Source organism: Burkholderia pyrrocinia (genome assembly GCF_001028665.1).
In the GTDB taxonomy this organism is placed as follows: Bacteria; Pseudomonadota; Gammaproteobacteria; order Burkholderiales; family Burkholderiaceae; genus Burkholderia; species Burkholderia pyrrocinia.
Genome location: NZ_CP011503.1, coordinates 1,185,379 through 1,241,558, shown reverse-complemented (window position 1 = coordinate 1,241,558; position 56,180 = coordinate 1,185,379). Strand labels below are relative to the sequence as shown.

At 65.7% G+C, this 56,180-nt stretch carries 52 protein-coding genes and 2 tRNA genes (2 of these 54 only partly in view); 27 read left to right on the top strand and 27 right to left on the bottom strand.

Annotated features, from left to right (window positions below):
• A protein-coding gene (locus ABD05_RS05760; RefSeq protein WP_047899344.1) for a CGNR zinc finger domain-containing protein crosses the window boundary here: on the top strand, window positions 1–524 show its 3' portion. The gene continues 91 nt to the left of window position 1, outside the view; the window shows 524 of its 615 coding nt (coding positions 92–615); its start codon lies off the left edge, out of view; its stop codon occupies window positions 522–524.
• Window positions 525–573: 49 nt separating this feature from the next.
• Here ABD05_RS05760 and ABD05_RS05755 read toward each other — a convergent pair whose 3' ends face one another.
• The 9 genes from ABD05_RS05755 to ABD05_RS05735 all read right to left on the bottom strand — a co-directional run bounded on the left by ABD05_RS05755 (window position 574) and on the right by ABD05_RS05735 (window position 7,830).
• Window positions 574–1,623: a DUF3592 domain-containing protein gene (locus tag ABD05_RS05755; RefSeq protein WP_047899343.1), complete on the bottom strand. Its 1,050-nt coding sequence runs from the start codon at window positions 1,621–1,623 to the stop codon at window positions 574–576.
• A 581-nt stretch (window positions 1,624–2,204) separates the two neighbouring features.
• A complete protein-coding gene (locus ABD05_RS37340; protein WP_148669054.1) occupies window positions 2,205–2,843 on the bottom strand; it encodes a hypothetical protein in 639 nt (212 codons plus the stop codon).
• Between the two features lie 17 nt (window positions 2,844–2,860).
• On the bottom strand, window positions 2,861–3,889 hold the full coding sequence (locus tag ABD05_RS05750; protein WP_238594112.1) for a DUF262 domain-containing protein: 1,029 nt from the start codon (window positions 3,887–3,889) through the stop codon (window positions 2,861–2,863).
• Complete coding sequence (locus ABD05_RS38835) at window positions 3,777–4,154, bottom strand: hypothetical protein (protein ID WP_238594091.1); 378 nt, start codon at window positions 4,152–4,154, stop codon at window positions 3,777–3,779. The genes ABD05_RS05750 and ABD05_RS38835 overlap by 113 nt, the downstream gene beginning before the upstream one ends.
• Window positions 4,151–4,561, bottom strand: coding sequence for a hypothetical protein (locus ABD05_RS37335; RefSeq protein ID WP_148669053.1), 411 nt, complete (start codon window positions 4,559–4,561; stop codon window positions 4,151–4,153). The genes ABD05_RS38835 and ABD05_RS37335 overlap by 4 nt, the downstream gene beginning before the upstream one ends.
• A gap of 34 nt (window positions 4,562–4,595) precedes the next feature.
• Window positions 4,596–4,919: a hypothetical protein gene (locus tag ABD05_RS37330; protein WP_148669052.1), complete on the bottom strand. Its 324-nt coding sequence runs from the start codon at window positions 4,917–4,919 to the stop codon at window positions 4,596–4,598.
• Window positions 4,920–5,087: 168 nt separating this feature from the next.
• On the bottom strand, window positions 5,088–6,242 hold the full coding sequence (locus ABD05_RS05745) for a DUF262 domain-containing protein (protein WP_047899341.1): 1,155 nt from the start codon (window positions 6,240–6,242) through the stop codon (window positions 5,088–5,090).
• A gap of 10 nt (window positions 6,243–6,252) precedes the next feature.
• On the bottom strand, window positions 6,253–7,566 hold the full coding sequence (locus ABD05_RS05740) for a class I SAM-dependent methyltransferase (protein WP_047899340.1): 1,314 nt from the start codon (window positions 7,564–7,566) through the stop codon (window positions 6,253–6,255).
• A 188-nt stretch (window positions 7,567–7,754) separates the two neighbouring features.
• Window positions 7,755–7,830, bottom strand: a tRNA-Lys gene (locus ABD05_RS05735).
• A 190-nt stretch (window positions 7,831–8,020) separates the two neighbouring features.
• On the opposite strand from ABD05_RS05735, the gene ABD05_RS05730 reads away from it, so the two are divergent.
• Window positions 8,021–8,425: a PaaI family thioesterase gene (locus tag ABD05_RS05730; RefSeq protein WP_047899339.1), complete on the top strand. Its 405-nt coding sequence runs from the start codon at window positions 8,021–8,023 to the stop codon at window positions 8,423–8,425.
• 8 nt (window positions 8,426–8,433) lie between these two features.
• The gene (locus ABD05_RS05725) at window positions 8,434–9,300 is read left to right on the top strand and encodes a patatin-like phospholipase family protein (RefSeq protein WP_047899338.1); all 867 of its coding nucleotides are present in this window, start codon (window positions 8,434–8,436) and stop codon (window positions 9,298–9,300) included.
• 52 nt (window positions 9,301–9,352) lie between these two features.
• On the opposite strand, the gene ABD05_RS05720 is transcribed toward ABD05_RS05725, so the two are convergent.
• The gene (locus tag ABD05_RS05720; RefSeq protein WP_027788844.1) at window positions 9,353–10,366 is read right to left on the bottom strand and encodes a D-2-hydroxyacid dehydrogenase family protein; all 1,014 of its coding nucleotides are present in this window, start codon (window positions 10,364–10,366) and stop codon (window positions 9,353–9,355) included.
• A 426-nt stretch (window positions 10,367–10,792) separates the two neighbouring features.
• Between ABD05_RS05720 and ABD05_RS05715 the strand changes: the two genes are divergently transcribed.
• Window positions 10,793–11,842, top strand: a complete 1,050-nt coding sequence (locus tag ABD05_RS05715) for a LysR family transcriptional regulator (RefSeq protein WP_047899337.1) — start codon at window positions 10,793–10,795, stop codon at window positions 11,840–11,842.
• Between the two features lie 131 nt (window positions 11,843–11,973).
• Here ABD05_RS05715 and ABD05_RS05710 read toward each other — a convergent pair whose 3' ends face one another.
• The 3 genes from ABD05_RS05710 to dprA form a co-directional block, all read right to left on the bottom strand.
• Window positions 11,974–14,583 (bottom strand): DNA topoisomerase III, encoded by a 2,610-nt coding sequence (locus ABD05_RS05710; protein WP_047899336.1) that lies wholly within the window; start codon window positions 14,581–14,583, stop codon window positions 11,974–11,976.
• Window positions 14,584–14,776: 193 nt separating this feature from the next.
• Entirely contained in the window at window positions 14,777–15,157 is a 381-nt protein-coding gene (locus tag ABD05_RS05705; RefSeq protein ID WP_047899335.1) for a thioredoxin family protein, read from the bottom strand.
• 36 nt (window positions 15,158–15,193) lie between these two features.
• Window positions 15,194–16,528 carry a DNA-processing protein DprA gene (gene dprA / locus ABD05_RS05700; RefSeq protein WP_047899334.1) on the bottom strand — a complete coding sequence of 445 codons (1,335 nt, stop codon included), beginning with the start codon at window positions 16,526–16,528 and terminating at the stop codon, window positions 15,194–15,196.
• Between the two features lie 185 nt (window positions 16,529–16,713).
• On the opposite strand from dprA, the gene def reads away from it, so the two are divergent.
• The 14 genes from def to ABD05_RS05630 all read left to right on the top strand — a co-directional run bounded on the left by def (window position 16,714) and on the right by ABD05_RS05630 (window position 29,527).
• Window positions 16,714–17,217, top strand: coding sequence for a peptide deformylase (gene def / locus ABD05_RS05695; protein ID WP_047899333.1), 504 nt, complete (start codon window positions 16,714–16,716; stop codon window positions 17,215–17,217).
• A 34-nt stretch (window positions 17,218–17,251) separates the two neighbouring features.
• The gene (gene fmt / locus ABD05_RS05690) at window positions 17,252–18,235 is read left to right on the top strand and encodes a methionyl-tRNA formyltransferase (RefSeq protein WP_047899332.1); all 984 of its coding nucleotides are present in this window, start codon (window positions 17,252–17,254) and stop codon (window positions 18,233–18,235) included.
• A 120-nt stretch (window positions 18,236–18,355) separates the two neighbouring features.
• Window positions 18,356–18,991, top strand: coding sequence for a LysE family translocator (locus ABD05_RS05685; protein ID WP_047899331.1), 636 nt, complete (start codon window positions 18,356–18,358; stop codon window positions 18,989–18,991).
• A gap of 100 nt (window positions 18,992–19,091) precedes the next feature.
• Window positions 19,092–19,949, top strand: a complete 858-nt coding sequence (gene htpX, locus ABD05_RS05680) for a zinc metalloprotease HtpX (RefSeq protein WP_047899330.1) — start codon at window positions 19,092–19,094, stop codon at window positions 19,947–19,949.
• 218 nt (window positions 19,950–20,167) lie between these two features.
• Complete coding sequence (gene rsmB, locus ABD05_RS05675; RefSeq protein WP_047899329.1) at window positions 20,168–21,559, top strand: 16S rRNA (cytosine(967)-C(5))-methyltransferase RsmB; 1,392 nt, start codon at window positions 20,168–20,170, stop codon at window positions 21,557–21,559.
• Window positions 21,556–22,146 carry a DUF4390 domain-containing protein gene (locus ABD05_RS05670; protein WP_047899328.1) on the top strand — a complete coding sequence of 197 codons (591 nt, stop codon included), beginning with the start codon at window positions 21,556–21,558 and terminating at the stop codon, window positions 22,144–22,146. Before rsmB ends, ABD05_RS05670 begins: the two co-directional genes overlap by 4 nt.
• Window positions 22,136–24,550, top strand: a complete 2,415-nt coding sequence (gene esaS, locus ABD05_RS05665; RefSeq protein ID WP_047899327.1) for a sensor histidine kinase EsaS — start codon at window positions 22,136–22,138, stop codon at window positions 24,548–24,550. Before ABD05_RS05670 ends, esaS begins: the two co-directional genes overlap by 11 nt.
• A complete protein-coding gene (esaR, locus tag ABD05_RS05660; protein WP_047899326.1) occupies window positions 24,551–25,252 on the top strand; it encodes a response regulator transcription factor EsaR in 702 nt (233 codons plus the stop codon).
• A 60-nt stretch (window positions 25,253–25,312) separates the two neighbouring features.
• Window positions 25,313–25,388: transfer RNA gene (locus tag ABD05_RS05655), tRNA-Phe, on the top strand.
• A 351-nt stretch (window positions 25,389–25,739) separates the two neighbouring features.
• A complete protein-coding gene (queC, locus tag ABD05_RS05650) occupies window positions 25,740–26,474 on the top strand; it encodes a 7-cyano-7-deazaguanine synthase QueC (protein ID WP_047899325.1) in 735 nt (244 codons plus the stop codon).
• A gap of 74 nt (window positions 26,475–26,548) precedes the next feature.
• Complete coding sequence (queE, locus tag ABD05_RS05645) at window positions 26,549–27,181, top strand: 7-carboxy-7-deazaguanine synthase (RefSeq protein WP_021163976.1); 633 nt, start codon at window positions 26,549–26,551, stop codon at window positions 27,179–27,181.
• A gap of 18 nt (window positions 27,182–27,199) precedes the next feature.
• Window positions 27,200–27,652, top strand: coding sequence for a 6-carboxytetrahydropterin synthase QueD (gene queD, locus ABD05_RS05640; RefSeq protein WP_006477472.1), 453 nt, complete (start codon window positions 27,200–27,202; stop codon window positions 27,650–27,652).
• Between the two features lie 316 nt (window positions 27,653–27,968).
• Window positions 27,969–28,754, top strand: coding sequence for an HpcH/HpaI aldolase family protein (locus tag ABD05_RS05635; RefSeq protein ID WP_047899324.1), 786 nt, complete (start codon window positions 27,969–27,971; stop codon window positions 28,752–28,754).
• Window positions 28,751–29,527, top strand: a complete 777-nt coding sequence (locus ABD05_RS05630; protein ID WP_047899323.1) for a tetratricopeptide repeat protein — start codon at window positions 28,751–28,753, stop codon at window positions 29,525–29,527. The genes ABD05_RS05635 and ABD05_RS05630 overlap by 4 nt, the downstream gene beginning before the upstream one ends.
• Before the next feature lie 97 nt (window positions 29,528–29,624).
• Here the strand turns inward: ABD05_RS05630 and rodA are convergent, their stop codons facing one another.
• The 5 genes from rodA to ABD05_RS05605 all read right to left on the bottom strand — a co-directional run bounded on the left by rodA (window position 29,625) and on the right by ABD05_RS05605 (window position 35,898).
• Complete coding sequence (gene rodA / locus ABD05_RS05625) at window positions 29,625–30,773, bottom strand: rod shape-determining protein RodA (RefSeq protein ID WP_047899322.1); 1,149 nt, start codon at window positions 30,771–30,773, stop codon at window positions 29,625–29,627.
• An 11-nt stretch (window positions 30,774–30,784) separates the two neighbouring features.
• Window positions 30,785–33,070, bottom strand: a complete 2,286-nt coding sequence (gene mrdA, locus ABD05_RS05620; RefSeq protein ID WP_047899321.1) for a penicillin-binding protein 2 — start codon at window positions 33,068–33,070, stop codon at window positions 30,785–30,787.
• A gap of 100 nt (window positions 33,071–33,170) precedes the next feature.
• A complete protein-coding gene (gene mreD, locus ABD05_RS05615) occupies window positions 33,171–33,683 on the bottom strand; it encodes a rod shape-determining protein MreD (RefSeq protein WP_009687274.1) in 513 nt (170 codons plus the stop codon).
• Entirely contained in the window at window positions 33,680–34,729 is a 1,050-nt protein-coding gene (gene mreC, locus ABD05_RS05610; protein ID WP_047899320.1) for a rod shape-determining protein MreC, read from the bottom strand. The genes mreD and mreC overlap by 4 nt, the downstream gene beginning before the upstream one ends.
• Window positions 34,730–34,854: 125 nt before the next feature.
• On the bottom strand, window positions 34,855–35,898 hold the full coding sequence (locus ABD05_RS05605; RefSeq protein ID WP_004189550.1) for a rod shape-determining protein: 1,044 nt from the start codon (window positions 35,896–35,898) through the stop codon (window positions 34,855–34,857).
• Between the two features lie 370 nt (window positions 35,899–36,268).
• On the opposite strand from ABD05_RS05605, the gene gatC reads away from it, so the two are divergent.
• The 5 genes from gatC to ABD05_RS05580 all read left to right on the top strand — a co-directional run bounded on the left by gatC (window position 36,269) and on the right by ABD05_RS05580 (window position 41,378).
• Complete coding sequence (gatC, locus tag ABD05_RS05600) at window positions 36,269–36,568, top strand: Asp-tRNA(Asn)/Glu-tRNA(Gln) amidotransferase subunit GatC (RefSeq protein WP_047899319.1); 300 nt, start codon at window positions 36,269–36,271, stop codon at window positions 36,566–36,568.
• Window positions 36,569–36,637: 69 nt separating this feature from the next.
• Entirely contained in the window at window positions 36,638–38,128 is a 1,491-nt protein-coding gene (gene gatA / locus ABD05_RS05595; RefSeq protein WP_047899318.1) for an Asp-tRNA(Asn)/Glu-tRNA(Gln) amidotransferase subunit GatA, read from the top strand.
• Between the two features lie 2 nt (window positions 38,129–38,130).
• A complete protein-coding gene (gatB, locus tag ABD05_RS05590; RefSeq protein ID WP_047899317.1) occupies window positions 38,131–39,606 on the top strand; it encodes an Asp-tRNA(Asn)/Glu-tRNA(Gln) amidotransferase subunit GatB in 1,476 nt (491 codons plus the stop codon).
• Window positions 39,607–39,724: 118 nt separating this feature from the next.
• The gene (locus tag ABD05_RS05585; RefSeq protein WP_047899316.1) at window positions 39,725–40,564 is read left to right on the top strand and encodes a polyphosphate kinase 2 family protein; all 840 of its coding nucleotides are present in this window, start codon (window positions 39,725–39,727) and stop codon (window positions 40,562–40,564) included.
• Window positions 40,565–40,604: 40 nt separating this feature from the next.
• Window positions 40,605–41,378, top strand: a complete 774-nt coding sequence (locus tag ABD05_RS05580) for an exodeoxyribonuclease III (RefSeq protein ID WP_047899315.1) — start codon at window positions 40,605–40,607, stop codon at window positions 41,376–41,378.
• Between the two features lie 133 nt (window positions 41,379–41,511).
• On the opposite strand, the gene ABD05_RS05575 is transcribed toward ABD05_RS05580, so the two are convergent.
• A complete protein-coding gene (locus ABD05_RS05575; protein WP_047899314.1) occupies window positions 41,512–42,564 on the bottom strand; it encodes an NAD(P)-dependent alcohol dehydrogenase in 1,053 nt (350 codons plus the stop codon).
• 229 nt (window positions 42,565–42,793) lie between these two features.
• Between ABD05_RS05575 and ABD05_RS05570 the strand changes: the two genes are divergently transcribed.
• Window positions 42,794–43,762 carry an AraC family transcriptional regulator gene (locus ABD05_RS05570; protein WP_047899313.1) on the top strand — a complete coding sequence of 323 codons (969 nt, stop codon included), beginning with the start codon at window positions 42,794–42,796 and terminating at the stop codon, window positions 43,760–43,762.
• 20 nt (window positions 43,763–43,782) lie between these two features.
• Here the strand turns inward: ABD05_RS05570 and ABD05_RS05565 are convergent, their stop codons facing one another.
• The 8 genes from ABD05_RS05565 to argB form a co-directional block, all read right to left on the bottom strand.
• Window positions 43,783–44,835, bottom strand: a complete 1,053-nt coding sequence (locus tag ABD05_RS05565; RefSeq protein ID WP_047899312.1) for a M48 family metallopeptidase — start codon at window positions 44,833–44,835, stop codon at window positions 43,783–43,785.
• Window positions 44,825–46,246 (bottom strand): AmpG family muropeptide MFS transporter, encoded by a 1,422-nt coding sequence (locus ABD05_RS05560; protein WP_047899311.1) that lies wholly within the window; start codon window positions 46,244–46,246, stop codon window positions 44,825–44,827. Before ABD05_RS05560 ends, ABD05_RS05565 begins: the two co-directional genes overlap by 11 nt.
• A gap of 95 nt (window positions 46,247–46,341) precedes the next feature.
• A complete protein-coding gene (gene metW / locus ABD05_RS05555; RefSeq protein WP_021156285.1) occupies window positions 46,342–46,950 on the bottom strand; it encodes a methionine biosynthesis protein MetW in 609 nt (202 codons plus the stop codon).
• Window positions 46,947–48,092, bottom strand: a complete 1,146-nt coding sequence (gene metX, locus ABD05_RS05550) for a homoserine O-succinyltransferase MetX (RefSeq protein WP_047899310.1) — start codon at window positions 48,090–48,092, stop codon at window positions 46,947–46,949. Before metX ends, metW begins: the two co-directional genes overlap by 4 nt.
• A 328-nt stretch (window positions 48,093–48,420) precedes the next feature.
• Window positions 48,421–51,363: an autotransporter family protein gene (locus tag ABD05_RS05545; RefSeq protein WP_238594090.1), complete on the bottom strand. Its 2,943-nt coding sequence runs from the start codon at window positions 51,361–51,363 to the stop codon at window positions 48,421–48,423.
• Window positions 51,364–51,602: 239 nt separating this feature from the next.
• Window positions 51,603–52,274 (bottom strand): nucleoid occlusion factor SlmA, encoded by a 672-nt coding sequence (slmA, locus tag ABD05_RS05540; RefSeq protein ID WP_047899308.1) that lies wholly within the window; start codon window positions 52,272–52,274, stop codon window positions 51,603–51,605.
• Window positions 52,241–53,032 (bottom strand): pyrimidine 5'-nucleotidase, encoded by a 792-nt coding sequence (locus ABD05_RS05535; RefSeq protein WP_047899307.1) that lies wholly within the window; start codon window positions 53,030–53,032, stop codon window positions 52,241–52,243. Before ABD05_RS05535 ends, slmA begins: the two co-directional genes overlap by 34 nt.
• Entirely contained in the window at window positions 53,029–53,928 is a 900-nt protein-coding gene (argB, locus tag ABD05_RS05530) for an acetylglutamate kinase (protein WP_006754950.1), read from the bottom strand. Before argB ends, ABD05_RS05535 begins: the two co-directional genes overlap by 4 nt.
• 294 nt (window positions 53,929–54,222) lie before the next feature.
• Between argB and ABD05_RS05525 the strand changes: the two genes are divergently transcribed.
• The 3 genes from ABD05_RS05525 to ABD05_RS05515 all read left to right on the top strand — a co-directional run.
• On the top strand, window positions 54,223–54,447 hold the full coding sequence (locus tag ABD05_RS05525) for a cysteine-rich CWC family protein (protein ID WP_047899306.1): 225 nt from the start codon (window positions 54,223–54,225) through the stop codon (window positions 54,445–54,447).
• Between the two features lie 90 nt (window positions 54,448–54,537).
• Entirely contained in the window at window positions 54,538–55,944 is a 1,407-nt protein-coding gene (locus tag ABD05_RS05520; protein WP_047899305.1) for an ATP-binding protein, read from the top strand.
• Window positions 55,945–55,957: 13 nt separating this feature from the next.
• Window positions 55,958–56,180: the beginning of a response regulator transcription factor gene (locus tag ABD05_RS05515; protein ID WP_011546464.1), read on the top strand. 320 nt of this gene lie beyond the right edge of the window; 223 of the gene's 543 nt are visible here — the first part of the coding sequence; it begins with the start codon at window positions 55,958–55,960; its stop codon lies beyond the right edge, outside the window.

Below are 56,180 nucleotides of genomic sequence, written 5' to 3'. Positions count from 1 at the left end.
CGGTGGCCGATACGGGCAAGACGCGCGACGAGGACAAGCTCGTCGACTGGCCGGCCGTGCGCGCGTGGGCCGAGAAGGTGGGATTGCTGGCGCCGGCCGATCTGGCACGGCTTCTGCGTCATGCGCGCCAGGACGGCCCGGACGAACTGGCGGCGCTGCATCGCTTTCGCGAGGATGCATACGTTGCGATCGCGCACCTGACGGCCGGAGGCGGCGGCAGCGCCGGTGCGCGCGCGGCGGACCGGCTCGCCGTCGCGATCCGCGATGCGATCGGGCGCAGCGCGTTCGACGCGGTCGACGGCCGGTTCGCGTGGCGGCCCGATGCGCGCGCCGCGTCGCGCTGGATCGATGCGGCGGCGCTCGGCTTCGAGCATCTGCTGCGCAGCGACGATTTCGCACGCGTGCGGCAGTGCGGCCGTTGCACGTGGTTCTTCGTCGATCGCGGCCGTGGCGTCGGGCGGCGCTGGTGCGACATGCGCACGTGCGGGAATCGCGCGAAGGTGGAGGCGTTCAGGGAACGGTGAAGCGCGTGCCGTTACGGCCGCCGCACCGCGCGCGGCCGGCGCGCGATCGTCATCGAGCGGTTTCGTGCGGGCGATGGTCCGGCCACAGCGTCGCGGCGACGAACAGTCCGGCCGCGAGGAACGGTGCGCCGATCGCGAACAGGATGGCCGTGAGGCCCCAGCGATCCCAGAAGCGGTCGACGACCGCGCGCTCGGGTGTGACGGGGTCGTACAGCACGTTGACCGCTTCGCCTTCATGCAGGCCCGGATGCGACGACGCCGATCCCTGCGCGAACGTGATCTGGCGGCCGCTGTCGGTCGTGAAAGCGACGATCGCCGAATACAGCGACATGCGTGCCCGGGGCGACCGCGCGTTTTTCGCGATCTCGACGACGTGGCCAGTCGAGTGTGCGTAGTGGCGGACGATCTGCCACTGACGCAGGCCGGTCGCGCCGGCGCCGGCGAGGAAGCCTGTACCGATCGCAATCGGAATCAGCACGATCGCGATATCCCAGCGGCGCCGCGCCTGCTTGCTTGCGGTGCGGGTCGGCGGCGGGTCGGATTGCCGGCGGCGGCGCTCGCCGGCGATCAGCAGGCCGCCGATCGCGAACGACGCGATGGCGAGCAGCGCCGGCACCGCGGCCGGGAACCAGCGTTGCGCGAAATCGTCGATCAGCGCGGGGCGGTCGGGATGGGTCGGGTCCAGCAAGATATCGACGTTCTCGCCGATGTCGTACGCGGGGACGGTCGAGGCGGTATTGCCGGCGATTTCGCGGCGCTGGCCGTCGTTCGCGAGGTAGGCGACGATCGGCCGGTACGTGCGCATCGCGTCGCTGTCCTGCACGATGCGCACGACCGTGCCCGGCGCGCGGACCAGGTGGCCGGTCGCGCGGCCGGTCGTGACGGCAAGCACGCCTGCCAGCACGAGCAGCACGACGCCGAGCGCCAGCGCGGCGAGTGCGTCCTTACCCGGCATGACCGGATCCGGTTCGTGCGCCGCGCGGCGGATGCGGGTGCGATCGGGTGAGTGGCGTGTCCCGACGGACAGGCCGATATCGGCGCAACCATGCCCTCTGAATGGTCGCGTCTCGTTCACATGCTTCCATGTCTGACGTCCCATGTTCTCTCAGTGCCGGCGGGCAAGCGGCAGTGCCTGAGCCGGTCGTGTGATATTTGTCGGACGATTCTAGCGGAAACGATGCGGAAGGGGCGTACGGATGCGTACTGCGAGAGGAGACGTGCCACGAGCGTGGCGCGCGGAAATGAAAAAGGCCGGTCAGCTTGCGCTGACCGGCCTTTTGAATTCCTGGTGGGGCGTGAGTGACTCGAACACTCGACCTACGGATTAAGAGAACGTAAGGCAAAAATAAGGGGCATATTACTGCAAGGAATTATAGGGGACAGAGGTTCGCGCCTTGGCAGGTGGTGGAAGTCCTGATGCAAACGGCGGCACGGTTCTCCGGTGGATATTCAGCCGTTTTGCGAGTTGGCTTGATGTGCTCATTGCCCGTTCGAACGCCGAAATTGGGTGCCCCCGACCGGCGAAGGACCGGACAAAGCGGGTATCTCGAACACGTTCGATGAAGGAAATGCAGGGGAAGTCCGCCGCGGCCGATGCGATCTTTTGCATTTACGGGAGGTACCCTAAATGTATTTCGGGCGGCGTGCCACTCGTGCGCGTCATCGGCGCAAACAGGTCATTTATTGCATTAGATAGTCGTAAAAAATCGTTGCATCTGCCAACCATTCCTCGATTACCGAGTGAGTTTTACCACTCATGACGTGCAGAAGAATCTTATCTGGATGATCAAGGTTTAATACCCCCAAGCTTGCCGCGTTTGTCGCGGCTTTACCGAAAGTGTCTTGGTTTCTATGGGCATAAAAATGACGAACAAACTTTAAGTCGCGAAACATGCTCGAGTTGAGCGCCAGGGCGTTCTGCAAGGACGGTAAATTGCTTGCGGAACAAGCAATCAAAATTTTCTCGATTTGCTTCGGGTCGCGAATAGCTTGCTCGTCGCTGCGCTTTATGCGAGCCGGCGAGTGCATTTTCGCATATTTCACACTATTCGTTACGGACAGCATGTAAGCTGCAATCTCGTCTTCCGGACCGATGTTTAAGGATACCGAAACCTTTACCCCAGAAAGCGTTTTTGCTTTCCGGATGGTGCTTATGGTGAATTCTCTAAGCGCACATATATTTAAATTATCCAACTCGATCGCAATATACGAAAGTCTCCTTCCCCTTTCCTCCGGGCTGAGCCCGGGAATAGATTTAAAAAGATCGCTTAACCGTTTAATCCGATATTGGGCGGCACTATGCAGGCGCCCCAAATGCATTGACGCGCGCATAATAATCAGACCAAGTTCTTAAGTGCCTGTTTGAAATATAAAAATCGAATTGCGCGTGCAGCGCCCGTGTTGGTTGCCTCTGAACTCGCACCTACAAATTTCGTCAACGCTGGAAAATCTTCCGGATCTTGCAAAGAGGCTATCAGCGTCTCAACGGGGAAATCGTGCGCGACAATTTCGGCACACATTTCTTCATGATCCAGTTCTGCTTTATCACTGAAGTCGCCGCCGAAGCGAACGGCAATTGCAGCAAGCACAAGAGATTGGAAGACATGCATTCGAAGAAGCACATCCTCATGCAAAACTTCGTGTTGCAAAACAAACTCGATCCCATATTTTATTTTTTCGTTCAGATCATCAGCCTGCTCGAACCCAGCATTGTATTTTTTGTAAATACGATCGAGCTGCGCCCCTTTTACCGTTACGAAGCCCTCGTCCATAGTAAGAACGATCTCCGCGTAGAGTCGCAGGTCGGTCATGCGAATCATGTCGCGACGAGATAGAACGCCAATGCTGAGCAACGACTCCTTGAATATTTCCGCGAGACCATTGATAAACCATTTAAAGTCGCCTTGATAGCGTGCGTTTCGTTGCTCCTCCGCATTCAACGGGACGTTGTTGGCATTCATTCGCCGGAAAGCTTCTCTCACTTCATTCTCGGGCACTCCGGAAAATTGATCGACTGGCAGCTGATAAGAAAGAAATTTAGTCTGCCATTCTTCGGAAAGTTTGTTGTAGCGCATCCCTCGAAGCTCCTCGGTCTCGAGATTCTTCGACAAGGTTAACTTATTTTCATAGAACAGCATAAGCGCCTGGCTACGCTGTTGCCCATCGACGATTTCCTTAATCACGCCCTTTGTTTTTAAGTCCAACTTAGCATAGACAAACAATTTTGGAATTGGATATTCGAGTAATATAGACTCAATGAAGAAGGATCTCGCCGGCGCAGTCCATAGCCCATCCTTGCGCTGATAATCGGAGTTGACAATAATCTTCTTTTCTTGAAGGGCGTTGCAATAATCCGCGACTGACATTGGCGATGCGTTGGCTTTCATAGGTTTTATATTCCTCTATTTTTAAAAAATAAATCACCGGCTCAACCAGTCGAGAGGTGTCTCTGTACATTCTGGATCGCGAATTGATTCCGGGAAATGAGTTCCCCTGAACAAAATCTCTTCGTCTTCGCATCTCAAATCCAACATTTTCTGCCATTTCAGTCAGAATCGTCGGCACGTCGTTATGTAAATCTTTATGATAAGAGTCTTGTGTCGCCAAAATAGCCATCGCATTCTTCTTCATGCTGGTCCGAATATTATAAATCGACTTTGATATTTTGTCGAAATAATTGAGGTGCGTCTTGCAATAATGGCATCGTGGATGCTTTCGAGTCGTGTGACCTGAGTTTGTCCAGAAAAGCCAAGGCAAGTTTCGCTCCAGAATATAGAGGGTTGCATCGTATCGACCGGCAGTTTAATGGAGTCAATCATTTTCTTGCTAAGGTAGTCACGATCCTCGTTCAGTGAGCTATTTGCTGGAGCTAACTCCGCCCGAATCACTGCTATATAGTCGATTCTTGTGCAGTACGACGGAGAAGTCAAAGTAAAATCCGTCGGCGCTTTTTCTTTAAATTCAGTGGTATTGCCAACCGCGATTTTGACCCGAGCTGGATCGATCAAAAAACTAGATGTTTGCAACGTATCTGCCATACGCTTCGCTTGGTCGGCGAAAGCAGCGCATATTTCATTTGCTGGAACTGGCAGCTTTGCCTCGTCGGATTTTGGTGTCTTTAGCCATGTAGGGTTCCGTACTTGTAACCTTATCGGGAATAGTCACGGGTCTTTGCATCAACTCCAACGCCTGCGACAAAAATTCTCGGTCACGAGCAAACTTCTCTAACTGTGTATCGTCCGGCAGCTTGAGCTTCTTGTAGCCGGGTGCTCGGCTATTACCGTCGTGCAGATAGCGAAAGACGTCGGATAAGAAGGCTTCGGCAATAGCGAAGTCTGCACCTTGGCAAGCTACGGCTTCTGCATTAATAGCAGAAACGTAGGTGCCGAAAAACAAATCTAGCGAATCCTTCAGGATTAGCGTATAAAAGGACGATTAATGCCTTTAGAAAGCGTTGTTGCGCAGCGTCAGAATCAACGCTAGCGCATGTGCTCTGAGAGAAACGGATGTCTTCGATTCGCCGCGCGAGATCCTCTTCCATTTTGGCCCGAAGTACGTCAATTTTCATACGTACTCGGCGGATAGTTGGTTGGTTACGAAGTCCACTCTTTGGTTGAATGGTCCGGGGCTATTTTTCCCTCCGCCGGTAGTTATGTCGACAAATTCTTCATTAAGTTTGATTGCGAGGAAAATTCCACGAATTTTTGCGATACCATCTTCCGTATCGATGTCGATGGAGGTCAGGTGTGATTGGATACCAAGCGTGAAGGCTTCATATTGGTAAATCCCAAACCCGGCAATCAAATCAGTTCTTGTTCGATTTGCACGGCTGAAAGCCTGCTCACCTAGTGCGAGATTGAGTATCTTGAACGTTCGCTCGAAAGTCTTCCGCTCCGCCTCGTAGTCGAAGGGCTCGGGATGTTCCGGATCCGCAACAGCTTCCATATACTCGGTGAGAAAATCAGCGACGTCATGTTTGAATTTCGTACGCCAATTCTTAAAGGCAAAGAATCTCAGTACTAGTTCTCGATCGTATGCACCATGGCGATCTTGTTCGGAGATCGTGCTCGTGCAACTGCAGAAATCGTCATTTTGATCTGCGAGAGAGTTGACGAAATCATTAAACTTCGCGTCCAGTAGGCGAATTGTGCAATTGCGGAGCTGCTGATTTGTTAAGCTTTCGCCTCCCGTGTTCAATCGCTTGAACATATGATACTTGAATTTCGGGTTGCTGCCTTTTCGTACTACCTCTACGCGAACGAACGATCGCTTGAGCTTAATTTGTAGAGCAGTTCCTAGATCGTCAAATGTCTTTCCATTGAGTTGCGGAAGGATATCGCAATCTTGCAAAACAAGCTTGTCGCCGATATTGACTTGAGGACGTAGGTGCGTCGCCGTCAGCATGCCTCGAAAATGGAGGTAGGACGAAATTCGCTGGAGACCATCGATCAGTAATTTCTGATTATTTTCCTCTTCGACAACATAAAGAGGCGGGACCGGCATTTCGAGGAGGAGCGACTCAATAAATCTCGATCGAGCGCCCTCCGACCATTGGAACAGTCGCTGGTAGTCTGGACTAATATCCAATTCTTTGGTCGATACCATGTCGGCAAGCTCGTTAAATGAAATGTCGAGACTTTGCGTGTGTACGTTTTTTAGTTGAGCATCAACTTCCTGAATCAGATCGACGACTGCTTGGGCCCCCCGTTTATCATCCATATCAGTTCTCTCAAGAATTTTCAAAACACAGAACGCTTTCTACATTAGTCCGATTCTGTAGATATATTTTCGCTTTTTTGTTTACCCCGACCATAGAGCGTGTCGCAGAGAAGTGCTCTTGCCTACGCAACTGAAGACCAACATTTTCCGCCATTTCGCAGGTTATCTGCGCTATGTCGTTCCGTATCTGCTTGTAGTAGGAGTCTTGGACGACGAGCACGCAGGGGGCCTGCGGTTCGAGTACCCGAGCAATCTCCTGGAGAGATGCATGCAAGGAGTGAAAGTACTGAACGTGGTTCTTGAAGTAGTAGGTTTTGGATGCCTTTGACGAATGCTGATACAGCGCATCCAGGAAATCGACACACGTCTCACCCCATTGCGGATCAACCTCTTGGTTGTCGCGCTGGACAGTTGAGGTGCCGGTGAGGCTGCGTCGTAGGGTGTCGAAGTCGCCGCCACCCATTCGCAGAACCGCCAGCTCGATGGCCGTGGCGACGGCATAGTCGATGCGGGTGCAATAAGGGGGCGAAGAAATGACTGCGCCGACAGAATTGGTCTGCAAGCCAATCGCTTCGGCATTTCCGAGGCGGACAGAGGCGGGGCTAGCGTCATCAAAAAAGAGCGTGCGAGCTTCTGTAACCTTGCGGGAGAGGAGTTGAACATCCTCAGCGAAAGCTTTGTAAATCTTATCCGAAGTCGGGCGCTTGCGATGGGCTGGTGAGCTTGGTCGCTTTGTCCAAGTAGGGTTGGACGGAATGAAGTCGATCAAGTGACGGCGCGCAGTTCGGAACAACGCGACGTAAAAAAAGGCCGCGAGCGGGGAGATAGACGCTAGGGTGTCCTCTGAGGTAAGCGGACGATACTCAGCGTGGGACACGAGTATGCGGTGGATTTCTTGTTCCAATCCACGAATTGCCGCCGCACTCTGAGGGATCATCCAAGTGTGCAGAGGATCATCGGAGAGGTCTTCTGTTTGCCGCTGTGCGGCTTGCTCAACTATTGTCTGGGCAAGCGGAGGAAGACTCTCGGCATCAAGAGCGGAGAGAAGACCGGCCTTGGCCACAACGACCATTACCGGATTCAAGTCCGTGCCGATGCAGGGCATACCCGCCCGGTACGCGGTCTGCGTGGTTGTACCACTTCCGTTCCATGGATCGAAAACCATACTGTCGCCTTGGAGGCCAAGCGACAGGAGCAATTGTTCCGTGAAGGCGGTTGAGTAGCCGGCGTAATAGGGGAAGATGCGCGCATCTTGTGCGCTTGATCGGTCCACATAGCGTTTGGGATTCGATATCACTACTTGGTCAAATCTGCGAATCTCCATGTTTCGTCTAGTGCCCCGCATTGAATGCATTCCTCCTCGCTACAGCACCTCGGTCAGCTTGTGATTCTGAGGCTTTCTGGCGAATCGCTCAAGAATCCACTGGGTGATTGATGGCTAGGAGTGACCGGAAATGACCCGGAGAAAAGAAAAAGCCCGGTTAGCTTTCGCTAACCGGGCTTCGGAATTCCTGGTGGGGCGTGAGTGACTCGAACACTCGACCTACGGATTAAGAGTCCGCTGCTCTACCAACTGAGCTAACGCCCCCAACAGAAGAAAGATTATGCACGCGTTTAAGGGGCATGGCAAGCCCTTTGTGCAAATTTCTCGAAAATATTTCGTCACGCCAACGGCGGCTGTCGCCGCGGTAACGAGCGGTCGCAGTTTGCGCGCTCCCGGTATGATGACGCCACACGCGTTGCGCGGCGGTCGCGCAACGTTTTCTGGACATTCGAAGATGGACGAAAACGCAGTCCGCGAATTGCTGGATCGCCTGCTGGCCCCATGGGTCCGCTCGCTCGGTCTGGTTCCCGTATCGATCGGCGACGACAGCGTCACGCTGCGCCTGCCGTTTTCCGGCGAATTCCGCCATTCGGGCGGCGTGATCTGCGGCCAAGTGTTCACGGCGGCCGCCGACACCGCGATGGTGGTCGCGATCTCGGCCGCGCTCGGCGAGTTCCGGCCGATGACGACCGTGTCGCTGAACACGAACTTCATGCGCCCCGTGCGCAAGGGCGACGTGCACGTCACCGCGCGCGTGCTGCGGATGGGCCGCAACCTCGTGTTCGGCGAAGTCGAACTGTTCGACGAGGACGGCAAGATGGCCGTCCACGCGACGTCGACCTACGCACTCGTCAGCTGAGCGGCGCGATGTTCGACCAGATCGTCTTTGCGGGTGGCGGCAATCGCTGCTGGTGGCAGGCCGGCTTCTGGGACGTCGCGCAGCCGGCCCTCGGGCTGCGCCCGCGCGTGATCACCGGCATCTCGGCCGGCGCGGCGACCGCCTGCATGCTGTATACGCGCGACGCCGCGTGGGTGATGCGCTATTACGAAGAGGCGCTGCGCCACAACCGGAAGAACGCGTACTGGGGCAACCTGTTCGGGCGCGAGCCCGTGTTTCCGCATTACCGCATCTACCGTCAGGCATTGCTCGACATCTACGGCGAGCCGTTCGCGAAGCTCGCCGCGGCGCCGGAGATCCGCATCGGCGTGTCGCACGTGCCGCGCTGGCTCGGCGCGCGCAGCGCGGTCGCGGCCGGCCTCGTCGCGTACAACATCGAGAAATACGTGCGCAAGACGCTGCACCCGACGCTCGGGCGCACGCTCGGCTTTCGGCCTGAATTCGTGCGCGCGCAGGCCTGCACGCAAGTCGACGAACTCGCCGACCTGATCCTGCAGTCGTCCTGCACGCCGCCGTTCACGCCGGTGCTGCGCCGCGGCGGCCGGCCCGTGCTCGATGGCGGGATGGTCGACAACGTGCCGGTCGACGCGCTCGACCCGTCGCCGGGCGACGTGCTGGTGCTCGTCACGCGGCTGTATCCGCGTCCGCAGATGTTCACGGTCGCGCACGGCGACCAGCGGCGGCTGTACGTACAGCCGTCGAGCAAGGTGCCGATTTCGAGCTGGGATTACACGAGCCCGTCGCAGATGCGGCATGCGTACGACCTCGGGCGGCGCGACGGCGAGCACTTCCTCACGCGCGTCGATGCAATGACAGGCGGCCGCGTGGCCGCCTGATGGCGGGGAATGGAGCAGCAGCGGGGCCGCGCGGCGCGCGCAGCCCGCGCGATCAGCGCTTGCGGATCGGCGTCAGCGCTTCCGGATTGGCGACGCTCGACATGTCGCCGTCGTCGAACGCGAGGATGTTCCTGAACGCCGCGCTGAAATAGAGCTCGTAGCTTTCGCGTTCGACATAGCCGATGTGCGGCGTGCAGATCACGTTCTCCATCCGCAGCAGGCTGTAGCCCTGCAGGATCGGCTCGCTCTCGAACACGTCGATCGCGACCATCCCGGGACGGTTGTGCGACAGCGCGTTGACGAGCGCGTTTTCCTCGAGCAGCTCCGCGCGGCTCGTGTTGACGAGCAGCGACGTTGGCTTCATCCGCATCAGGTCTTCCTGCTTGACGATCCCGCGCGTGTCGTCGTGCATGCGCAGGTGCAGCGACAGCACGTCGCTCTGCTCGAACAGCGCCTCGCGGCTCTCGGCCGCCGTGTAGCCGTCGGCGCGTGCGGCTTCGAGCGAATGCTCGCGGCCCCAGATCAGCACGTTCATCCCGAACGCCTTGCCGTAGCCGGCGACGAGCCGGCCGATCTTGCCGTAGCCCCAGATGCCGAGCGTCTGGCCGCGCAGCACCTGGCCGAGGCCGAAGTTCGGCGGCATGGCCGACGTCTTCAGGCCCGACTGCTGCCATGCGCCCTGCTTCAGGTTCGCGACGTACTGCGGAATGCGGCGCTGGGCGGCCATCACGAGCGCCCAGGTCAGCTCGGCGGGCGCGACCGGCGAACCCGTGCCTTCGAGCACCGCGATGCCGCGGTCGGTACATGCTTCGAGGTCGATGTGGCTCGAGACGCGGCCGGTCTGGCTGATCATGCGCAGGTTCGGCAGCTTGGCGAGCAGTTGCGACGAAATCGGGGTCCGTTCACGAATCAGCACGAGCGCCTCGACTTCCGCCAGGCGGCTTGCGAGCTGTCCCAGGCCGCGCACCGTATTGTTGAAGACCTTCACGTCGTGGCCGGCAAGCATCTCGAAGCAGTTCAGCTTGCGGACGGCGTCCTGGTAGTCGTCGAGGATGGCAATTTTCATGGTGAACGGGTGTCGCGCGTTGAAAGCGGCAGTGGCGGTGGTGCACGTCGCGCACCCGTCCCGCCCGGCCGGGGCCGACATGATGCTACGTCGGCCGCCTTCATGGTGTCTTTTTAACAGGTTGTTACGCTCCGCCGCAATTGGCGGCAGCCTTACCCGGCGCCGCTCGTGTGCGGTGCGCAAGGGTGCGCTGTTGTGTCGCATCAAATACGTCCTTCCTGATTCGGCCGCTTACTCGACGAGGTTCACCCAATTGTTGCTCCAATCAGAATAGTTGGATCAACTATCCGCAGAAGGCGAGGATTTTTGACTATTTTTATCGTCAACCGGTGCCTTGTTGAGCAACTCTGCATCATTTCCGCTGTCGTAGGAGAATTACGCATTTGCTTCATCTTTTTGAAGTTGTAACAGCGGCAGGAGTCGTTTATGGATCATTTGCAGTCGATGCGCGTGTTCGTCAAGGTTGCAGATCTCGGCAGTTTCGCGCGGGCCGCGAGCGCAATGGATATCTCCAACGCGGTCGCGACGCGTCACGTCGCCGATCTGGAAGGCCGGCTCGGCACGCGTTTGCTCAATCGCACCACGCGCAGCCTTTCCCTGACGGAGTCGGGTCAGGTCTATCTGGAGCGTGCTCGCCAGATCCTCGATGAGCTCGAGGACGTCGAGCAGATGGTCGTCGCGCGCAATCACGAGCCGGTCGGCACGCTGCGCATCGTCGCGCCGGTCGTGTTCGGCCTGCATAACCTCGCGCCCGTGTTGCAGACGTACACGGAGAATTTCCCGAAAGTGGTGCCGGATCTCACGCTGGTCGACCGGCAGGTCGATCTCGTCGAGGAAGGCTTCGACGTCGGTATCGTCGTTACGCGCCAGATGCGTAGCGCGAGCATCGTCACGCGGCGGCTGACCACGGGCTGCATGACCGTGTGCGCGACGCCGAGCTATCTGGAGAAGCACGGCGTGCCGACCCATCCGGAGCAGCTCGTCGCGCACCCGAGCCTGAGCCTGCCGGCCGAATACTGGGGCGACGAGCGCGTGTTCACGGGGCCGGACGGCGAAGTGCGCGTGCGCCCGACCAACGTGATCGTCGCGAACAACACGGCGATGCTGCGCCAGTTCGCGCTGCTCGGGATGGGCGTCGCGATCCTGCCGAGCTACCTGATCGGCAGCGACATCGCGCGCGGTGCGCTCGTGCGGTTGCTGCCGGATTTCCGGCTGCCGCAGGTCGAAATCAACATCGCTTACCCGAGCCGGCGCCATTTGCCCGCGAAGGTGCGCACGTTCATCGACCACCTCGTCGAGTATTTCAGTCACGCGACCGATGCGACGATCGGCGAGCAGTGGGCCGCGCAGGGTGCGACGCTCGCGCCGATCGGCGTCGAGACGCGTGCGGAGCAGCCCGAATCGGCCGACCCGAACCTGTCGCCGCGCCTGCCGCGTTCGACACGCACGCGTGTTGCGGTGCCGTCGCCGCTGTAACGGCGCGATGGCCGGGCGGCGGCTGCCGCCGGCACAAAGAAAAAACGCGGATCGAGCGATCGATCCGCGTTTTTTTATGGGTGCCTGCCGCAGCCCGATGCGCCGGGGGAAGCCCCCCGGCGGCCAGGCCGTTACGAGCCCGTCTTGCGTGCCGTCGTCTTGCGGGCGGCAGTTTTGGCGGCGGTCTTGCGGGCCGGTGCCGGTTTCTCTGCGGCGCCTTCCGTCACGGTTTCGGCATCCTTCGTCGCCGATTTCGCCGTCTTCTTCGCGGCGGCGGCCTTCGGTTCCTTCTTCTCGAACTCGAAGCCGATCTTGCCGTCCGGCTGCTTCACGAGGAACGCCTTGAAGTTGCGGCCCGTGCGCGACGACTTGAAGTTCGGCAGCAGATCCGTGCGGCCGTCAGCGAGCAGCTTGCCCATCTGCTCGCGCGTGATTTCCTGCTGCAGGATCACCTTGCCCGAGCGGAAGTCGCAGGTCTTCGGGTTCGCAACCGAGTGCTCGCACACGTAGCTCATCCCGTGCTCGAACACGCGGCCCTTGCACTTCGGGCACGCGCCGACCGGCTCCTGCGCGGAGAAGTCGGGCGCTTCGCCTTCCTCGCCGCCCTGGTCCTGGCCGAAATCGAACTCGAGCTTGTAGTTCTTCGTCTCGTCGTCGAAGGACAGCTTGAGGATCGCCGAGAACGGGCGGCCCATCTTGCTGCGGAACCCGGACAGCGGACCGATTTCCTTCTTCTGCAGCAGCTCCTCGACTTCCGGAATCTCGAACTGCCGGCTGCCCGGGATCTTCGAGATCGAGAACTCGCACTTCGTGCACGCGAAGCGGCGGTAGTTTTCCTTCACCTGGCCGCCGCAGTTCGGGCACGGCGTCTCGAGCGTCGCGTAGTCGCCGGGGATCGTGTCGGAATCGTATTCCTTCGCGCGCTTGACGATCTGCTGCGTCATGCGGGCGATTTCCTGCATGAACGCGTCGCGCCCGAGGTTGCCGCGCTCCATCTGCGACAGCTTGTATTCCCACTCGCCAGTGAGCTCCGGCGCGGTCAGTTCCTTCACGCCGAGCCCGCGCAAGAGCGTCATCAGCTGGAATGCCTTCGCGGTCGGGATCAGCTCGCGGCCTTCGCGCAACAGGTATTTCTCGCCGAGCAGGCCTTCGATGATCGCCGCGCGCGTCGCCGGCGTGCCGAGGCCCTTCGCGGCCATCGCCTCGCGCAGCTCGTCGTCCTCGACGAGCTTGCCCGCGCCTTCCATCGCCGACAGCAGCGTCGCTTCCGAGTAGCGTGCGGGCGGCTTCGTCACGAGCGCGACGGCGGCGATTTCGTCCGTCTTCACCTTCTCGTTCTTCTGCACCGGCACGAGGTTCGCGTCCGCGCCTTCGGCGTCGCGGCCGTACACCTGCAGCCAGCCCGGCTCGACGAGCACCTTGCCTTCGGTCTTGAAGTGATGGCCGGCGACTTCGGTGATCCGGGTCGTGACGCGGAATTCGGCCGCCGGGAAGAACACGGCGAGGAAGCGCTTCACGACCAGGTCGTACAGCTTCTGCTCCGGCTCGGACAGCGACTTCGGCGCCTGCAGCGTCGGGATGATTGCAAAGTGGTCGCTGATCTTCGAGTTGTCGAAGATCCGCTTGTTCGGCTTCACCCAGCCCTTGTCGAGCACCTGCTTCGCATGCGGCAGGTAGTTGTTGCTCTCCTTGAGCATCTCGAGCGTGGACTGGACCGTCGAAATGTAGTCTTCCGGCAGCGCGCGTGCATCGGTACGCGGGTAGGTCAGCACCTTGTGCTTTTCATACAGCGCCTGCGCAAGGCCGAGCGTGTTCTTCGCGGAGAAGCCGAAGCGGCCGTTCGCCTCGCGCTGCAGGCTCGTCAGGTCGAACAGCAGCGGCGACAGTTGCGTCGACGGTTTCGATTCCTCGGAGACCGTGCCGACCTGGTCGCGACATGCGGCGACGATCGTTTCGGCGGCCGGCAGGCTCCACAGGCGGGAGTCGCGCTTTTCCGGATCGAATTCGTCGCGCTTGAATTTCGGGTCGTACCACTTGCCTTCGTAGAAACCGCCGGCGCACGCGAATGCGGCCTTCACTTCCCAATAGTCGCGCGGGATGAAGCGGCGGATTTTCTCTTCGCGTTCGACGACGATCGACAACGTTGGCGTCTGAACGCGACCGACTGTCGTCAGGAAAAAGCCGCCGCCCTTGCTGTTGAACGCGGTCATCGCACGGGTGCCGTTGATCCCGACCAGCCAGTCGGCTTCCGAGCGGCAGCGTGCGGCGTCGGCGAGCGGCTGCATGTCCGTGTCGCTGCGCAGGTTCGCGAAACCGTCGCGGATCGCCTGCGGCGTCATCGACTGCAGCCACAGGCGCTGGACCGGCTGCTTCGCCTTCGCGTGCTGCGCGATCAGGCGGAAAATCAGTTCGCCCTCGCGCCCCGCGTCACATGCGTTGATCAGGCGCTCGACGTCCTTGCGCTTCATCAGCTTGGTGAGCACCTTGAGGCGCGACTCGCTTTTTGCGATCGGGTTCAGGTCGAAATGCGGGGGGATGACGGGCAGATGCGCGAAGCTCCATTTCCCGCGCTTGACCTCGTACTCTTCCGGGGCGGCGATTTCCAGCAAGTGGCCGACAGCGGACGAAAGGACGAATTCGTCGCTTTCATAGTATTCGTCATGCTTGGTAAAGCCGCCCAAAGCGCGCGCGATGTCGTTCGCGACAGAAGGCTTTTCCGCAATGATCAGTGCTTTGGACATGACAGGTGTGTGATGGTAGACCGGGTTCGCCGGTTGTGGGTCCCTTTTACGACCGCTTTATAGCACACGCCGGAGCGACGGCGGCTCGGCGTGTAAAAAGCGGCTCATCATAGAGGGGGGCCGCAGCGGCGGCAAGCGCCCGGCGCGGCGCGGCGCGCAAACGCGCGAAAAACCGCCGGGCCGGCACGTGAATTCAGGCTTCGACGTTCAGGATGTTGCGCAATTTCGGTGCGTGCTGCGCACCGGGTACCGCGCTCAGGTCGGACAGCATTCGTTCGACGATCGTCGCGTGCGGCAGCACCGTGCCGAAGAAGCGGGCGGTGTTGGCATCCTCGATCAGGATCGTCGGGAAGTTCTCGACGTCGAGATCGTCGAGGCGGTCGGCATGCGTTTCGATGTCGATCCAGGCGAAGCAGGCGTCGGGATGCGCGTCGGCGAGCTGGTCGAAGGCCGTCCGGTAGTCGCGGCACGTGCCGCACCACTCGGCGCACAGGCAGGCGACGAGCAACGTGCCGGGATCGGCGAGCCGCTCGGCGATCCGATCCGCATCGGTGTCGAGATTCAGCGCGGGCATGGATTTCCTTGGGTATCGTCGGCGGCGCGGCCGCCCCTATTCGGGGAAATGTAGCACGCCGCGCGCGGGCGGGGTGGGCGCGGCGTCAAGCCGCGCGAAGCGTCCGCCGGGCAGGCTCGCGACGCGGCCGGTCAGTTCGAGCGCGAGCAGCGCGCCGTGCAGCACGTCGTCGGACAGGCCGCTGTGTTCGGCGAGCCATTCGTATGTGACGGGGCCGTATCCCAGTGCGGCGAGCACGGCCTGTTCGGACGGCGTGCCGGGCGGTGGAGGCGGTGGTGCTTCGACTCGGGCGGGCGCAGTGGCCGGAACGGCGGAATCAGTTTGCGTACTGCCGGCGACGGCGCGCTGGCCGGCGGCTTCGGTTCCGTCGATGCCGATGCCGATGGCGTTCGCGCCCGATTTTCCGGAGCATTCTGCGCGAGCCGGCGGTTCACCCAGCCCGTATTCCTCGAGAATATCGAGCGGCGCCGCCGTGAGCTTCGCGCCGTCGCGGATCAGCGCATGGCAGCCCTGTGCGAGCGGCGCGTGGATCGAGCCCGGTATCGCGAACACATCGCGCCCGAGTTCGTTCGCGAGCCGCGCGGTGATCAGCGAGCCGGAGCGCGGCGCGGCCTCGACCACGAGCGCCCCGATCGCCAGCGCCGCGATCAACCGGTTGCGCTGCGGGAAATGCGCGGCGCGGGCCGGCGTGCCGAGCGGCCATTCCGACACGATCGCACCTTGCGCGGCGATCTCATGGGCGAGCGCGCGGTGCCGCGCCGGGTAGACGAGATCGGCGCCCGTCGCGATCAACGCGACCGTGCCTGACCGGCCGTCGAGCCCGCCACGATGCGCGGCGCCGTCGATCCCGAGCGCGAGGCCCGAGACGATCGGGAGCCCCGCGTCGGACAGCTCGCGTGCGAAGCGCGTCGCGTCGGCGAGCCCCTGCGGCGTCGCGTGGCGGCTGCCGACCACGGCGAGGCTGCGTGCGTGCAGCAGGTCGAGCCGGCCCTTTACATATAGCAGCGGCGGCGGGTCATGCAGGTCGCGCAGCCGCGGCGGGTAGGCCGGATCGTTGAGCGTGACGAGCGCGTTGCCCGGCGTATCGAGCCACGCGAGCGCGGCGTCGGTGCGTGCGTCGAGATCGTCGCGTTCGCTGGTGCGCACGGCCTGCGCGGCGGCGGGGCTGCTGATGGCGGCGATGGCGTGGTCGGACGCGCGCAGCAGCGCCGCCGGCGAGCCGAACGCGTCGAGCAGCGCCTGCAGTACGGCGGGCGCGAGGCCGGGCGCATGCGCGAGCTGCAGCCACGCGCGCAACGCGGCGGTGGTCAGCGCTTGCGGAGACATGAGGCTGCCCTCGAACGCGGCGGCCAGCGGACCGCGTGGCGCCATGATAAAATTTTCATCATCCGAAATACTCGACAGGGCCGCGCGCGCAGGCGCCCGGCCATTTGCAGGAGGCGCGATCCGCGGCATTGATACGCCGCGCATCCGCCTCATCTTCATTGCATCGCGGCGGCGGCGCCAGCCGGCCGGATGGCCGATGCCGCACCCTGCTCTACCGAATACCGAACGCCATGGCTTTGCTCAATATTCTTCATTACCCCGACAAGCGGCTGCACAAGGTCGCCAAGCCCGTCGACAAGGTCGACGACCGGATCCGCAAGCTCGTCGCCGACATGGCCGAGACCATGTACGCGGCGCCCGGCATCGGCCTTGCAGCCACGCAGGTCGACGTGCACGAGCGCGTGATCGTGATCGACATTTCCGAGGAAAAGAACGAGCTGCGCGCGTTCATCAACCCCGAGATCGTGTGGTCGAGCGACGCGAAGCAGGTCTATGAAGAGGGTTGCCTGTCGGTGCCCGGCATCTACGACGAAGTCGAGCGCCCCGACCACGTGCGCGTGCGCGCGCTCAATGAGCAGGGCGAGGCCTTCGAGCTCGACTGCGAGGGCCTGCTCGCCGTGTGCGTCCAGCACGAGATGGATCACCTGATGGGGCGCGTGTTCGTCGAATACCTGTCGCCGCTCAAGCAGACGCGCATCAAGACGAAGATGAAGAAACTCGAACGCGCGATGTGACGCGCGTTCGCCCTGCCCGATCCCGAACGCTTTCATGACCCATACGTTGCGCGTGATTTTTGCCGGCACGCCGGAATTTGCCGCGGCTGCCCTTGCCGCGATCCACGAGGCCGGTTTCCCGGTGCCGCTCGTGCTCACCCAGCCCGATCGCCCGGCCGGGCGCGGGATGAAACTGCAGGCGAGCGCGGTGAAGCGCTACGCCGTCGAGCACCGCATGCCCGTCGCGCAGCCGCCGTCGTTGCGCCGCGCGGGCAAGTACCCCGCGGAGGCGGCCGACGCGATCGAGCTGCTGCGCACGACGCCGCACGACGTGATGGTGGTCGCCGCGTACGGCCTGCTGCTGCCGCAGGAGGTGCTCGACATTCCGCGTGACGGCTGCATCAACATCCATGCGTCGCTGCTGCCGCGCTGGCGCGGCGCCGCGCCGATCCACCGCGCGATCGAGGCTGGCGACGCCGAGACGGGCGTCACGCTGATGCAGATGGACGTCGGCCTCGACACCGGCGCGATGATCGAGGAGGCGCGCATCGCGATCGCGCCCGACGATACGACCGCGACGCTGCACGACCGGCTGGCCGCCGACGGCGCGCGGTTGATCGTCGACGCGCTCGAGCGGCTCGAGCGCGACGGCACGCTACCGGCGACGCCGCAGCCGGCCGACGGCGTGACCTATGCGGAAAAGATCGGCAAGCACGAAGCGGCGCTCGACTGGCGCAAGCCTGCCGACGTGCTCGCACGCCAGGTGCGTGCGTTCGATCCGTTCCCCGGCGGCGTCGCGACGCTCGACGGCGCGGCCATCAAGCTGTGGGCGGCCGAGCCCGTGGCGGCGCGCGGCGACGCGGCGCCCGGCACGATCGTCGAAGCCGCGCCGGAAGGCGTGGTCGTCGCATGCGGCAGCGGCGCGCTGCGCGTCACGCAGTTGCAGAAACCGGGCGGCAAGCGGCTGCCCGCGCGCGAATTCCTGGCCGGCTCGCCGCTCGCCGCAGGCCAGCGTTTCGCGCTGAACGACGTTGCGTAAAGTGGCCTGACCGCCATTCGACACGGCCTGCCGGCCCTGCGCAATCGGCCGGACGGCCGAGTCGCGCAGCGCGGCAGGCGCGCGTAGAATTTCCCTGCGCTCTCCGGTTTCGAGGTTTTCATGTTCGGCATCACCCATTTCGGCTTCTTCGTGCTGGCAGTTTTCCTGCTGAACGTCACGCCCGGCCCCGACACGGCCTACATCGTCGGCCGCAGCGTCGCGCAGGGCCGCGGCGCGGGGCTGATGTCGGCGCTCGGCATTTCGGCCGGCTGCTGCGTTCACGCGCTCGCGTGCGCATTCGGCCTCACTGCGCTGCTCGCGGCGTCGGCTGCCGCGTTCACGGTGATCAAGCTGGTCGGCGCTGCGTACCTGATCTATCTCGGCGTGCGGATGATCATCACGAAGCAGGTGGCCGCGCCGTCGGGCACCGCGGCCGCACAGGCCGCGAAGCCGCTGCGCCAGCTGTTCATGCAGGGCTTCTGGACCAACGTGCTGAACCCGAAGGTCGTGCTGTTCTTCGTGTCGTTCTTCCCGCAGTTCGTGTCGGCCGACAGCCCGCACAAGGCATTGGCGTTTCTGACCCTCGGTGCGGTGTTCGTCGCGATGAGCACGGTCTGGACCAGCCTGGTCGCATGGGTCGCGGGTAGCGTCACGCAGCGCTTTTCCGGCAAGCCGGGCGTCAAGAAGTGGCTCGATCGCACGGTCGGCAGCGCTTTCGTCGGCCTCGGCCTGCGTCTTGCAACTTCGCAACGGTGAGATTGAATTTTTCCGGCAAGACCTTATCTAACAAATCGCTTACAATTTTCCGCCGCGCCCTGTGATGCGCGGCGGGTCCCCTGACGGATAAGGAGTGGGTATGTTCAATTGGGTCAAAACGGCGATGCTGATGGCCGCGATCACGGCCCTGTTCATCGTGATCGGCGGGATGATCGGCGGCTCGCGCGGCATGACGATCGCGTTGCTGTTCGCGCTCGGCATGAATTTCTTCTCGTACTGGTTCTCCGACAAGATGGTGCTGCGCATGTACAACGCGCAGGAAGTCGACGAGAACACGGCGCCGCAGTTCTACCGGATGGTGCGCGAGCTGGCCACGCGCGCGAACCTGCCGATGCCGCGCGTCTACCTGATCAACGAGGATGCACCGAACGCGTTCGCGACGGGCCGCAACCCCGAGCACGCGGCGGTCGCTGCGACGACGGGCATCCTGCGCGTGCTGTCGGAGCGCGAGATGCGCGGCGTGATGGCGCACGAGCTCGCGCACGTGAAGCACCGCGACATCCTGATCTCGACGATCACCGCGACGATGGCGGGCGCGATTTCGGCACTGGCGAACTTCGCGATGTTCTTCGGCGGGCGCGACGAGAACGGCCGGCCGGCCAACCCGATCGCGGGTATTGCGGTCGCGCTGCTCGCACCGATCGCCGGCGCGCTGATCCAGATGGCGATTTCGCGGGCACGCGAGTTCGAGGCCGACCGCGGCGGCGCGCAGATTTCCGGCGATCCGCAGTCGCTCGCGACCGCGCTCGACAAGATCCATCGCTATGCGGCCGGCATCCCGTTCCAGGCGGCCGAAGCGCATCCGGCCACCGCGCAGATGATGATCATGAACCCGCTGCACGGCGGCGGCCTGCAGAACCTGTTCTCGACGCACCCGGCCACCGAGGAACGCATCGCGCGCCTGATGGAGATGGCGCGTACCGGCCGCTTAGATTAAGTCCTGGCGCACCGCGCGGCCGTTGCCGCGTGGCGTCCGCCCCGCCACCCCGCACGCTTCGCGCTGCGGGGTGTTTCATTTGTGCGCGCCGTAAAGGGGCCAAAGGGGCCGCATGGTCGCACGCTACAATGCGCGGTTTGGGATTGCGGCTGCCACGCGGCCGCGATCCCGCCGTTTGCCGCATTTGTTTGCCGCATTTGTTTGCCGATTCCGCTCCAATGACCCGAACCCGTTCTTCCGCCCTGTCTTCTTCCGGCCGCCCGGCGCGCCTGTCCGCGCTGCACCTTGCGCCCGAATCGCTCGGCTTCGCACTCGACGCGGCCGCGCAGGCGGTCGATGCGGTACGGCGCGGTACCGCGCTGCCGGCAGCACTCTCGGCGGTATTCGCGCAGATGGCGTCCGGTGCGCAGGCACTTGCGCGCGGCGCGACGCAGGACGTCGCGTACCGGACGATGCGTCGCCTCGGCAGCGCGGACTGGCTGATCGGCAAGTTCGTCAGCAAGGCGCCGCCCGCGCACGTGCATGCGGTGCTCGCCGGCGCGTTCGCGCTGCTGCTCGACCGGGCGGACGATGCCGCATATCCGGCGTTCACGGTTGTTGACCAAGCCGTCACCGTGATCGGCGCGCGGCGCGAATATGCGTTCGCGAAGGGAATGGTCAACGCGGTGCTGCGCCGTTTCCTGCGCGAGCGCGATGCGCTCGTCGCGGCGATGCAGGACGACGCCGTCGCGCGCTGGAATTACCGCGCATGGTGGGTCGATGCGGTGAAGCGCGCGTGGCCCGACAAATGGCAGGCGATCCTCGCGGCCGGCGAGCGCCAGGGGCCGCTGACGCTGCGCGTGAATGCGCGACGCGCAAGCGTCGACGCGTATCTCGACACGCTGCGCGCGAGCGGGATCGAAGCGACGGCAATCGGCCGGCATGCCGTGCGGCTTGCATCGGCGCTGCCGGTCGAGCGGATTCCGGGATTCGCCGACGGCGTGGTGTCGGTGCAGGACGCCGGCGCGCAGCTCGCGGCCGAATGGCTTGGTGCGCGCGACGGCATGCGCGTGCTCGATGCGTGCGCGGCGCCCGGCGGCAAGACCGGACATATTCTCGAACTGGCCGATGCGGAAGTTGTCGCGCTCGAAAGCGACGCGACGCGTGCCGCGCGCATCGGCGAGAACCTCGTGCGCCTGTCGCTCGCAGCGGACGTGTGTGTCGGCGATGCGGGTGCGCCCGACGCGTGGTACGACGGGCGCCCGTTCGACCGTATCCTGGCCGACGTGCCGTGCTCGGCTTCCGGCATCGTGCGGCGGCATCCCGACATTCGCTGGCTGCGCCGCGAGGCCGACATCCCGGCGCTCGTCGCGGAACAGCGCCGCATCCTGTCGGCGCTGTGGCCGCTCGTGAAGCCGGGCGGCGAACTGCTTTACGTGACCTGTTCGATCTTCCCCGAAGAAGGCGAGTTGCAGGCCCGCTGGTTTGAAGCGGCCTGTGAAGATGCGGTACGATTGGACGCCCCCGGCCAACTGCTGCCGGGCGGAGTGCAGGGAGGGGCTGCCGTCGGCGCACTCGACCAGAACACCGATCACGACGGATTTTTCTACGCGCGGTTTCAGAAACGGTGACGATCAAACACCTTTTTCCACTTCGGCTCGCGGCCGTCCTGATGGTCGCGTTGACGCTGTGCCTGGCCGTAGTCCGGCCGGCGCATGCCCAGTCGATCGCCGTGCAGCGCGCGTCGCTCCAGGCCGACGGAAGCGGCTGGAGCCTCGACGCCCGTTTCGATTTCGAACTGAATCCGAACCTCGAGGATGCCGTCAACAAAGGCATTCCGGTGTATTTCACGACGGATTTCGAGTTGAGCCGCGCGCGCTGGTACTGGCTTGACGAACAGCCGGTATCGGTGTCACAGACGATCCGCCTGTCGTTCCAGCCGCTCACGCGCGAGTACCGCGTGTCGACGGGCGGCCTGCAGCTCGGCTTCCCGTCGCTGAAGGATGCGCTCGCGGTCGTCCGGCACATCACGTCATGGCACGTGATCGACCGCAACCAGGTGCGCCTGGGGGAAACCTACTTGGCATCGGTGCGGATGCAGCTCGATACGGCGCTGATGCCGAAGCCGTTCCAGGTCGACGCCGTGAACAACCGCGACTGGACGCTCGGGTCGGACTGGAAGCGCTTCAACTTCACGGTGACCGAACGTGCTAAATAAAGTGCGCCGCGCGGCCAGCGGGAAGAGCCTCCTCGTTCGCGTGATCGTCTCGACCGTCGCGCTGACCGCGCTGCTGCTGCTCGTGCTGCTAGCGGCCGCGAGCGCGAACACCGAATTCTTCGATCGCTACTACTCGTGGCTGTACGCGACCAACATCGTCGTCGCGCTCGTGTTCCTGCTCGTGGTGCTCGGGCTGATCGGGATGATCGTCGTGCGCCTGAGGAAGGGCAAGTTCGGCACGCGGCTGCTCGCGAAGCTCGCGGTGTTCTTCGCGCTCGTCGGCGTGGTGCCGGGCGGGATCATCTACATCGTGTCGTACCAGTTCGTGTCGCGCAGTATCGAGTCGTGGTTCGACGTGAACGTCGAGACCGCGCTGACGGCCGGCCTGAATCTCGGCCGCGGGATGCTCGATGCGTCGTTGTCCGATCTGCAGACGAAGGCGCGGCTGATGTCCGACCAGCTCGCGAGCGTCGACGCAAATACGAACGGCACGACGCTCACGCTGCTGCGGCTGCGCGACCAGTTCGGCGTGCAGGACGCGACGATCGTCGAGCCGAGCCGCGGCGGTTCGGGCGCGGCGCCCGACCTGCATATCGTCGCGCAGGCGTCGGGCAATTTCGCGGCGCTGATTCCGGACGACCTGCCGACGTCGCTGATGCTGAGCCAGGCGCGCGAACACGGCGCGTACGCGGCGATCGAGGGGGAAGTCGACGGCGACCCGCGCGCGCACGGCGCGAAGGGCGCGCTGCGGCTGCGCGTCGTGCGGCCGATTCCCGATGCGACGACGTCGCTGCTGCAGCCGGCGGAGCGGTTCCTGCAGCTCACGCAACCGGTGCCGCCCACGCTCGCGCACAACGCGGACGCCGTGCAGCGCGCGTACCGCGAATACCAGGAAAAATCGCTCGGCCGCACGGGGCTGCGCAAGATGTACATCGGCACGCTGACGCTCGCGCTGTTCCTCGCGACCTTCATCGCGATGATGCTCGCGCTCGCGCTCGGCCAGCAGCTCGCGCGGCCGCTGTTCCTGCTCGCGCAGGGCACCAAGGAGATCACGGAAGGCGACTACACGCCGAAGCGCGAGATCAAGACGCGCGACGAGCTCGGCTTCCTCACGCAGTCGTTCAACGCGATGACGCGCCAGTTGTCCGAGGCGCGGCTCGCGGTCGAGAAGAACCGCATCGCGCTCGAGCATTCGAAGACCTATCTCGAGAGCATCCTCGCGAACCTGACGGCCGGCGTGTTCGTGCTCGACCGCCAGTTCCGGCTGACGACGGCCAACCGCGGCGCCGAGCGGATCTTCCGGCAGCCGTTCAACGCGCTGATCGGCACGACGCTCGACCGGATCGGCGTTGCCGCGGGATTCGGCGCGATGGTGCGCAAGGCGTTCGCCGATCGCGAGGCGGCGTCCGACGGCGGCAGCGGCGATCGCGGCCACTGGCAGCAGCAGTTCGCGATCGAGATGCCGGGCGAAACCGAACCGCTGACGCTGCTCGTGCGCGGCGCGCGCCTCGTGTCGACGGTCGAGGGGCAGGCCGACGATCCGCAGACGTCCGGTTACGTCGTCGTGTTCGACGACATTTCCGACGTGATTTCCGCGCAGCGCTCGGTTGCATGGGGCGAGGTCGCGCGGCGGCTGGCGCACGAGATCAAGAATCCGCTGACGCCGATCCAGCTGTCGGCCGAGCGGTTGCAGATGAAGCTGTCCGACAAGCTCTCGCCGTCCGACGCGGATGTGCTCAAGCGCGGCGCGACGATGATCGTCAACCAGGTGGCCGCGATGAAGCGGATGGTCGACGATTTCCGCGAATACGCGCGCACGCCGCCGGCGGTGCTCGCGAACCTGCAGTTGAATGAACTGGCGAGCGAGGTGCTCGGGCTGTATGGTGTCGGCGAGGGCAAGAGTCCGATCGTCGCCGAGCTCGCGCCGTCGCTGCCGGTGATTCGCGGCGATGCGACGCAACTGCGCCAGGTGATCCACAACCTGCTGCAGAATGCGCAGGATTCGGTCGCGGAAGCCGCGCATCCGCGTGTGTTGATCGAAACCAAGACAGTAGAATATGGCGATCCCGACGCCGAGGGCAAAACGCGCGTCGCGGTACGTCTTACCGTGTCCGACAACGGGCCCGGTTTTCCGGCACGCATCCTGACCCGCGCGTTCGAGCCTTACGTGACGACGAAGGCGAAGGGCACGGGGCTCGGGTTGGCCACGGTCAAGAAAATCGTCGACGAGCACGGTGCGCGGATCGATCTGCGCAATCGCATGCACGGCGAGGCCGTCGAGGGTGCGCAGGTGTCGATCCTGTTCCTGCAGATGGCGAGCGATGCGCCAGGCGCCGAAACGGGCGCGCAGGGCGGGACGACCCCCGCTAAGACAAAAGCAAGTGAGCAGACAAGGGCAGCGTAAATGGCAACCATCCTGGTGGTAGATGATGAAATGGGCATCCGGGAATTGCTCTCGGAGATCCTCAGCGATGAAGGACATGTCGTCGAGGCAGCGGAGAACGCGCAGGCCGCGCGGGAATACCGGCTGAATCAGGCGCCCGATCTCGTGCTGCTCGATATCTGGATGCCCGATACCGACGGCGTCACGTTGCTCAAGGAATGGGCGGCGCAGGGGCTGCTGACGATGCCCGTGATCATGATGTCCGGGCACGCGACGATCGACACGGCCGTCGAGGCGACGAAGATCGGCGCGCTCGATTTCCTCGAGAAGCCGATCGCGCTGCAGAAGCTGCTGAAGTCCGTCGAGCACGGTCTCGCACGCGGCGCGGCGCCGGTGTCCGCGAACGCGGCGGCGAAGGCCGGCGCCGGACAGGCCGCGGGGTCCGCGGCGGTTGCATCCGCGGCTGCGCTGCCGACCCTCGGCGACGACATGGCGGCGGCACTCGGCCTCGCGGGGCAGACGGCCGCGATCCCGTTCGACATCCCGCTGCGCGAAGCGCGCGATGCGTTCGAGCGTGCGTACTTCGAATATCACCTCGCGCGCGAGAACGGCAGCATGACGCGCGTCGCGGAGAAGACGGGCCTCGAGCGCACGCACCTGTATCGCAAGCTCAAGCAGCTCGGCGTCGAGCTCGGCAAGAAGCCGTCCGAAGGCGCGATATAAATTTTTTTGCGAAAACGCTTGAGCAGGTAGGCAAAGCTCGATATACTTTCATTCTTCGTTGGCCCGGTAGCTCAGTTGGTAGAGCAGCGGATTGAAAATCCGCGTGTCGATGGTTCGATTCCGTCCCAGGCCACCAGCAGTTCCAACCCCAAGAATCGGAAGGTTCTTGGGGTTTTTCGTTTGTGGTGGGTATTGCGTGTCATAGGCGGCGTGCCCGGCAGCATTCGCCGGGGCATGATAAAATCCGTGCCCGCTCAATGACTTAGCGCATCGCTTCATGCGCACGGCAGGCCGCCAGCCATGCGCCGCCGTGACGCGCGGCAACGATGCCGCGCGATGGGCGGTATAAGCGCTCCGCCGCGTTCGCGGCCGACCGCGCTGCCTATACTGGTCGAGCCGGCGCAGGCCGGCACGCGTCGGGCCGCCCGGCGGCAGCCGGCCCCGGGGCGCAGTGCGACGCGAGCCTATACATTCACGGAGTATCACGGTGATTCGGACAGACGCTAAAGACGGCGCGCTCGTGTTGTTTTCCGGCGGGCAGGACTCGGCCACGTGCGTGGCATGGGCGCTCGAACGCTACCAGACGGTCGAGACGCTTGGCTTCGATTACGGCCAGCGCCATCGGGTCGAGCTCGAATGTCGCGAAGGCGTGCGCGAAGCGCTGAAGCACAGGTTTCCCGCGTGGTCGGACCGGCTCGGCGACGATCACATGATCGACCTGTCGGTGCTCGGCGCGATCAGCGATACCGCGATGACGCGCACGATCGAGATCGAGACGACGGCGAACGGCCTGCCGAACACGTTCGTGCCGGGCCGCAACCTGATGTTCATGACGATCGCCGCGGCGATCGCCTATCGCCGCGGGCTGCGCGTGCTGGTCGGCGGGATGTGCGAGACCGATTTTTCGGGCTACCCCGACTGCCGCGACGACACGATGAAGGCGCTGCAGGTCGCGCTGAACCTCGGGATGGACACGCGCATCGTGCTCGAGACGCCGCTGATGTGGCTCGACAAGGCGCAGACGTGGCAGCTCGCCGAACAGCTCGGCGGCGAAGCGCTCGTCGAACTGATCCGCGTCGAGACGCACACGTGCTACGTGGGCGAGCGCGCGGAACTGCACGACTGGGGCTTCGGCTGCGGCGAGTGCCCGGCCTGCAAGCTGCGCAAGCGCGGCTACGAGGCCTACCTGAAGTGCGAGCGGGTGACCGAAGCGCCGCTGTGACGCGGACGCGCGGGCAGCGCTTGATGGATACGGATTCTGATCGACAACGAGCGGCGCGAGCCGGACGAAGCACGATGACTTACGCGGTCAAGGAAATTTTCTACACGTTGCAGGGCGAGGGCGCGAACGCGGGCCGGCCGGCCGTGTTCTGCCGGTTCGCCGGCTGCAACCTGTGGTCGGGCCGCGAAGAGGATCGTGCGGAGGCCGTGTGCCGCTTCTGCGATACGGACTTCGTCGGCACCGACGGCGAGAACGGCGGCAAGTTCAAGGACGCCGAAGCGCTCGTCGCGACGATCGCCGGCCTGTGGCCGGAGGGCGAAGCGCACCGCTTCGTCGTCTGCACGGGCGGCGAGCCGATGCTGCAGCTCGACCAGCCGCTCGTCGATGCACTGCACGCGGCCGGCTTCGAGATCGCGATCGAGACCAACGGCTCGCTGCCGGTGCTCGAATCGATCGACTGGATCTGCGTGAGCCCGAAGGCCGACGCGCCGCTCGTCGTCACGAAGGGCAACGAACTGAAGGTCGTGATCCCGCAGGACAACCAGCGGCTGGCCGACTATGCGAAGCTCGACTTTGAGTATTTCCTCGTCCAGCCGATGGACGGCCCGTCGCGCGACCTCAATACGAAGCTCGCGATCGACTGGTGCAAGCGTCATCCGCAGTGGCGCCTGTCGATGCAGACCCACAAATATCTGAACATTCCCTGAGCCCCGGCTTTTGACATCGTGCTGATTACCCGAAAACTCGAATTCGACGCGGGCCACCGCATTCCCGATCACCGCAGCCAGTGCAGGAACCTGCACGGCCATCGCTACGTGCTCGAAATCACGTTGCGCGGCGATCTCGTCGATACCGAGGGCGCGCCCGACCGCGGCATGGTGATGGATTTCGCCGACGTGAAGGCGCTCGCGATGGAGCACCTCGTCAGCAAGTGGGACCACGCATTCCTGGTCTACGCGCGCGACGATGTCGTGCGCTCGTTCCTCGAGCAGATGGCCGACCACAAGACCGTCGTGATCGACCGGATCCCGACCGTCGAGAACCTCGCGGCGATCGCGTTCGACCTCCTCGCGAACGTGTACGACGCGCACTACGGCGTGAACCTGCGCCTCGAGCGCGTGCGCCTGTACGAAACGCCGAACTGCTGGGCCGACGTCGAGCGCCAGCCCGGCCGCTGATCCTGCCTTCCCGGCAGCCCCGCCGTCCGGCGCGGGCTGCCTGCCATTGCGCCTTGCGGCCTCGTCCCGCGCCGGCGCTGCTCCCCGCCCATTCCCACATTCCGCGTAACGCCGCGCTATGATCGTTGCGTGGCACCGAAAAACGCATCCGTGCGCCGTCGCGCGGCCCGCGCTGTCAGATCGGCCGCCCATGGCCGACTAACGTTCCAGGGCGCGGTCCGGCGCCGCCGTCGTGCTGCGCTGCCCGGCGTGTTGCGCCCCGCTTCGCCAGTTGCTTGTCCCGTTCGATTGCCGTTCCGTCCCGGAGGCCGTATCGATGAGCACGCTCACCAATTCCCTCAAACAACGCCTGCGCGACGGCGACGAGCCGCTGTACGGCCTGTGGCTGTCGCTCGGCAGCGATTCGGCCGCGGAAGCGCTCGCGCACGCCGGCTACGACTGGCTCTGCATCGACATGGAACACGCGCCGAACGACAGCCGCGACGTCGCCTCGCAGTTGCGCGCGATCGCTGCCGCGCACCTGCCGAGCGAGCCCGTCGTGCGCGTGCCGGCGCGCGAGCCGTGGCTCGTGAAGCGCGCGCTCGACGCCGGCGCACGCACGCTGATGTTTCCGTGCATCGAGACGCCCGACGACGCCGCGCACGCGGTGCGGCTCACGCGCTTCCCGTCGCCCGAATCTCCCGACGGGCTGCGCGGCGTCGCGGGCATGGTGCGCGCGGCGGCGTTCGGGATGCGCCGCGATTACCTGCAGACGGCGAACGCGCAGGTCGCGGTGATCGTGCAGATCGAATCGGCGCGCGGCGTCGACGAAGTCGAGCGGATCGCGGCGACGCCCGGCGTCGATTGCCTGTTCATCGGCCCGGCCGATCTCGCGGCGAGCCTCGGGCATCTCGGCGACATCCGCCACCCGGACGTCGAAACCGCGATGGCGCGCGTGCTCGCGGCCGGCAAGCAGGCCGGCGTCGCGGTCGGCATTTTCGCGGGCGACGCGGCGGGTGCTCGGCAGTACCGCGAGGCCGGCTACCGGATGATCACGCTGTCGGCCGACGTGAGCTGGCTGCTGCGTGCGACGCGGCAAGCGCTGCAGGAGGTACGGTCATGAACGGTGGCGACGGCGCGTCTTGCAGGCGCGCGCAGGGTGCGACCGGTGCGCGCGGGCGGTTCGGTGCGATGCTCGGCCTGTGGGCCGTGTGTGTCGCGGCAGCCGCGCAGGGGGCGCCGCAAGCGAAGCCCGATCCGTCGCGCGAGACGCAATCGGCGGTCGCCGACTACAACGCCGGCGACTATCGCGCGGCGCTGGTGCAGTTCCACGACGCGGCCGAGCGCGGCGATCGTCTCGCGCAATTCAACTACGCGATGATGCTGCTGACGGGCGAAGGCGTGACGGCGAATGTCGACGAAGGGTTGCGCTGGCTGAAGCGCGCGGCCGACGCGAACATGTCGCATGCGCAGTACGTGTACGGCCGGATGTTCGACGACGGCGAGTTCGTCGCGCGCAATCCGGCCGAAGCGCATCGCTGGTTCCTGCGGGCGGCGAAGCAGGGGCATGTGCAGGCCGCGCTGTCGCTCGCGAACCAGTTCCTCGACGGGCGCGGCACGCCGCGCGACAACCGGCAGGCGTTCGTGTGGTACAAGCAGGCCGCCGACGCGGGCGAGCCGACCGCGCAGTACGTGACCGCATCGTTCTACGAGCGCGGCGGCGACGGCGTCGAGCAGAACCTGAACATCGCGCGTGCGTACTACGCGGCCGCGGCCGCGCAGGGCGACGAGACGGCCGGGCTGAAATTCAAGGAGCTGAGCGCGCGGCTGAAGCCACAGGGGCCGGCGTCGGGCGGCGGCGCGGAGCCGGGGAACCCGCGCGTGGCGCCGCAGTGACCGGGCGCCGTGCTGCGTTGCCGCGTTCGAGTTCGAAACGCACATAAAAAAACGGCGCCGGGGCGCCGTTTTTCCTTGCTGCGGCCGTGCCGCGCGGTCAGCTCTTCATCAGCCGCCGCTGCCGCCCGACGCTCATGATCATCCCGATCGCGATGCCGAGCGTCGTGAGCGCGGTACCGCCGTAACTCATGAACGGTAACGGCACGCCGACGACCGGCAGCACGCCGCTCACCATCCCGATGTTGACGAACGCATAGACGAAGAACGCGAGCGTGAGCGAACCCGCGAGCAGGCGGCCGAACAGCGTCGCGCCCTGCGCGGCGATATAGAGCCCGCGCGCGATCAGCGCCATGTACAGCGTCAGCAGCACGAGCCCGCCGACGAGCCCCCACTCCTCCGAGAACACCGCGAAGATGAAGTCGGTGTGCTTTTCCGGAATGAATTCGAGGTGCGCCTGCGTGCCTTTCAGGTAGCCCTTGCCGAGTACGCCGCCCGAGCCGATCGCGATCACGGCCTGGATCGTGTGGAAGCCCTTGCCGAGCGGGTCGGAAGTCGGGTCGAGCAGCGTGCACACGCGGTGCTTCTGGTAGTCGTGCATCAGCGGCCACTGCACTTCGGGCTGGCAGATCCGCTCCTCGAACACGGCGATCGACCCGACCGCGATCACGCCCGCGACGAGCACCGGCACGATCAGCTTGAACGACAGGCCGGCGAGGTAGATCACGAAGAAGCCTGCGGCGAACACGAGCAGGCCCGTGCCGAGGTCGGGCTGCTTCGCGATCAGCCCGACCGGCACCATCAGGATCCCGAACGCGGCGAGGAAGTCGTACCAGCGCAGCCCGCCTTCGCGGCGCTGGTAGTACCACGCGAGCATCAGCGGCGTCGCGATCTTGAGGATCTCCGACGGCTGGATCACGACGCCGACGTTCAGCCAGCGCTTCGCGCCCTTCTTGGTCATCCCGAACAGCGCGACCGCGATCAGCAGCGCGACCCCGAACGTATAGAGCGGGACCGCGAAGCGCATCAGCGTGGTCGGCGGGATGTTGGCGATCACCCACATCAGCACGAACGTCAGCAGGATGTTGCGCAACTGGTCCTCGACGCGGCCCGGCATGTCGATCGCCGCGCTGTAGAGCGTGACGATGCCGACGCACAGCAGCAGGAACACGATGAGGGCGAGCGGGCGGTCGAAGCCCGCGAACATCTGCTTGATCTTGTCGAGCCAGGCGCGCTTGTCGAATTGCATGCCTTTCTCCGTTAATGAGCGGTGCCGGCGTCCGCCGCTTTCGCGGGGGCCGTCGCACGGTGGTTGTCGTCCCGCGGCGTGGCGACGAGCGGCTGCGCGTCGCTGGCGGGCCGGCGCGGCCGGTGCGGGCGCCGGATCGGCGGCAGGCTCGCGGCCCTCGGCGCCGCGGCGCTCGCTTCGGCCGGTTGCGCCGCGCTTGCCCCGGCCGCACCCGACGCATCGGGCGCCGACGCGGCCGACGCCGCATCGGCCGCGCTGGCCGCGGTCGGCACGACGGGCTGCGGCAGCGCCTTGAAGCCGGCCGCGACGGCGGCGGGCTTGTTCGCGTCGCCGATCACCGGTGCGTTGACGGGTTCGGTCGCCGACGCCGCGGCCGCCACGGCCGCGGCCTCGTTCTGCGGGTTCTGGCGTTCGACGAGGTAGAAGTCGAGCACGCGGCGCGCGATCGGGCCCGCGGCCTGCGCACCCCAGCCGCCGTTCTCGACGACCAGCGCCACGGCGATCTGCGGATGGTCGACCGGCGCGTACGCGATGAACAGTGCGTGGTCGCGCAGGTGCTCGGCGAGCAGGTGGCCCTTGTAGTTGGAGCCCTGCAGCGAGAACACCTGAGCGGTACCGGTCTTGCCGGCGGCGAGGTACGGCGCGCCGCGGAACACCTTGTACGCGGTGCCGGACGGGTTCTCGATCACGTTCTCCATCCCGCGCTTCACGACGTCGATGTCGGCCTGCTTGAGCGGGATCGTTTCGCTTTCCTTCGGCACGGTCAGGCGACGCCCGCGCGAGATCGGATCCTCGACTTCCTTCACGAGGTGGGGCTTCATCACGACGCCGTTGTTCGCGAGCGTCGCGGTCGCGTGCGCGAGCTGCAGGATCGTGAACGAGTTGTAGCCCTGGCCGATCCCGAGGCTGATCGTCTCGCCGTCGAACCACTTCTGCTGCGCGGCCTTCTTGAACGCCTTCTTCTTCCAGTCGGTCGACGGCAGGATCCCGCGCGCTTCGCCCTGGATGTCGATCCCGGTGATCTGGCCGAAGCCGAACGGCTTCATGAAGTTCGCGATCGCGTTCACGCCGAGGTCGCGTGCGAGCATGTAGAAGTAGGTGTCGTTCGACACCATGATCGCCTTGTTCATGTCGACCCAGCCCTGGCCCGAGCGCACGTCGTTGCGGAACGTGTGGCCGCCGAACGTGAAGTAGCCGGGATCCTGGAAGCCCCAGCCCGGCGAGCGCTTGCCGAGCGTCAGGCCCGCGAGTGCCATGAACGGCTTGTACGTCGAGCCGGGCGGGTAGGTGCCGTGCAGCGGGCGGTTCAGCAGCGGCTTGTCGGTCGAGGTGTTCAGCTCGTCCCAGGTCTGCTGGTCGATGCCGTCGACGAACGAATTCGGGTCGAAGCTCGGCGACGACACGAACGCGAGCACGTCGCCCGTCTTCGGCTCGATCGCGACGAGCGCGCCGCGCTTGCCGGCGAACGCCTGCTCGGCGACCTGCTGCAGCCCGATGTCGAGCGACAGCACGAGGTTGTTGCCGGGTGTCGCCTGCGTGCGCGACAGCGTGCGCACGGGCCGGCCGCCGGCCGTCACCTCGACCTCCTCGAAGCCCGTCAGCCCGTGCAGCTCGGTCTCGTAGCTCTGCTCGACACCGATCTTGCCGATGTAGTCGGTGCCCTTGTAGTTGTTCGCGTCGCGGCGCGGATCGTAGTTTTCCTGGTCGCTGTCGTTGTCGTCGCTCATCGCGTCGATACGATCCTGGTCGCGCTTCGAGATCCGGCCGATGTAGCCGATCACATGCGCGGCGGTCGTGCCGAGCGGATATTGGCGGAACAGCCGCGCACGCACGTCGACGCCGGGGAAGCGGAAACGCTGCGCGGTGAAGCGCGCGACTTCCGCGTCGGTGAGCCGCGTGCGGATCGGCAGGCTCTCGAAGTTCTTCGAGTCTTCCTGCAGCTTCTTGAAGCGGCGGCGATCGCGTGCGTCGATCGGGATGATCTCGGACAGCTTGTCGATCGTGTTGTCGAGCGTGTCGTCGAGCTTCGACGGCGTGATCTCGAGCGTGTAGGCCGAATAGTTCTTCGCCAGGATCACGCCGTTGCGGTCGGTGATGATCCCGCGGTTCGGCACGATCGGCGCAACCGAGATGCGGTTTTCCTCGGCCTGCAGCGCGTATTTGCCGTGCTGCATCAACTGCAGGTAGAAGAAGCGGCTCGCGAGCAGCCCGAAGCAGACGAACACGAACACGCCCGCCGCCGCGACGCGCAGGCGGAACTTCGAGAGCTGCTGTTGGGTGTCGTTGAATTCGGTCATGCGGTTAGGGTCGATCTGACCCGCGCGCGGGCGGGCGAGGTGCCGCCCCGGAGCGCGGTGCGCGGACGTGGGGGCGGCGGGTAGTCAAGGTCGGTCCGGCTCAGATGGGGCGCGTATCGTCCGGATCGACCGGGCGGCGTTGCGGCATCAGCAGCAGGTGGCTCGCGATCGGCCACAGCGCGGCCTCGACGAAGCCGTCGACCAGGTAGCGCCAGCCCGGGAACGCGGCGCCCATCACGAGACGGATCACGAACGGCACGAGCTGCGCGACGACGAGCAGCGGCGTGACATACAGCACCTGCACGCCGATCGGCATCCACAGCACGCGGCGGTGAATCGTGATCGCGCCGTACGACAGCAGCGTATAGGCGAGCGCGTGCTCGCCGAGCAGCCCCGCGTCATGCACGTCCATCAGGATGCCGAGCGCGAACGCGACACCCATCCCGACCTTGCGCGGCTGGTGGATGTTCCAGAACAGCAGCACGAGTGCGACGAAATCGGGCACGCCGGGCAGGCGGCCCCACGGCATCAGGTTCAGCAGGAACGCGGCGGCGAGGCTGAAGACGATGAAGTACGGATTGACCGGCTGCAGGATGTATTGCGGGCGGTTCATCGCTGGGCTCCTGGTTGCCCGGCCGTGGGCTTCGCGGGTGCGGCGGCGGGCGCGGCGGGCGCAGCCGGCGCGGGCTGGGCTGCGGCGGACGGCTTCGCGTTCGCGTCGGCCTTGTCGGCTTTCGCGCCCTTTGCGGCCGCTTTCGCGCCCTTCTTGCCGCCCTTCGCGTTCTTGTCGGCGGCCGGTTCGAGCTCGACCGGGCGCGGCGGGATGGCGTTCTGGTAGTGCAGCACGAGCATCTGGCGCGCGCCGCGCACGGCCGCGACCGGCGCGCAGGTCACGCGCGCGAATGCGGTATCGGCGAGCTTGTCGACGTGCGCGACCTTCGCGACCGGCAGGCCGGGCGGATAGACGCCGTCGAGGCCGCTCGTGACGAGCTCGTCGCCGACGACGAGATCCGCGCTCGTCGGCACGAAGCGCAGGTCGAGCGAATCGCCCTTCGGCGTGCCGTAGATCACGCTGCGCAGGCCGGTGCGCAGCACCTGCACCGGAATCGCGAGATCGCGGTCGGTGACCAGCGTGACTTCGGACTGCAGCGGGAACACGCGCGTGACCTGGCCGACCACACCGTCCTCGCTGACGACGGGCGCGCCGTTCTGGATGCCCTGCTGCAAACCTTGCCCGACCACGATCTTCTGCGTGAACGGGTCGCTCGTGTCGTACTGGATCTCGACCGGCGTCGATTGCGTCGCGATGTGCTGGCGCAGCTCGAGCACCCCGCGCAGGTGCATGTTTTCCTGCGCGAGCACGGCGGCCTGGTTGGCTTGCGTCGACAGTTGCAGGTTGCGCTTGCGGAGGTCGTCGTTCTCGTGGCGCAGCGACGCGCCGGTGACGGCGATGTCGGCCGCGCCCATGAACAGGTCGCGCGGCACGAGCGCGGCGCGCTGCAGCGGATAGAGCACGGTGCCGAGCACGCCGCGCACGATTTCGAGCGTGCTGAAGCGCGCGTCCGACACGAGGAGCGCGATGGCGAGGGCAACGAAGAAGATGAGCCGCGCGAGCGCGGGCGGACCTTGCTTGAAGAGGGGCGGCGGACTGTATTCCATGGTCGGCGCCGGGCGCGTGTGATCGGTTAAATGATGCTCAGACGCGCAAACGGCGCGGCGGTTCGTTCTGAACGAGCGATCCGGCCACGCCGCGGGTGCGTCATGTCAAGAAACTGCCTAGCCGATCACTCGTACGAGAAGATGCTGCCCAGCTTGTCCATGCGCTCGAGCGCCATGCCCGAACCGCGCACGACGCAGGTGAGCGGATCTTCGGCGACGAGCACCGGCAGGCCGGTTTCTTCCGCGAGCAGGCGGTCGAGGTCGCGCAGCAGCGCGCCGCCGCCCGTCAGCATCATCCCGCGTTCGGCGATGTCGGCGCCGAGTTCCGGCGGCGTCTGTTCGAGCGCGATCTTCACCGACGACACGATCTGGTTCAGCGGATCGGTCAGCGCTTCGAGGATTTCGTTGCTGGAGATCGTGAAGCTGCGCGGAATGCCTTCCGACAGGTTGCGGCCCTTCACTTCCATTTCCTTGACTTCGGAGCCCGGGAACGCGGAGCCGATTTCCTTCTTGATCGCCTCGGCGGTCTGTTCGCCGATCAGCATCCCGTAGTTGCGGCGGATGTAGTTGACGATCGCCTCGTCGAACTTGTCGCCGCCGACGCGCACCGAGCCCTTGTACACGATGCCGCCGAGCGAGATCACGCCGACTTCCGTCGTGCCGCCGCCGATGTCGACGACCATCGAGCCGGTGGCTTCCGACACCGGCAGGCCCGCGCCGATCGCGGCCGCCATCGGCTCCTCGATCAGGTAGACCTGCGATGCGCCGGCGCCGTGCGCGGCTTCCTTGATCGCGCGGCGCTCGACCTGGGTCGAGCCGCACGGCACGCAGATGATGATGCGCGGCGACGGCGAGAACATGCGCGACTCGTGCGCCGTCTTGATGAACTGCTTGATCATCTGCTCGGTGACGGTGAAGTCGGCGATCACACCGTCCTTCATCGGGCGGATCGCCTCGATGTTGCCCGGCACCTTGCCGAGCATCTGCTTGGCTTCCTTGCCGACCGCCTGGATCGTCTTCTTGCCGTTGGGGCCGCCTTCCTGGCGAATCGACACGACGGACGGTTCATCGAGCACGATGCCCTTGCCGCGCATGTAGATCAGGGTGTTTGCGGTGCCGAGGTCGATCGCGAGATCGTTGGAGAAGTAGCTGCGCAAAAAACCGAACATTCAGAATCCTGTTTCGCTCTGAGCCGGCCCTGCGTGGCGTGCAACGCTGAGGGCGGCAGCGGAAAAAATAACAGCCTCGGGAAGCGTGGCGGAAGCGGCCGCCGCGGCGCACGAAGCTGCGAGTGATGTCTACCGGGGATCGCACGAAGCACGCACGGCTCGCCGAAGCGGGGCGAAACGGTGCGGGAAAAGGCTGCCGGGTTTGGGTCGAACGCGTAATGATACCTTATAATTTCACGGTATTTGAATCGAAACGGGCGGTATTTTTGCCGCTTCGGTCCCGATTTTTGAGGGTGGGATCGCACCCTCCAACCCCCCGCCGCAGTGCTGCTTTTGATGCGCTGCGCAGCCTTGTTTTTCCGGTGATCGCATGGCCCTGACCCTGACCGATGTGAAACGCATCGCGCACCTGGCGCGACTCGAAATGGCCGACGCCGACGCCGAGCACATGCTCGGCCAGCTCAATGAATTCTTCGGCCTCGTCGAGCAGATGCAGGCGGTCGACACCGCCGGCATCGCGCCGCTCGCCCACCCGATCGAACAGATCCAGGAAGTCGCGCAGCGCCTGCGCGACGACGCCGTGACGGAAGTCGTCGATCGCGACGACAACCAGCGTCGGGCGCCGGCCGTCCAGGACGGCCTCTATCTCGTGCCGAAGGTGATCGAGTAAGCATTCGATGACAAGCGCGCCGGCCGGCCAGCGCCGCGCGCCACCCAGAATTCCCAGGAAAACCACTCAATGCACGCAAAAAGCCTGACCGAACTGCGCGCCGCGCTCGCTGCCAAGGAATGCTCGGCCGTCGAGCTCGCGCAGCACTACCTGAAACGGATCGACGCCGCGCGCGACCTGAACGCGTTCGTCCATGTCGATACCGATCTGACCCTCGCGCAGGCGAAAGCCGCCGACGCGGAGCTCGCGCGCGGCGCGGGCGGCGCGCTCACCGGCCTGCCGATCGCGCACAAGGATGTCTTCGTCACGCGCGGCTGGCGCTCGACCGCCGGCTCGAAGATGCTCGCGAATTATGAAAGCCCGTTCGACGCGACCGTCGTCGCCCGCCTGCAGGCGGCCGGCATGGTCACGCTCGGCAAGACCAACATGGACGAGTTCGCGATGGGCTCGTCGAACGAGAACTCGGCGTTCGGCGCGGTGAAGAACCCGTGGGACACGAACGCGGTGCCGGGCGGCAGCTCGGGCGGCAGCTCGGCCGCCGTCGCCGCGCGCCTCGCGCCGGCCGCGACCGGCACCGACACCGGCGGCTCGATCCGCCAGCCCGCGTCGTTCGCGGGCGTGACGGGCATCAAGCCGACCTACGGCCGCGTGTCGCGCTACGGGATGATCGCGTTCGCGTCGTCGCTCGACCAGGGCGGCCCGATGGCGCAGAGCGCGTCCGACTGCGCGCTGCTGCTCAATGCGATGGCCGGTTTCGACGAGCGCGACTCGACGAGCCTCGAGCGCGACGACGAGGACTTCACGCGCCACCTCGGCCAGCCGTGGGCGACCGGCAACGATGCGGGCAAGCCGCTCGCGGGCCTGCGCATCGGCCTGCCGAACGAGTATTTCGGCGACGGCCTCGCCGACGACGTGCGCGCGACGATCGACGCGGCGCTTAAAGCTTATGAAGCGCTCGGCGCGACGCTCGTGCCCGTGTCGCTGCCGAAGACGGAACTGTCGATCCCCGTGTACTACGTGATCGCGCCCGCCGAGGCATCGTCGAACCTGTCGCGTTTCGACGGCGTGCGCTTCGGCCATCGTGCCGCGCAGTACGGCGACCTGCTCGACATGTACAAGAAGTCGCGAGCCGAAGGCTTCGGCCCCGAGGTGAAGCGCCGGATTCTCGTCGGCGCGTACGTGCTGTCGCACGGCTACTACGACGCGTACTACCTGCAGGCGCAGAAGATCCGCCGCATCATCGCGCAGGATTTCCAGGAAGCGTTCAAGTCCTGCGACGTGATCATGGGCCCGGCATCGCCGACGGTCGCATGGGATCTCGGCGCGAAGGGCGACGATCCGGTGCAGATGTATCTCGCGGATATCTACACGCTGTCGGTGAGCCTCGCCGGCCTGCCCGGCATGAGCGTGCCGTGCGGCTTCGGCGCGGGCGCGAACGCGAAGCGCCCGGTCGGCCTGCAGATCATCGGCAACTATTTCAACGAAGCCCGGATGCTGCAGGTCGCCGACGCGTTCCAGCGCGCGACCGACTGGCACAAGCAAGTTCCGGCAGGGGTGTAAGCATGGCTACTCAATGGGAAGTCGTTATCGGTCTCGAGACGCACGCGCAACTGTCGACCGTCTCGAAGATTTTCTCGGGCGCGTCGACGCAGTTCGGCGCCGAGCCGAACACGCAGGCCTGCCCGGTCGACCTGGCGCTGCCGGGCGTGCTGCCGGTACTGAACCGCGGCGCGGTCGAACGCGCGATCCGCTTCGGCCTCGCGATCGGCTCGACCATCGCGCCGCGCAGCATCTTCGCGCGCAAGAATTATTTCTACCCCGATCTGCCGAAGGGCTATCAGATCAGCCAGTACGAGATTCCGGTCGTGCAGGGCGGCCAGATCACGATCCAGGTGCCCGCTAACGAAAAGGCCGGCAAGGAAGCGTACGAGAAGACGGTCAACCTGACCCGCGCGCACCTCGAGGAAGACGCGGGCAAGTCGCTGCATGAAGACTTCGCCGGGATGACGGGGATCGACCTGAACCGCGCGGGTACGCCGCTGCTCGAGATCGTCACCGAGCCGGAAATGCGCAGCGCGGCCGAGGCGGTCGCGTATGCGAAGTCGCTGCACGCGCTGGTCGTGTGGCTCGGCATCTGCGACGGCAACATGCAGGAAGGCTCGTTCCGCTGCGATGCGAACGTGTCGGTGCGGCCGGTCGGCCAGGAGAAGTTCGGCACGCGCGCGGAAATCAAGAACCTGAACTCGTTCCGGTTCCTCGAGGAAGCGATCAACTACGAAGTGCGTCGCCAGATCGAGCTGATCGAGGACGGCGGCGAAGTCGTGCAGGAAACTCGCCTCTACGATCCGGACAAGCGCGAGACGCGTTCGATGCGCAGCAAGGAAGACGCGCACGATTACCGCTACTTCCCCGACCCCGACCTGATGCCGCTCGTGATCGGCCAGGACTGGATCGAGCGCGTGCAGTCCGGGATGCCCGAACTGCCGGCAGCGATGCAACAGCGCTTCGTCGAGCAGTACGGCGTGTCCGCGTACGACGCGGGCGTGCTGACGTCGAGCAAGGCGATGGCCGCGTATTTCGAGGCCGTCGTCGCAAAGGCCGGCGCGGCGAACGCGAAGATCGCCGCGAACTGGCTGATGGGCGACGTATCGTCGCAACTGAACCGCGACGGCATCGAGATCGACGCGATTCCGGTATCGGCGGCCCAGCTTGCACTCGTGCTGCAGCGCATCGCCGACGGCACGATCTCGAACAAGATCGCGAAGGAAATCTTCTCGACGATCTGGGACGAGAAGGCGGACGACGAAGGCGCGGCCGACCGCATCATCGACGCGAAGGGGCTGAAGCAGATTTCCGACACCGGCGCGCTGGAGGCGATCATCGACGAGGTGCTCGCGGCGAACGCGAAGTCGGTCGAGGAATTCCGCGCGGGCAAGGAAAAGGCGTTCAACGCGCTGATCGGCCAGGCGATGAAGGCGACGAAGGGCAAGGCCAATCCGCAGCAGGTCAACGAACTGCTGAAGAAGAAGCTCGGCTGAGCATGATCGGGCGCCTGAACCGCGCTTGACGACGGGCCGCCCCGAACCAGTTCGGGGCGGCCCGTTGCGTTTGGTGGATGCGTTATCGTATGCACCACACCGTCCAACGGAGGAACGAATGGCGAAACAACCGTCGCTCGACGATTTCCGCGTGCCGTACAGCACGCGCGAGAAGGAAGCCGCCGCATTCAAGCTCGATGCGTTCGACCCGGCCGCGAAGCCGTTTTCGTCCGGTTCGAAGGAGGCCGACCGCGAACGGCTGTCGGCCGTGTCGACCGAGCTCGACGTGCAGCAGGAGCGCCTGCACACGCAGCAGAAGAAGCGCGTGCTGCTCGTGCTGCAGGGGATGGATACCAGCGGCAAGGACGGCACCGTGCGTGCGGTGTTCCGCGAGGTCGATCCGCTCGGCCTGCGCGTCGTGCCGTTCAAGGCGCCGACGCCGATCGAGGCCGCGCACGACTTCCTGTGGCGCGTGCACGCGCAGGTGCCGGCCGCCGGCGAGCTGGCGATCTTCAACCGCAGCCACTATGAAGACGTGCTCGTGCCGCGCGTGCTCGACGCGATCGACGGCAAGGAATGCGAGCGCCGCTACCGGCAGATCCGCGATTTCGAGACGATGCTGGTCGAGAACGGCACGACCATCATCAAGTGCTTCCTGCACATCTCGAAGGACGAGCAGCGCGAGCGGCTGCAGGCGCGCATCGACGATCCGACCAAGCACTGGAAATTCGACATCTCCGATCTCGACGCGCGCAAGCACTGGGACGCGTACCAGTCCGCGTACCGCGACGCGCTCGCCGCGACGTCGGCCGAGCATGCGCCGTGGTACGTGATCCCGGCGGACTCGAAGACGCACCGCAACGTGATGATCGCCGAGCTGCTGCTGCGCACGATGACCGACATGAAGCTGGAATTCCCGCCGCCGAAGCCCGAGCTCGAAGGCGTGAAGATCCGTTAAGCTGCCACCCTGTAAAACATCGAACTGAACGGAACCCGACATGATGCGAGTGATTACCGCCAACCTGAACGGCATCCGCTCTGCCGCGAAGAAGGGCTTCTTCGACTGGCTCGGCGAACAGAACGCCGATTGCGTGTGCGTGCAGGAAATCAAGGTATCGGCCGACGACCTGCCGGTCGAATTCGTCGAGCCGCACGGCTTCAAAAGCTACTTCCACCACGCCGAGAAGAAGGGCTATAGCGGCGCGGGCGTGTACAGCCGCCATGAGCCCGATGACGTGATCATCGGCTTCGGCAGCAGCGAATTCGATTCCGAGGGGCGCTACGTCGAGGCGCGCTACGGCAAGCTGTCGGTCGTGTCGGTGTACGTGCCGTCCGGCTCGAGCGGCGACGAGCGCCAGCAGGCGAAGTACCGCTTCATGGACGAATTCATGCCGCACCTCGCCCAGCTCAAGAAGAAGCGCGAGGTGATCCTGTGCGGCGACGTGAACATCGTCCACAAGGAAATCGACATCAAGAACTGGAAGAGCAACCAGAAGAATTCGGGCTGCCTGCCGGAAGAACGCGAGTGGCTCACGAAGCTGTTCGACGATGTCGGTTATGTCGACGTGTTCCGCACGCTAGACCAGCGCGCCGAGCAGTACACGTGGTGGAGCAACCGCGGCCAGGCGTATGCGAAGAACGTCGGGTGGCGGATCGACTACCAGATCGCGACGCCGGGCGTGGCCGGCACTGCGAAGAGCACGTCGATCTTCAAGGACATCAAGTTCAGCGATCACGCGCCGCTGACGATCGACTACGACTACAAGAAGTGAGCGCCGGCGCTACGCAGTGCGCGTAGCGGTCGAACCCTCCGGTGGCAGGATGCAAAACGGGCCGCATGTCGAACATGCGGCCCGTTTCGTTTCTTGCCTCGGCGCGGCGATCGTGCCTGCCGCCCGGCGACGCTCAGTGCTTGATCGACGCCATGTCCACCACGAACCGGTACTTCACGTCGCTCTTCAGCATCCGCTCGTAGGCCTCGTTGATCTGCTGCATCGGAATCGTTTCGATGTCCGACGTGATCCCGTGCTCCGCGCAGAAGTCGAGCATTTCCTGCGTTTCCGCGATCCCGCCGATCAGCGAGCCCGCGAGGCGGCGGCGCTTGAAGATCAGGTTGAACACCTGCGGCGACGGATGGTCGTGCTCCGGCGCGCCGACGAGCGTCATCGTGCCGTCGCGCTTCAGCAGGTTCAGGAACGGGTTCAGGTCGTGCTGTGCGGCGACCGTGTTCAGGATGAAGTCGAAGCTGTTCAGGTGCGCGTTCATCTGCGCTTCGTCCTTCGAGATCACGACTTCGTGCGCGCCGACGCGCTTGCCGTCATCGATCTTCGACGGCGACGTCGTGAACAGCACGACGTGCGCGCCCATCGCGCGCGCCAGCTTCACGCCCATGTGGCCGAGGCCGCCGAGACCGACGATGCCGACCTTCTTGCCAGGGCCGACGTTCCACTGCCGCAGCGGCGAGTAGGTCGTGATCCCCGCGCACAGCAGCGGCGCGGCGCCGGCCGGATCGAGCGTCTCGGGCACGCGCAGCACGAACGCCTCGTCGACGACGAGCTGCGTCGAGTAGCCGCCGTACGTGACGTCGCCCGTCACGCGGTCCTGGCCGTTGTAGGTGCCGACGAAGCCGTTCTCGCAATACTGCTCGAGGCCGTCGGCGCAGCTCGGGCAGGTGCGGCACGAATCGACGAGGCAGCCGACGCCGACCAGCTCGCCGACCTTGAAGCGCGATACCTGCGGGCCGGTCGCGGTCACACGGCCGACGATTTCATGGCCCGGCACGACCGGATAGATCGTGTTGCGCCATTCGTTGCGGGCCTGGTGCAGGTCCGAGTGGCAGACGCCGCAGTAGAGGACGTCGATCTGGACGTCGAGATCGCGCAGCGCGCGACGCTGGAATTCGAACGGGGCGAGCGGCGACTGCGAATCGGTCGCCGCGTAAGCGTAGGTGGTGCTCATGCAGGGGGCTCCTTGTCCGGGAAAAACATCCGGCGAAACAGACTGCCGTCGCACCATGTGGCGATGCGGCGAGGCAGGACGTCATCGTAAGGAGCGCGGCGGCGCGGCGAAATACACGAAGGTCTGGAAGATTTGCCTATTCCTCTCGAATTGCGCGCGAACGCCCGTCAAAACGCATTCATGGTGCTACATTGCGAGCCAGATTCTCTTGCCGGACAGGACCACGCCGATGAGCTTCCAGCCCCTTTTTGCCGATGCGGGCGACCGTGTGCAGCGCCGCATGATCGAGCTGCACACGCGCCTCGCGCCGAACGAGGGCGACACGCTGGCGGCGCTCGACGGCGTGCGCTTCATCCGCGTGAGCCGTCCCGTGCCGCGCATGCCCGTGCTGTACGAACCGAGCATCATCGTCGTGTGCCAGGGGCGCAAGCTCGGTTATCTCGGCGACCGTTCGTTCGTCTACGACGCGCAGCAGTATCTCGTGCTGTCGGTGCCGCTGCCGTTCGAATGCGAGACTTTCGCGAGCATGGACGAGCCGTTTCTCGCGATCTCGATCCGCGTCGATCTCGCGGTGATCGCCGAGCTCGCGATCCTGCTCGACGAGACGCTCGGCGCGGCCGCCAGCGAGCCGCTCGGCGTCTATTCGACGCCGCTCGACGCGCCGCTGGCCGACGCGGTCGTGCGGCTGCTCGAAGCGCTCGCGTCGCCGCACGACACGCGCGTGCTGGGGCCGGCGATCATGCGCGAGATCGCGTATCGCGTGCTGACGGGCGCGCAGGGCGACGCGATCCGCGCGGCGCTCGTGCAGCAGCATCACTTCGGCCGCATCGCGAAGGCGCTGCGGCGCATCCATGCGGAGCTGAAGGCCGATCTCGACGTCGAGACGCTCGCGCGCGAGGCCGGGATGAGCCTCGCGGTGTTCCACGCGCAGTTCAAGCACGTGACGGCGACGTCGCCGATGCAGTACGTGAAGGCCGCGCGCCTGCATCAGGCGCGGCTGATGATGGTGCAGGACGGGGTCGGCGCCGGCACGGCCGCCGCGCGCGTCGGCTATGCGAGCGCGTCGCAGTTCAGCCGCGAGTTCAAGCGGCTGTTCGGCCGCAGCCCCGGTGACGAGGTGCGCTGGATGCGCGAAACCGGCAGCCGCCCGGCGGGCGCGACGTCGGCCAAGCCGGCCGCGGCGGACGTCGGCGCTTGACGATCGGCTTCGCGCGCCGCTCAGCGCCGCACGACCTTGCGTCGCTGCGCGCTGATGCCCGCGTAGTCGGGCAGCATGTCGACGCGCCTGGCCGTAGCCTTCGCGTACAGCGGCATCAGGTCCGGCAGGCGGTTCAGCAGATCCTGGCGCCGGGCGGTGCTGTACGGATGCGTGTAGATGAAGCCCGTCGCCTTGTTCGCGCGCGTCGCGACCGCGAGCTTGTCCCACAGCGTGATCGCCGCGCGCGGATCGAAGCCCGCGCGTGCGGCGATGTCGCCGCCGATCACGTCCGCTTCGGTCTCGTCGGTCGGGTCGTAATGGAGCGCCTGCAGGCGCTCGCCGAGGTTCAGTGCCTGCGGCAGCGGATCGCCGACGCCGAACAGCGGCGGCAGCGTGGCCGCGCGCAGCGACGTCTGCGAGGTCGCGCTGAAGTTGCTGCGCGCGTGTTCGCGCAGCGCGTGCGCGATGCCGTGCGCGAGCAGCACGCCGAACTCGTCGTCGTTCAGGCGGAGGCGGTCGAGCAGGCCGCCGTACACGAGCACCTTGCCGCCCGGCAGGCAGGTCAGGCGGATGTCGCGCGAGCGGATCGCGTTGACGTCCCACGCCCAGTTCTTCACGCGATCGTTCCACTTCACCGAATACGGCGCGAGCTTCGCGACGATCGCGCGCAGGCGCTTCACGCGCGGCTGGTTCGCGGGCAGCAGGAGGTTGCTGTCGGCGGCTGCCTGCACGATCTGCGCGTATTCGTTGCCGGTGAGTTGCTCGAGCAGCGGCGACGGAAGCAGCGTACGGAACGCGATCTCGTTGCCGTAGCGGACCTGCTGCGGCGTCGGCGTATAAGCCTTCGCCGACACGGCGCCGCCGGTCGGCTGCGCGGCTTCGGCGGCGGACGGCGGGACGGGTGCGGCGGAAGTCGCCGGGGTGGCTGGCGTTGCCTGCGCAGCGGCCGGTGCGGAGCCTGCCGCGGCCGCGCCGGTGTCGGCCGCATGCGCGAAGCCCGCGGCGAGTGCCGCGGCACCGACGCTCAACGAAGCCGCAACGCGCGCGAGGCGGTGCACGCGGTCACTGCGCACGGCTGGCCTCGCCGTTGCGTGCGGCGCCGTTCCACGGCGCGATCTTGAACAGCAGCAGCATGCCGGGAATCGCGAGCGCGGTACACACGATGAAATAGTCGAACCAGCCGATCTTCGCGACGATGAAGCCGCTCGCGGCCGATGCGAGCGTGCGCGGCACCGATGCGAGGCTCGTGAACAGCGCGAACTGCGTGGCCGTGTAGCGCGGGTCGGTCGTGCTGGCGATATACGCGACGAACGCGGCCATCGTCAGGCCGGTGGTGAAGGTTTCGACGCCGTAGACGAGCGCGAGCGCGACCGTCATCGGGCTGAATTGCGGTGCGACGGCAATGCCGAACACCGACAGCGCCGATGCGATCGCATGGCTCGACGAAACGGTGAAGTCGTAGAGCATCGCGAGCACGGGCGAACCGGGGCCGAGCTGCGCCAGCCACGCGAAGCCGAGCGTCGACACCATCTGCAGCGCGCCGAAGATCCACAGCCCGCGGCCGATGCCGATCTTCACGAGCCAGATGCCGCCGATGATGCCGCCGGCGACGCTCGCGACGAGCGCGGTGGTTTTCGCGACGATGCCGATCTCGGTGCGCGTGAAGCCGATGTCGAGGAAGAACGACGTCGACAGCGTGGTGGCCATCGTGTCGCCGATCTTGAACAGGAAGATGAACGCGATGACGAGCAGCGCGCCGGTCCAGCCGTCGCGCTGGATGAATTCGCGGAACGGCAGCACGATCGCGTCGCGCAGGTTGCGCGGCGGTGCGCCGACCACTTCGGGCTCGCGCACGACGAGCGTCATCAGGATGCCCGGCAGCATGAACGCGCCGGTGAGCGCGAACACGACGTCCCACGGCATGTGGTCGGACAGGATCAGCGCCAGCGAGCCGGGGATCAGCGCGGCGAGCTTGTACGCGTTCACGTGCACCGCGTTGCCGAGGCCCTGCTCGGTGTCGCGCAGCAGCTCGCGGCGATACGCGTCGATCACGATGTCGGAGCTCGCGCCGAAGAACGCGACGAGCGTCGTGAGCGCGGCAACCGTCCAGATCGAATCGCGCGGCGACACGAAGCCGAGCGCGGCGATCGCGCCCGCGACCAGCACCTGCGTGAGCAGCATCCAGCCGCGCCGGCGGCCCGGCCGCCAGCCGGGCAGGCGCGGGAGGTAGCGGTCCATCAGCGGCGCCCACAGGAACTTCCACGTATACGGGAACTGGATCAGCGCGAACAGACCGATTTCCTTCAGGTTCACGCCCTCGGAGCGCAGCCATGCCTGCACGAGGTAGACGAGCGTGAACAGCGGCAGGCCCGACGTGAAGCCCAGGAACACGCAGATCAGCATGTGCGTGTTCAGATAGGCTCGCCAGCCGGGGTGATCCTCGTGAGCGGTGAGTGCGGGCGCCTCGTGTGGCGTTTTCGACATGGACTGGAACTGGGTAGCGTTGACTGATTGCGGCGGCAGCGCGCAGCGGGGGGAGCAGCGCGGGCCGGGCCCGGCGTTCGTCAACGGCCCCCGGCTCAGCTGCGCTTGACGCGGTAGACAGCAAGACTACCACGCCAGTTCGCTCCCCATCGAATCGGCTGGCCTTCGTGGAGCACGACGCGGTCGAGGATCGTGACGCCGACTTCGGGCGCGAGCGCCTCGAAATCCTTGATCGTCAGCACCCGCACGTTCGGCGTGTTGTGCCACTGGTACGGCAGCGATTTCGACACGGGCATCCGGCCGTGCAGCACCGACAGCCGGTGCGACCAGTAGCCGAAGTTCGGGAACGACACGATGCACTCGCGGCCGACGCGCGCCGTCTCGCGCAGGATCGCGGCCGTCTGGTGGATCGTCTGCAGGGTTTGCGACAGGATCGCGATGTCGAAGCTGTGGTCCTCGAACAGGCGCAGGCCGTCCTCGAGGTTCTGCTGGATCACGTTGATGCCGTTCTTCGCGCTCGCGAGCACGCCCGCGTCGTTCAGTTCGATCCCGTAGCCGGTGACGTCCAGCTCCTCCATCAGCAGCGCGAGCAGCGATCCGTCGCCGCAGCCGAGGTCGAGCACGGTCGAGCGCGGCTCGACCCAGCGCGCGATCGTGCGGAAGTCCGCGCGCGCGGACAGGGAATTCAACGCTTGCTGGTTCATGCGCCCACCTCGTTGGCGATTCGTTCGTAATACGCGCGGATCAGGTTGTGATAGCGCGCGTCGTCGAGCAGGAACGCGTCGTGGCCGTGCGGCGCGTCGATCTCCGCGTAGCTGACCGTGCGCTTGTTGTCGAGCAGCGCCTTCACGATCTCGCGCGAACGCGCGGGCGCGAAACGCCAGTCGGTCGAGAAGCTCGCGATCAGGAATTTCGCCTGCGTGCGCGCGAGCGCGGCCGTCAGGTTGCCGTCGAACGCCTTCGCCGGATCGAAATAGTCGAGCGCGCGCGTGATCAGCAGGTAGGTGTTCGCGTCGAAGTAGTCGGCGAACTTGTCGCCCTGGTAGCGCAGGTACGACTCGACCTCGAACTCGACGTCGAAGCTGAAGTTGTACGCGTCGAGCGCGCCGTCGGCGCGGCGCAGCGCGCGGCCGAATTTCTCGGCCATGTCGTCGTCGGAGAGATAGGTGATGTGGCCGATCATCCGCGCGACGCGCAGGCCGCGCTTCGGCTTCACGCCGTGCGCGTAGTAGTCGCCGCCGTGGAAGTCGGGATCGGACAGGATCGCCGAGCGCGCGACCTCGTTGAACGCGATGTTCTGCGCGGACAGCTTCGGCGTCGACGCGATGTCGATGCAGTGCGCGACGCGCTCCGGATACATCAGGCTCCACGCGAGCGCCTGCATCCCACCGAGGCTGCCGCCCATCACGGCGGCGAAGCGTTCGATGCCGAACACGTCGGCGACGCGCGCCTGCGCATGCACCCAGTCCTCGACGGTGACGACCGGAAAGCGCGCGCCGTACGGCTTGCCGGACGACGGATCGATGCTCATCGGGCCGGTCGAGCCGAAACACGAGCCGAGGTTGTTCACGCCGATCACGAAGAAGCGGTTGGTGTCGAGCGGCTTGCCGGGGCCGACCATGTTGTCCCACCAGCCGGTGCTGCGCGGATCGTCCGCGTAGACGCCGGCGACGTGATGCGACGCGTTGAGCGCGTGGCAGACGAGCACCGCGTTCGAGCGCGCGGCGTTGAGTTCGCCGTACGTCTCGACGACGAGCTGATAGTTGCCGAGCGCGCTGCCGCTTTGCAAGCGCAGCGGTTCGGCGAAGTGCATGGTCTGTGGAGCGACGATGCCGATCGATTCCATTCGTTCCGCCTTATGACTGGGCAGCTAAATGGTGTCGGCGATGCGCGGAGTCGGAGATGCGCGGCTGACGACCTCTTTAGCCGCATTTGTAGTGAACCGCCGGGACAAAGACAAATCAAGGCCCCGGCCGGTTCGCGCGCCCGCAATCGAGTCAGCAAATCGGCGCGCTTCCGACCTGCCGCCGAGGGGGGCGGCAAGTCGGCAAAGTATAGCGGAAATTGCGGAGGGCGGATTCGGGGGCGCTCGGGGAGGCGTCGGATCGGCCCCGCGGACGCGCAGGAGACCGCCGGCCCTTCCGCACGGAGCAGGAGGCGCCGGCCGTGCGGCGTCACCAGCGGTACTTCGCCGTCAGTTCGCCCTTGACTACCGTATAGTCGGACAGGTTCGCCTCCAGCCCCAAGCCGGCCGATATCGCGAAGCGCTTCGACAATTGACCCGTCGCACCGACCCGGAACGCCGCGCGATCGCGCGGCACGCTGAACGAGAACGCATTGCGGTCGAGTGTCAGCGACCGCGATCCGGGGCCGTGCCACCAGTTCGCCTCGATGAACGGCCGCAGCTCGCGCCCGGACGGCATCGCGGTTACGCCGTGCACGCGCACGCCAAGACGGGTCAGCACGTCGGTCGAGCCTTGCCCGTCGAGGCGGCCGCCCGGTGCATCGTGCGCCGCCGCGCGATAGTCCGACACGACGAGTTGCGCCTCGGGTTCGACAAAGAACCGCGTATCGCCGCGCTCGTAGAAGCGGATCGAATAGCCGGTTTCGACCGATCCCGTCACGGTGCGCGAGCGGTACGAGTCGCCGGCGAGGCTGCCGCCGACGCTGTTCGCGTACGCACCGTACATGAACCACGCATCGACGTAGGGCCCGGACAGGATGTCGCGATTGCCGTACCAGGTGCCGTACAGCCCGACGTTGTAACCCGCGACGCTGCCGCGCGCGGTGGCATCCGCCATGCGCTGTTGGACCGCGTTCCATAGCGGGCGGGTCGACCAGCTCGTCTGGCTGCCGTACATGCCCATTGCGCCGACCCGGAAGCGGCCGCCGCGCCCGTCGTCGAAACGGAACAGGTCGGCGCCCGCGTGGATCAGGCGGCCGTTGCCCGACACGCTGCGGTTGCCGCCTGACATCGACGTGAACTGGCCTTCGGCGCGCAGCCAGACGGCGCCGTCGAGCGAAGGCGTCGCGCCGGGAGCCTCGCGCAGCGAACGGTCCTCGCGCTGATGCAGCGTATGGATCGCCATTGTCGCGGCCGCATCGGCGTTGGCCAGGTACGCATCGGGTTCGGGCGCGGCAGCGCGCGGCGGGACCGGTGGGACGGTTTCCGGACTGACGGGCGGGTCGGGATCGGTGGGGCCGGGCGCGGGTGCCGGCGGCGCGGGTTTGGCGGCCGAGACGAGGTACCAGTTCTCCTCGTGGCCGCCGGTGCCGCCGCGCTTGAGCATGTAGTCGTAACCGCCCGCCGACAGCGTGCCGAAGCCGTTCCGGTAGCCGTCCGATGCGGCGTCGAGCGCGAATGCCGACGCGTCGGTCGTCCCGCCGTGACGCGTCTCGACGATCGGGATGCCGAGTGTCGTCTGCGCGCCGTTGCCGCCCGTGCGCTTCACGACGATTTCCGTGTTGCCCGACGCATGACCGCCGTCGATCACGAGCCGGTCGGTGGGCGACGCGTCGTCCTGCAGCATCGTATGGATGACGAGCCGGCCATTGCGGGCCGCGTAGTCGCCGTTGACGACGAGTGTGCGCGGCGCGGGCGGTGTGCCGGTGTCCGGCGCGGCGAATGCGATCGTCGAGTCGTTCAATGCGATGGAGCCGGCCGACGAATCGGCGGTGACGGTCCAGCGGCTGCCCGTGTCGAGCGACAGCGTGCGCACCGCGTCCGTTGCGCCGGTCCAGACGGACGCGCCGGACAGCGCGACATCGGTCACGGCGGATGTCGGGCTGCCGTCGTCGGTCGGCTGGTTCACGATGTCACCCGCCGCTTGCGCGCCGGTGTCGAGCGTCAGGCGCACGGGCGCGCCTGATTGGGCACGGACCGACAGCAGCGTGCCGGTGCCGCTGGCGGCGCGGGTGCCGTTGTGCAGCGTGATGTCGGCGTCGGACGCGTCGATGGCCGCATGCCGTTCGCTGAAGAGCGAACCGCCGTCCGCCGTCAGCCTGCCGCCGTGGACGCTCGCGGCAGGCGCGGCGTCGCCGGTCGCGCGGGCGTCGGTGCGCAGCAGGTCGATGCTGCCGCCGGCGCTTGCATAGAGCGCTGCGGCCTCGTTGCCGCGCGTCTCGACGGTTGCGTCGACGAGCGACACAACCGACCCCGCGCCGGCGGACATTGCACCGCGCGCGCGCTCGCCGGTCGTGACGATGCCGCCGCGTGTCATCGTGACCCGGCCGCCGAGCCGGGCCAGTACGCCGATCGAACGTGCGCCGGTGGTGGCCACCTGCGTTTCGATCGCGTCGATGGTCGGTATGTCGGTGTATTCCTTCGACGCATACAGCCCGTGTGCGCTGCGGCCGTGCGTGACGACTTGCGTGCGTGCGAGCTCGACGCGCCCTTCGCGGGCGTCCACGCCGAGAGCGTAATCGCCACCGGTTTCGAGGCGGCTGTCGGCGAACGAGACAGCCGATGCGCCGGGCAGGTACAGCGCCGACGCGTAGTCGCCATCCGTCCGGATATCCGAGCGATTCAACGTCGCACGGACGCCCTCGTAGCTGATGGCCATGCCATAGGCAAACAGGCCGCTGGTGCGAATCAGCGTGTCGGCGATGTCGATGACGCCGCCCGGCACGTAGTTCACCGAAATACCATACGCTTCCTTGCCGCGCGTGACGATGACGCTGTCGGCGATGCGGAGCCGGCCGCCGGCGCTGTCGACGGACGCGCCGTGCGCATAGTCGCCGTCGGTATCGATCGAGATGCGTTCTGCGGTCGCGCTGCCGCCGTATCGGAGGTCGATGCCGGCACTGGAGTCGCCGCGGGTGCGGATTTCCGTATCGCTCAGCCTGACGCTCGAGCCGGTGCCTAGCGCAGTCGCGCCCGCCGCGAGATTGGCGGTGGTGAACACGCGCGTCTTGCCGGTCGTCACCAGCGTGCCGCCATTGACGGCGGAAAGCACGGCCTCGCCCAATCGCGTCGTCGAATATTCGCCCGGCGCGATTTCAAGCACGACACCGTCCGCCTGTTGCGGCCCGCCGTTGGTCACTTGCGCGGCCGACGGCCATGGCACTGCCGCCCCCGCAAGCAATGCCGAATGGGCGAAGCGTCGGGCTGCCCTCATCCGGGAATGTCGAAATCTGCGATTCACCATCTCACCTGAGTTTGTCTGTAACGAGACAAATTTAACTCGTGAGGCAGCTGCATGATATTGGACAAGTTCGAATTGGCGTGGCGTATTTGCCGCCTGCAGAGGGAGGCGGCAAGGTGCGAATCGACACCGCCCCTTGACGGGACGACCGCACCATCCGTCGTCGAATGCGCGCAACCGGCAGGCGTTGCCGGATGCGAGTCGACGGTACGCTACTGCAGAATCAGCCGCAGATGCGCGTCGGCTTGCTCGCCGGGCGGCTTCTGGAACCCGCCTTTTGCGAAGCGGTGCCACCGGCCGATCACGTAGCTGACGAGCAGGCTCGCCCGCGCGGCCGGGTCGTAGTCGGCCGGCAGTGCGAACGACGCCGCGCCGTCCGGCGGCGCATTCGCCTCTGTGCGCGCGACCCGCAGGCACTGCTTGACCGTCGCCTCGATGCGATCGAGCAACTGGTTCACGCGCTCGGTGAGCCGTTCGTCCTCGCCGACCAGCGCCTCACCCGTCAGCACGCGCGTCATCCCCGGATTCTTCGCAGCGAAATTGAGCATCGTCAGCGCGATCGTGCGGGCCTGCTGCACGCCGTTCGGCTCCTTCGCGACGATCTGGTTGACGAGGCCGAACAGCGACTGCTCGATGAACTCGATCAGTCCTTCGTACATCTTCGCCTTGCTCGGGAAATGGCGGTACAGCGCGGCTTCCGACACGTCGAGTCGGGCCGCCAGCGCGGCCGTCGTGATCTTTTCGCGCTTCGGCGCCTCGAGCATCGTCGCGAGCGTCTGCAGGATGTGCACGCGGCGCTCGCCCGGCTTCGGGCGAGTACGGGTGCGGGTGGGTGATGCCTGGTCGTCCGTTACGGCTTGGTCCTGCGGGTGAGTCGGCTGCATTTCTGTCGCCCCGATCGAGTGCCCAGTCGAAGCGATTTTAACGAACGAATCCGCTGGTCGACATAGTGCGGGCGGCCGGTACCCGGCAAATGGCCGGGAAGATGGCCGGTAATCCAGACCGTGCCGATGCCGAGACGCTTGTAGCGCTTCAGGTGGCCGCGCGTGTCCTCGACGAGGATCGCGTCGGTGATCCGCGCATGCGCAGCGCGCAGCGTCCGGCGCAGCATCATATGGTCGGGTTTCGCGCGCCACGTGCGGCGGTCGCGCATGTGCTCGATCGCGATCACACGCTCGAACAGCCGCTCGATGCGCAACTCGCGCAGCACCGCGCGCGCATAGTTCTCCGGCGCGTTGGTCAGCACGAACTTGCGGCCCGGCAGCGCGGCGAGCACGCGTGCGAGGCCGCGCTCGGCGCGCACCATCGCGGGGAGATCGGCGAACGTATGGACCGCGCGCAGGAAGTCGTGCGGATCGATCGGGTGATGGCGCGTGAGGCCGAGGAGCGCGGCGCCGTAGCGCTCCGTGTAGCCGGTGCGCAAGCGGTCGGCTTCGACGCGCTCGACGTTGAGCGTGTCGATGATGTATTGCGTCATCGCACGGTTGATCTCGGGAAAGATCGCATGCGATGCGTGGTGCAGCGTGTTGTCGAGATCGAACAGCCAGACGGGCGCGCCGGCGCGCGGCCGGCTGCGCGAGATGCGCCGGCGCCGCAGCGGGGCCGGCAGGTCGGGGCTGGGGGGCTTGCGGCGCGCGCTCAATGCGAGCGGATCATCGTGCCGAACGGCTGCTCGGTCAGGATTTCCAGCAGCACCGAGTGTTCGATCCGGCCGTCGACGATGTGCACCGACTTCACGCCGCTCTTCGCGGCGTCGAGCGCCGACGAGATCTTCGGCAGCATGCCGCCCGAAATCGTGCCGTCCTCGAACAGCGCGTCGATCTCGCGCGCGGACAAATCGGTCAGCAGGTTGCCGTCCTTGTCCATCACGCCCGGGATGTTGGTCATCATCAGCAGCTTCTCGGCGTTCAGCACCGTGGCAAGCTTGCCCGCGACGAGGTCCGCGTTGATGTTGTACGACAGGCCGTCTTCGCCGAAGCCGATCGGCGAGATCACCGGGATGAACGCGTCGTCCTGCAGCGCCTTCACGACCGCCGGGTTGATCGCCTCGACTTCGCCGACCTGGCCGATGTCGATGTACTGGCCCGGGTTGTCGCGGTCCGGCATCAGCAGCTTGCGCGCGTGGATCAGGCCGCCGTCCTTGCCCGTCAGGCCCACCGCGTGGCCGCCGAAGTGGTTGATCAGCGTCACGATGTCCTGCTGCACTTCGCCGCCCAGCACCCATTCGACGACTTCCATCGTCTCTTCGTCGGTGACGCGCATGCCCTGGATGAAGGTGCCGGCCTTGCCGATCTTCTTCAGCGCCTGGTCGATCTGCGGACCGCCGCCGTGGACGATCACCGGGTTGATGCCGACCAGTTTCAGCAGGATCACGTCGCGCGCGAAGCCTTGCTTGAGCCGTTCTTCCGTCATCGCGTTGCCGCCGTATTTGATGACCACGGTCTTGCCGTGGTAGCGGCGGATGTACGGCAGCGCCTCGGCGAGGATTTCTGCTTTCAGAGTAGGGGCGATCTGCGAGAGGTCGATGGGCTCGGACATGGCGGCGGCTCTGGCTGGGAACGGTTGAAACAGGGCGAATTGTACAGGAGTGGCGCAGCGCAGCATCGGGTTTTTGGGCTGGCCGGACAGCGGTCGGCGCGGGTCGGACACCTTACGCGGCGGCCCGCCGGCTATGGCGCTGCGCGATGCGGGCGGCGGTGCGCGGGCTGCGGCGGCGGGTTGGTCCGCGCGCGTTCGCGACGAACCTCGGCCGGGCGACCGGCGTGCAAGATCCGTCCGCCGCGCTATGCTTGTCGCGTGGGGCGACTTCACGCCCGCTTCCGCGATTCCGTCATGACCGATTCCGCCGCCGCCGACCGTTCCGCCCCGCGCCGCGTGCGCTGCCCGCACTGCGGGCGCGGCTTCGACTGCGGTGCGCGCACGCAACCGTTCGAATGCTGGTGCGCGTCGATGCCGGTGCTGCCCGGCGGCACACAGCCGGTGGCCGGCGCGCGCTGCCGGTGCCCCGAGTGCCTGGCCGACGAAATCGCGCAGCGCATGGCCGGCACGGCCGGCTGACGGCGCTGGCCGTGCATGCGGTCCTCCCGTTTGCCCGCTCCGATCCGGCCCCGCTAGAGGCGCCGCTCGCTAAACGGGTAAACTGCCCGGATGCAACGAATTACCACCACCGGGCGCGTCAACCTCAGTCACCTGTTCTGGCTTCGCAATCTTGCGATCATTGGCCAGCTCGTGACGATCGGCGTCGTGCAGACCTATTTCGGCGTGCATCTGCCGTTGCCGGCGATGCTGATGGTCATCGCGCTCGAAATCGTTTTCAACGCGCTGACCTGGGTGCGCGTGCTGCGCGCGCGGCCCGAGACCAATTTCGAGCTGCTCGGCCAGCTGTGGGTCGACCTCGGTGCGCTGTCGGCGCTGCTGTTCCTGTCGGGCGGCACGACCAACCCGTTCGTGTCGCTGTACCTGCCGTCGCTCGCGATCGCGGCGGCCGTGCTGCCGTGGCACCTGATGATCTGGCTCGCGGCGTTCGCGGTTGCGTGCTACGCGGCGCTCGGCTTCGATTCGGTGCCGCTCAACATGGATAATCCCGCGAACCTGTTCGACTACTACCGCACCGGGATGTGGGCGAACTTCATGGTCAGCGTCGGGCTGATCGCGTGGTTCGTCGCGCGCATGTCGAATGCGCTGCGCCAGCGCGATGCGGCGCTCGGCGAAGCGCAGCAGCACCTGCTGCGCGACGAGCGGGCGGTCGCGCTCGGCGTGCAGGCGGCCACCGTCGCGCATGAGATGGGCACGCCGCTGTCGACGATCGCGATGCTCGCCGAGGAGCTGCGCGACGCGGCGCGTGCCGATCCGGGGCTGGCCCGCTACGAGGCCGACCTGAAGGTGCTCGAGGAACAGATGACGCTCTGCACGTCGGCGCTCGCGCGCCTGCGCAGCCGCGCGAGCGCGCCCGCGAGCCGCCAGCCGGTGGACGACTGGCTCGACACGTTCGTCGAGCACTGGCGCCTGCGGCATCCGCACGTGCAGTTCGAGCTGCTCGGCGCGCGTCCGGCGGGCGTCGCGCTCGACGACACGGTCGCGGCCGGCCAGATCCTGACGATCCTGCTCGACAACGCCGCGCGCGCGAGCCCGCAGCGCGTGACGCTGGCCGCGAAGGTCGAGCACGACCGCGCGGCCGACGAGATCGAATTCGAGGTATGCGACGACGGGCCCGGCATTCCGGCCGCGCTGCGCGAATCGCTCGGCGCGATGCCGGTCGACAGCACGCAGGGCGGGCACGGAGTCGGCCTGTATCTCGCGTTCAGTGCGGCCGCGCGGCTCGGCGGCGAGATCGAACTGTCCGATGTCGCGCCGCGCGCGGCGGGCGGCAACGGACGGGCCGGCGGTGCGGCGAATGGCCACGCCGCTGCCGCGTCGGCACAACGCACGACCGAACGAACGGCCGGCATGCCGGACAGCCGCCCGGCCGGAACAACCGCCGGGCGCGGCACGCGGGCCGTGCTGCGCCTGCCGGTCGTGCGCGTCGCGGCGCCGGCCGCCTCAACCAACACGTAGACGGAGAAACCACATGAGCGAGAACAATTTCCTGGTGATCGACGACAACGAGGTGTTCGCGGGCACGCTCGCGCGCGGCCTCGAGCGCCGCGGTTACGCGGTCCAGCAGGCGCACGACAAGGAGACGGCGCTCAGGCTCGCCGCGGGCGGCAAGTTCCAGTTCATCACCGTCGACCTGCATCTCGGCGAGGATTCGGGCCTGAGCCTGATCGCGCCGCTGTGCGACCTGCAGCCCG

Excerpts from the sequence above, each read along its gene's own strand:
- ABD05_RS05755 (WP_047899343.1), bottom strand. The coding sequence starts at position 1,623 with ATGGGACGTCAGACATGGAAGCATGTGAACGAGACGCGACCATTCAGA.
- ABD05_RS37340 (WP_148669054.1), bottom strand. The coding sequence starts at position 2,843 with ATGCATTTGGGGCGCCTGCATAGTGCCGCCCAATATCGGATTAAACGG.
- ABD05_RS05750 (WP_238594112.1), bottom strand. The coding sequence starts at position 3,889 with ATGTCAGTCGCGGATTATTGCAACGCCCTTCAAGAAAAGAAGATTATT.
- ABD05_RS38835 (WP_238594091.1), bottom strand. The coding sequence starts at position 4,154 with ATGAAGAAGAATGCGATGGCTATTTTGGCGACACAAGACTCTTATCAT.
- ABD05_RS37335 (WP_148669053.1), bottom strand. The coding sequence starts at position 4,561 with ATGGCAGATACGTTGCAAACATCTAGTTTTTTGATCGATCCAGCTCGG.
- ABD05_RS05745 (WP_047899341.1), bottom strand. The coding sequence starts at position 6,242 with ATGGATGATAAACGGGGGGCCCAAGCAGTCGTCGATCTGATTCAGGAA.
- ABD05_RS05740 (WP_047899340.1), bottom strand. The coding sequence starts at position 7,566 with ATGGAGATTCGCAGATTTGACCAAGTAGTGATATCGAATCCCAAACGC.
- ABD05_RS05730 (WP_047899339.1), top strand. The coding sequence starts at position 8,021 with ATGGACGAAAACGCAGTCCGCGAATTGCTGGATCGCCTGCTGGCCCCA.
- ABD05_RS05725 (WP_047899338.1), top strand. The coding sequence starts at position 8,434 with ATGTTCGACCAGATCGTCTTTGCGGGTGGCGGCAATCGCTGCTGGTGG.
- ABD05_RS05720 (WP_027788844.1), bottom strand. The coding sequence starts at position 10,366 with ATGAAAATTGCCATCCTCGACGACTACCAGGACGCCGTCCGCAAGCTG.
- ABD05_RS05715 (WP_047899337.1), top strand. The coding sequence starts at position 10,793 with ATGGATCATTTGCAGTCGATGCGCGTGTTCGTCAAGGTTGCAGATCTC.
- ABD05_RS05710 (WP_047899336.1), bottom strand. The coding sequence starts at position 14,583 with ATGTCCAAAGCACTGATCATTGCGGAAAAGCCTTCTGTCGCGAACGAC.
- ABD05_RS05705 (WP_047899335.1), bottom strand. The coding sequence starts at position 15,157 with ATGCCCGCGCTGAATCTCGACACCGATGCGGATCGGATCGCCGAGCGG.
- dprA (WP_047899334.1), bottom strand. The coding sequence starts at position 16,528 with ATGGCGCCACGCGGTCCGCTGGCCGCCGCGTTCGAGGGCAGCCTCATG.
- def (WP_047899333.1), top strand. The coding sequence starts at position 16,714 with ATGGCTTTGCTCAATATTCTTCATTACCCCGACAAGCGGCTGCACAAG.
- fmt (WP_047899332.1), top strand. The coding sequence starts at position 17,252 with ATGACCCATACGTTGCGCGTGATTTTTGCCGGCACGCCGGAATTTGCC.
- ABD05_RS05685 (WP_047899331.1), top strand. The coding sequence starts at position 18,356 with ATGTTCGGCATCACCCATTTCGGCTTCTTCGTGCTGGCAGTTTTCCTG.
- htpX (WP_047899330.1), top strand. The coding sequence starts at position 19,092 with ATGTTCAATTGGGTCAAAACGGCGATGCTGATGGCCGCGATCACGGCC.
- rsmB (WP_047899329.1), top strand. The coding sequence starts at position 20,168 with ATGACCCGAACCCGTTCTTCCGCCCTGTCTTCTTCCGGCCGCCCGGCG.
- esaR (WP_047899326.1), top strand. The coding sequence starts at position 24,551 with ATGGCAACCATCCTGGTGGTAGATGATGAAATGGGCATCCGGGAATTG.
- queE (WP_021163976.1), top strand. The coding sequence starts at position 26,549 with ATGACTTACGCGGTCAAGGAAATTTTCTACACGTTGCAGGGCGAGGGC.
- ABD05_RS05635 (WP_047899324.1), top strand. The coding sequence starts at position 27,969 with ATGAGCACGCTCACCAATTCCCTCAAACAACGCCTGCGCGACGGCGAC.
- ABD05_RS05630 (WP_047899323.1), top strand. The coding sequence starts at position 28,751 with ATGAACGGTGGCGACGGCGCGTCTTGCAGGCGCGCGCAGGGTGCGACC.
- rodA (WP_047899322.1), bottom strand. The coding sequence starts at position 30,773 with ATGCAATTCGACAAGCGCGCCTGGCTCGACAAGATCAAGCAGATGTTC.
- mrdA (WP_047899321.1), bottom strand. The coding sequence starts at position 33,070 with ATGACCGAATTCAACGACACCCAACAGCAGCTCTCGAAGTTCCGCCTG.
- mreD (WP_009687274.1), bottom strand. The coding sequence starts at position 33,683 with ATGAACCGCCCGCAATACATCCTGCAGCCGGTCAATCCGTACTTCATC.
- mreC (WP_047899320.1), bottom strand. The coding sequence starts at position 34,729 with ATGGAATACAGTCCGCCGCCCCTCTTCAAGCAAGGTCCGCCCGCGCTC.
- ABD05_RS05605 (WP_004189550.1), bottom strand. The coding sequence starts at position 35,898 with ATGTTCGGTTTTTTGCGCAGCTACTTCTCCAACGATCTCGCGATCGAC.
- gatC (WP_047899319.1), top strand. The coding sequence starts at position 36,269 with ATGGCCCTGACCCTGACCGATGTGAAACGCATCGCGCACCTGGCGCGA.
- gatA (WP_047899318.1), top strand. The coding sequence starts at position 36,638 with ATGCACGCAAAAAGCCTGACCGAACTGCGCGCCGCGCTCGCTGCCAAG.
- gatB (WP_047899317.1), top strand. The coding sequence starts at position 38,131 with ATGGCTACTCAATGGGAAGTCGTTATCGGTCTCGAGACGCACGCGCAA.
- ABD05_RS05585 (WP_047899316.1), top strand. The coding sequence starts at position 39,725 with ATGGCGAAACAACCGTCGCTCGACGATTTCCGCGTGCCGTACAGCACG.
- ABD05_RS05580 (WP_047899315.1), top strand. The coding sequence starts at position 40,605 with ATGATGCGAGTGATTACCGCCAACCTGAACGGCATCCGCTCTGCCGCG.
- ABD05_RS05575 (WP_047899314.1), bottom strand. The coding sequence starts at position 42,564 with ATGAGCACCACCTACGCTTACGCGGCGACCGATTCGCAGTCGCCGCTC.
- ABD05_RS05570 (WP_047899313.1), top strand. The coding sequence starts at position 42,794 with ATGAGCTTCCAGCCCCTTTTTGCCGATGCGGGCGACCGTGTGCAGCGC.
- ABD05_RS05560 (WP_047899311.1), bottom strand. The coding sequence starts at position 46,246 with ATGTCGAAAACGCCACACGAGGCGCCCGCACTCACCGCTCACGAGGAT.
- metW (WP_021156285.1), bottom strand. The coding sequence starts at position 46,950 with ATGAACCAGCAAGCGTTGAATTCCCTGTCCGCGCGCGCGGACTTCCGC.
- metX (WP_047899310.1), bottom strand. The coding sequence starts at position 48,092 with ATGGAATCGATCGGCATCGTCGCTCCACAGACCATGCACTTCGCCGAA.
- ABD05_RS05545 (WP_238594090.1), bottom strand. The coding sequence starts at position 51,363 with ATGAGGGCAGCCCGACGCTTCGCCCATTCGGCATTGCTTGCGGGGGCG.
- slmA (WP_047899308.1), bottom strand. The coding sequence starts at position 52,274 with ATGCAGCCGACTCACCCGCAGGACCAAGCCGTAACGGACGACCAGGCA.
- argB (WP_006754950.1), bottom strand. The coding sequence starts at position 53,928 with ATGTCCGAGCCCATCGACCTCTCGCAGATCGCCCCTACTCTGAAAGCA.
- ABD05_RS05525 (WP_047899306.1), top strand. The coding sequence starts at position 54,223 with ATGACCGATTCCGCCGCCGCCGACCGTTCCGCCCCGCGCCGCGTGCGC.
- ABD05_RS05520 (WP_047899305.1), top strand. The coding sequence starts at position 54,538 with ATGCAACGAATTACCACCACCGGGCGCGTCAACCTCAGTCACCTGTTC.